Raw genomic sequence first — 44290 nt, 5'->3', positions numbered from 1 at the left:
CGGACATTATTCTCTCTTTCTAGATTTATCCGGGTACGGAATTTCGACGTCGGGCCAGGATCATACTTCGCCCGACATCAACTCCTCCGCCATCCCTCCCCCCCCCCCCCCCCCCCCCCCCCCCCCCCCCCCCCCCCCCCCCCCCACGGCTCAGGACCGCTCAGCTGCCGGTGCAGACCACGAACGCGGTCACCAACTGGAAGTCGGGCGAAAAGCTGGCGACCGTGGCGCGCCAGCCGTTGTTCTCGAAGGACGACAGGATCATCGCGGTGTTGTTCTGGCTGAACCCTCCGCCACCGGTGACCTGCTGCCCGTCCGGGCACTGGACCTGAGAGGTTCCGCCGCCGCCCTTCGAGACCGAGCCCGCTCGTCCGGCAACGGAATGGTGGGGAGCCGTCGAGCAGACGACGAAGGGCTCCACCGTGTGGGACTGCCCGGTGTCGTTCCAGTAGCTGACCTCCCACGTGTTGAGGGCGGGGAGAGAACTCTGGAAGGACACCCGTGTCGCATCGGCCCGCCCCCCTCCACCGGTGGGCACCTCACCGCTGGGACAGGGCTGGTGGAGGGTGAGGACCTGGCCCTTCGCCACCGTGACGCCGCCTCCGAAGACCTGCCGGTGGGGAGCCGTCGAACAGATCACCGTGGCCGCGAAGGCCCCGTCGTTCAGGTCGCCCACGCTCGCGCCGGTGACGATCCAGTCCCGCCCCTGCGCGTAGGAGCTGATGATGGAGAACCTGAACCTGTTGCCGTAGGTGGTCATCCCTCCCCCGGTGGGCGCCTGACCGGCGGGACACGTGGCCCTGGCCGTGTGCAGGACGGCGGGGTACTCGTACGGAACCTCCACCCGGCCACCGGTGATGTGGGTCAGGGTTTCCGCGGCCTTCGGGGCGGGCGGTCCCGCCTGCGCCGAGGCCGTCGGCACGTAGAGGGCGAGCAGGGCGGCGGCAACCAGCAGGGCGGGGCGGGTGAGTCTCATCGCGACCTTCCGGGTTCGGCGGTGGGAGCCCCCTGGATACCCGAACCGCCGGCGCCCGCCGCGCGCCAACTCCCCACCGCACCAAGCAGAATCGCTCCTCCCTCACCCGGTCGGACCGTCAGTGCGGGAAGGCCCCGGTGTCCGGGGTCAGCGCGAACGGCTCCGGCAGCACCAGCCCCTCACCGAACGCCACGCGGTCCGCGTGCTCGTACGCGCCGTTCTGGGGTCCGGTGAAGAGGGTGGCCGTGGGCTGGCTCCATAGTCGTCCGACCGTGGAAGGCAACGCTGTGTGCTTCGCCGGATGGCCGGTTCCCGTTCTCAGTGGGCGGGGCGCAGGGCGGGATTGAGGACGAGGCGGTTGTCGGTGGGGTGGTGGCCCTCGGGGCTGAAGAGCGGGACGGTGGCGGGGAGGCAGTCGGCGATCAGGAGGCAGTCATGGTGGCGGTCTTCGGCGGTGGCCGCGACCAGGGGTTCGCCGTCGGGGCCCCAGATGCCGGAGTTGCCTTGGTACTGCCAGGAGCCGGCGGGGACCTGCTCCCAGCCGCGGCGGTTGGCGTAGGCGATGAACAGGCGCCAGATGGAGGCCATGGCGGGGATGATGTGGCGGGTGGCGTCCTGGTAGGGGACGCGGCTCATGGTGCCGTCGGCCAGGCGGAAGTGAAAGTCGGCGGCGGTGGGGCCCAGCACGATCTGTGCACCCTGCTCGGCCAGGTACTGGTACAGCGGCGGGAATTCGCACTCGTAGCAGTTCAGCACTCCGACGGCGATGCCGTTGATCGTGACGACGGGCGGCAGTTCCTGACCGAAGGAGTAGTTGCGGCGCTCGGCGGCCCCGTACAGGTGGGTCTTGCGATAGTTCGCGGCGACCTGACCGTCGGCGGTGATCACGCTGATGGAGTCGTAGAAGTCGCTGCCGTCGCGTTCGGGGTAGGGCAGGACCACGGCCAGGCCGTTCGCCTTGGCCGCCAGCCGGGCCTGGTCGACCGAGGGTCCCTCACGGTGTTCCGCCAGCTCCTGGCACTGGCTGGGGTCGATGGCGTAGCCGGTGGTGTATTTCTCCGGGAACACCACCACCTGGCAGTCGTAGGCGGCGGCCAGTGCGGCGACCTCCTCCAGCCGGTCCATGTTCTGCCGCACCGCTTCCCGGCTGCCGACCGGCCCCTGGCCCTGGTAGAGCGCCACCCGCAGCCCCTCGCCGACAGCAGGCGCCGCGGGCAGGGCAGAGCGGAACACGACACGAACAGGCTGCGCCATCGATGGGTCTCTTTCCATGACCGGCGATCCCAGTGATCGCCCCACCGGAAGAAACGAATCACCACCCCATCGGACACCATGATCCCTTCGGCGGCCCACTTATAGGATGCGGCCCCGAGATCGCCCAGCGGAGCCGGAACCGACCTTCCGAGGGAGTCGGGTTCCGCCTACGAAGCCACCGGCCCGCGGCCGCTTGCGCCGGCGCCCCACGATCGAGTGGCGCGCGCGGTGACCTCCGCGCCAAGAGGCGACCTAGTGCCGTGACCGGACCTAGCCGGCACCCCCGCACGCCGCCAGGGCCATCGCGGCGATGCGCGGCGCGAGGTCCGGGGCGGGCGGGTGTTCCAGGAGGAACACCCAGGCGAAGACGGTGCCCAGGACGGCGGCGTGGACCAGCGCGGGGTCGGGCAGGGCGGCCAGTTCGCCGCGCGCGACGGCCCGTTCCAGGAGCCGCGTCACCAGGGCGCGCTCCTCGGCGATGAAGGTCGCCTGGAAGCGGGCGGCGATCTCGGGCTGCTGCTTCACCTCGGCGAGCAGGCCGGGGGTCGCGGCGGCCGCGACCGGGTCGGAGAAGATCCCCAGGATCAGGTCCGCGAGCGCGGTGAGGTCCCCGCGCAACGTGCCCGTGTCCGCCAGCGGCTGCGGTTCGCGCCCGTGGACGAGCGCGGCGAAGACCAGTTCGCCGCGGGAGGCGTGGCGGCGGTAGATGGCGGCCTTGCCCACGCGCGCCCTGGCGGCCACGGCGTCCACGGTCAGCGCGGCGTACCCGACCTCGGCCACCAACTCCCGTACCGCGTCACGGATCGCGTCGTCCACGCGGCTGTCCCGCGGTCGGCCGGGGGGTTGCTTCGAAGGCTGCACGGGTCCAGTATACGGAACTATGAGTATCGAAACTGTCAGTACCGTAACTACGTCCGCGCCCTCCGGTACGGACCGCGCCCGCAGCCTGAACATCTGGGCGGGGCGCACCAGCGTGGCGATCGGCGTCCTGCACATCACCGCCTTCACCGCCAAGACCTGGCCGAGATGGGGCGACTGGTTCGGCGGCGCGCTGCACGGCCAAGCCGCCCTCAAGGACCCCGCCAACGCGGCCTCCATGGCCGAGTTCTGGGCCCTGCCCGGCAGCTTCGCCGTGCCGCTGGTCCTGCTCGGGCTGCTCGTCTCGCGGATGGCCCGCACCGGCCAGGAGGTCCCGCGCTACCTGGGCGCGGCCGTGGGCGCGTGGGTCCTCGTCGGCGCCTGGATCCTGGAACCCTCCGGCTTCCCGCTCGGCCTCGTACCGACGGCGCTGCTCCTCCTCGCCGGGCGCGCGTCCTCGCGGCGCGGGTCCACGCCGGCGTAGCCGCAGCGGATCAGTGGCGGCCCGCCGCCGCGGGGACCGTCACCCGGACCGGGTCCCAGCACTGGACGCCCCGCAGGTCCGGCATGCGGTCGCGGGTGAAGACCGGGTCCAGGCCCGCGCGACGCTGGGCGAGGTAGTCCTCCAGCAGGCGGAAGGCGATCGTCGACAGCGGGATGATCGCCAGCAGGTTCACCAGGGCCATGAAGCCCATGAACACGTCCGCCAGGTTCCACACCACCGACACCGAGCCCAGCGACCCGAGCACGACAGTCACCAGCACGAGCACCCGGTACGACGGCAGCACCCACCGCTTGCGGGTGATGAACTGGATGTTGGACTCGCCGTAGTAGTAGTTACCGATCATGCTGCTGAAGGCGAGCATGAAGACGACCACCGTCAGCAGGTGCCCCGCCCAGCTGCCGAGCGTGTCGCTCAGCGCGGTCTGCGTGAGGTCCGCGCCCTGGCGGCCGGCCGGCTCGGGGTTGCTGACGAGCACGACGAAGGCCGTCATCGTGCACACGAGCAGCGTGTCGAAGAAGACGCCCAGGGACTGTACGAGGCCCTGCTTGACCGGGTGCGAGACCTCCGCCGCCGCGCCCGCGTTCGGGGCCGAGCCGAGGCCCGCCTCGTTCGAGAACATGCCGCGCCGGATGCCCTGCTGGATCGCCGCGCCGATGCCGCCCGCCGCCAGCTCCCGGAAGCCGAAGGCGCCGCCGACGATGTCCGCGACGACCCGGGGGAACTCGGACGCGTTCAGCAGCACGACCGCCGCGCCCAGCAGCAGGTAGACGACCGCCATCACCGGCACCAGCACCGTGGTCACCGCCGCGATCCGCTTGACCCCGCCGAAGACCGCCAGGCCCAGCAGCGCGGCCAGCAGCAGCCCGAGCGCGGGCGCGAACCAGGCCCCGTCCGTCTCCGGCAGCGAGCCCGTCGCCACGGAGGCGATCGTGTTGGCCTGGACGGCGTTGAAGACGAAACCGAAGGTGACGGTGATCGTCACCGCGAAGAGCACCCCGAGCCAGCGCTTCCCGAGCGCGCGCTGCATGTAGTACGCCGGACCGCCCCGGTACGCGCCGGTGGCGCCCCGCACCTTGTAGAGCTGGGCGAGCGCCGATTCCACGAAGGCCGAGGCCGCGCCGATGACCGCCATCACCCACATCCAGAAGACGGCGCCCGCGCCGCCCAGGGTGATGGCCGTGGCAACACCGGCGATGTTGCCGGTGCCGACCCGCGCCGCCGCGGAGATCGTGAAGGCGCCGAAGGACGAGACCTGCTTGCGGCCGTCCGCGCGCGGCGGGGTCTTCTCCTTGACCACCCGGAACATCTCCGGCAGCAGCCGCAGCTGCGCGCCCCGGGACCGGACCGTGAAGTACAGGCCGGCTCCGACCACCAGCGGGATCAGCAGGTAGGTCCAGAAGCGGTCGTTCACGGCGACGATCAGTGAGTCCAGGGCGTCCATGGCTCGAAGTCTCCCGGGGCGGAAGGCCCCCGGACAGGGACCTTGGTCCGCGGCCGCAGGGCCCGAAGACCCCGCCGCGGCCCGCCCTTGGCCCCGCCCGTGGGCGCCCGCTAGGTCCTGTCGTCAAAGTGCCGTCGTCGCCCGAAGGGCGGCCCCGCGGCGTCTGGTGCGTGCTCTCGCCGTGCCGGGCGGAAGCCCGCGTACTGGACGTACTTGGCTTTCGCCCGGTGCGGCGAGAGTGCGTGCCAGGCGTCGCGAGGCAGACGGCACTTTGACGACAGGGCCTAGCGCCGGTACACGCGCAGCGCCGACACCTCGTAGGACAGCTCCGTCACGCCGGGGTCCGGCGCCGGGTGGTAACGGCCCGCGCAGACGGAGAGGTTGACGATGAGGTGGGCGTGCCAGGACCGGCCGACGCCCCGGCCGTCGCTGAAGACCCGGGCGCCGTTGACCCACCAGGTGACCGACGACCTGCCGAACTCGACCTTGAGGTCGACCCAACCGCCGGGGCGGATCACCGGGTCGCGGTAGTAGAGGTGCGCCTCGCGGACGTGGTTCGACAGCTCCAGCAGGTCCGGGTTGTCGGGGTGGTACTCGAAGACGTCGATCTCCTGGCCGCCGTCGCGCCAGGTCCAGATCCCGGGCCAGGCGCCCCGCCCCACCGGCAGCTTCACCCGGGCCTCCAGCACGTCGCCGGTGCGCACCATGAAGCCCTCGTCGCTGCCCTCGGTGGTGAGCAGCCCGCTGTCCCAGTCCCCGTCGGGGCGCAGCGTCGCCCGGAAGACCCCGCCGCGGCTGTAGGCGGGGTCCTCGACGAGGTGGTCCAGCTTGTTGTCGCCCGGATTGACCGGGCCGCCGCCGGGATACGCCCACGAGCGGCCGGCGACCCACTGGGTGGGCGAGGTGAAGTCGGCGGTGAAGACGGGAGCGCGGCGCGGGCGCGGCAGCAGCCCCCCGCCCTCCCCCGGGGCGAGGTGGCGGGTCAGCCGCCACAGTCGTTCGAGCATGTCCGAGACCATGATGAAGAGCTGCCCGCCGGACGCCGCGCCACACTCGAATTCTCGCTCAGAGTAATCGTACGAGCACGAACAGCTATGACCGTTGGGTGCCCCGGGCCGCCTCGACGAACGCCCGGATCAGCTCCGGGGACTTGATCCCGCGCTCCCGCTCCACCCCGCTGGAGACGTCGACCCCCCACGCCCCGGTGGCCCGTACGGCCTCGCCGACGTTGCCCGGGGTCAGCCCGCCGGCCAGCAGCCAGCGGCCCCGCGGTGCGGTGAACTCCTCGGACCCCCAGTTCCAGGGCTTACCCGAGCCCGGATCCGGGGCGTCGATCAGCAGCAGGTCCTCGCCGTACTCCCCGCAGCGCGCCGCGTGCCGCGAGGTGGCCCGCAGCAGGGTCCGACCCTCGGCGCGCAGGGCCGCGAAGTCCTCGGGGCCCTCCTCCCCGTGCAGCTGCACCCCGCGCACGCCGCTCTCCTCGGTGAGCCGGCGCACCTCCGCCACGGACTGCCCCCGGAACACCCCGACGGTGAGCACCCGCTCCGGGATCCGGGCGGCCAGCTCGCGGGCCAGCGCGGGATCGACCGTACGCGGGCTGCCCGCGGCGAAGACGAACCCGATCGCATCGGCCCCGGCGGCCACCGCCTCGTCCACGTCCGCCGCGGTCCGCAACCCGCAGATCTTGATGAACACGTCACTCATGCGGCAAGTGAACCACTCGCCCGTCAACCCCCGACCCCCGGTCATCCGATGGGGCAGAACGCTCCACACGGCCGTATTATGTCGCAGACGACATAATACGGTGCGTCGCATGAACGCCGACCTGTACGTGATCGAGGTGGAGCCCGATGTGCGGACCTGGCTGGAGCTACTGCCCGGCAAGCAGTACCGCAAGGTCGAGGAGTACGCGGAGTTGCTGGCCGCCCACGGACCCCTGACCCCGATGCCGTTCGCCCGCCCCCTGAGGAACGGCGTCTACGAACTGCGGCCCACGCTCGACGGCGTGCCCACGCGGATCAGCTACTGGTTCGCGCCGGGGCGCAGAATCGTACTCCTTACGGTCTTCAGCAAGACGCGCATGCACGAGCCGGATCAAGTGGACCGCGCCGTGGCGGCCCGTATCGTGTGCGCACGGGAGCACGCCCCGGCCCACACCACGTACAGCCGCGGCAAGGAAGGGGACGCGCGATGAATCACAGCCGCTGGAAGCTGGCCCGTGAGCGGGAGGCCGCGCGGGAGTACGTCGAAGCGCCCGAGGTCGAGGCCGAGCGTGCGGAGATCCGCCTCGCGATGGCCTTCGCCAAGGCCGTGTACGACCGGCGCAAGGCGCTCGGGCTGTCCCAGACGCAACTCGCCGAGCGCGCCGGGCTCACCCAGGCGAAGATCTCCCGGGTCGAGGGTGCCGACGCCGTGCCCACGCTGCCGCTGCTCCGGCGGCTCGCCCGCGCCCTCGACGCCTCGCTGACCATCGACCTGGGCTGCGACCACGAAGCGGTCACCTTCGTGGCCCGCCCCGCCGCGTAGGAACGCGGGAACGCCCGAGGGCGGCACCCCCCGTGGGGAGTGCCGCCCTCGTTCGAAGAACAGCCGATCTGCTCGGGCCGGGGCCCGGGGCGGATCAGAAGTCCATGTCACCGCCCGGCATGCCGCCGCCCGCGGGGGCACCGGCCTTCTCGGGCTTGTCGGCGATGACGGCCTCGGTGGTGAGGAACAGCGCGGCGATCGACGCGGCGTTCTGCAGCGCGGAGCGCGTGACCTTCGCCGGGTCGATGATGCCCTCGGCGATCATGTCGACGTACTCGCCGGTCGCGGCGTTCAGGCCGTGGCCGATCGGCAGGTTGCGCACCTTCTCGACGACGACGCCACCCTCGAGACCACCGTTGACGGCGATCTGCTTGAGCGGGGCCTCCAGCGCGAGCTTGACGGCGTTGGCGCCGGTCGCCTCGTCGCCCGTGAGCTCGAGCTTCTCGAAGACCGCGGAGGCCTGGAGGAGCGCGACGCCGCCACCGGCGACGATGCCCTCTTCGACGGCCGCCTTGGCGTTGCGGACGGCGTCCTCGATGCGGTGCTTGCGCTCCTTGAGCTCAACCTCCGTCGCGGCGCCGGCCTTGATGACGGCCACGCCGCCGGCCAGCTTCGCGAGGCGCTCCTGGAGCTTCTCGCGGTCGTAGTCCGAGTCGGAGTTCTCGATCTCGGCGCGGATCTGGTTGACGCGACCCTGGACCTGGTCGCTGTCGCCGGAGCCGTCGACGATCGTGGTCTCGTCCTTGGTGATGACGACCTTGCGGGCGCGGCCGAGCAGGTCGAGGCCCGCGCTCTCGAGCTTGAGACCGACCTCCTCGGAGATGACCGTGCCGCCCGTGAGGATGGCGATGTCACCGAGCATGGCCTTGCGGCGGTCGCCGAAGCCCGGAGCCTTGACGGCGACGGACTTGAAGGTGCCGCGGATCTTGTTGACGACCAGGGTCGACAGGGCCTCGCCCTCGACGTCCTCGGCGATGATCAGCAGCGGCTTGCCGGACTGCATGACCTTCTCGAGGAGCGGCAGCAGGTCCTTGACCGAGCCGATCTTCGAGTTGACGATCAGGATGTACGGGTCGTCGAGGGACGACTCCATGCGCTCCATGTCGGTGGCGAAGTACGCCGAGATGTAGCCCTTGTCGAAGCGCATGCCCTCGGTGAGCTCGAGCTCCAGGCCGAAGGTCTGCGACTCCTCGACCGTGATGACGCCTTCCTTGCCGACCTTGTCCATCGCCTCGGCGATGAGCTCGCCGATCTGGGTGTCAGCGGCGGAGATGGAGGCCGTAGAAGCGATCTGCTCCTTGGTCTCGACATCCTTGGCCTGCGCCAGCAGGGCGGCGGAGACGGCCTCGACGGCCTTCTCGATACCGCGCTTGAGGGCCATCGGGTTCGCACCGGCGGCCACGTTGCGCAGGCCCTCGCGGACGAGCGCCTGGGCGAGCACGGTGGCGGTGGTCGTACCGTCGCCGGCGACGTCGTCCGTCTTCTTGGCGACTTCCTTGACCAGCTCGGCGCCGATCTTCTCGTACGGGTCCTCGAGCTCGATCTCCTTGGCGATGGAGACACCATCGTTGGTGATCGTGGGGGCGCCCCACTTCTTCTCAAGGACGACGTTGCGACCCTTGGGGCCAAGGGTGACCTTGACGGCGTCGGCGAGCTGGTTCATGCCTCGCTCGAGACCGCGCCGGGCCTCCTCGTTGAACGCAATGATCTTGGCCATCTGAAGTGGTCCTCCCGGACAGCGGTGGATTGCTCCCGGACCGCGCCCGCGCCCGCGACGGACGGCCTGTGGGTCCGGCGGTTCCTTCCCGCCGACCCCGTGGGCCTCACCGACCCGGTCCTCGTTTTGGTAGCACTCTCACCTGGAGAGTGCTAACGCCAATGATTAGCACTCGGCACCCCCGAGTGCAAGCGGCTTCGAGGAACACCCGGTGAACGCCCGGGCCCCGCACCCGTTCCCCCACGCGTTCCCGCACGGATCCGGCCCCGGTTCCCGCCCCGGTTTCCCGCACGCACGCGGGGCCCGCATCCATGTCTCAGGATGCGGGCCCCGCGTGTTCATGTGTCGGTGGTCGATCGCTCCGGCTAGCCGACTGCGAGCTTGACCATGTCCGCCTGCGGACCCTTCTGGCCCTGCGAGATCTCGAACTCGACCCGCTGACCCTCTTCAAGGGTGCGGTACCCGTCCATCTGGATGGCGCTGTAGTGGACGAACACATCCGCACCACCGTCGACCGCGATGAAGCCGTAGCCCTTCTCCGCGTTGAACCACTTGACGGTGCCCTGAGCCATGCCTAACTCCCCTATTACTGGCCCTTGCGCAGGACCGCACTTCGCGGACCCGGGTCAGAACTTGCGCCGGAACGCCTCGACCGGGGCTGAATGTATCCGCACCGCTGCTGTCTGCAACAGGTCATTCCCGCGAGAATTCTGGACATGCCATTACATTGAAATAGGGTGAAAATTAGGAATCTTCCGGGGCAACTCGGGCCGGACAAACCACGCCAAGGACCCATAGCGCGCACGCATGTTGACTCAATGTCAACCCTCCCGCGACCCGTTCATATGCGCCGGGCAAGAACAGCGGTGGGGACTTCCCCAACTCTACCGCGCCCAACCACGCAGAATTGCCCCCTCCGTTTCCTACCGGAGGGGGCAATTCAGGTTCTGCGGTCCGAGCGGAGGGTCAGCCGCCCGCGACGGCGGGGATGATCGAGACGCCCACGCCGTCGGGCGTCGGCGTCTGCAGCCCGCTCTCGAAGCGCACGTCGTCGTCGTTGACGTAGACGTTCACGAAGCGGCGCAGCTTGCCCTGGTCGTCGAGGACGCGGGCGGCGATGCCCGGGTGGCTCCGCTCCAGGGAGTCGATGACCTCGCTGAGGGTCGCGCCCTCGGCGGCGACCTCGGCCTGGCCGCCCGTGTAGGTGCGCAGGATGGTGGGGATGCGGACGTTGACGCTCATGGCGCTGCTGCCTTTCCGGGTTCGAGGGGTGATCAGGCCAGGCCGGCGGCGCGGAACGCGTCCAGGCTCGGGCGGATGGTGGCGGTCTGGCCGCTGTCGGCGGCCACCGCCTCCAGGGTCTTCAGGCCGTCACCGGTGTTCAGGATCACGGTCGTCAGCGCCGGGTCCAGCTGCCCGTTCTCGATGAGCTTCTTCGTCACGCCGACGGTCACGCCGCCCGCGGTCTCGGCGAAGATGCCCTCGGTCTGGGCCAGGATCTTGATGGCCTCGACGACCTGGGTGTCGTTGACGTCCTCGACGTAACCGCCGGTGCGGCGGGCGATGTCCAGGACGTACGGGCCGTCGGCCGGGTTGCCGATCGCGAGCGACTTGGCGATGGTGTCCGGCTTCTGCGGGCGGACCACGTCGTGACCGGCCTTGAAGGCGGTCGAGACGGGCGAGCAGCCCTCGGCCTGGGCGCCGAAGATCTTGTAGGGCTTGTCCTCGACCAGGCCGAGCTTGATCAGCTCCTGCAGACCCTTGTCGATCTTCGTCAGCTGCGAGCCGGACGCGATCGGGATGACGATCTGGTCGGGCAGCCGCCAGCCGAGCTGCTCGCAGATCTCGTACGCCAGGGTCTTGGAGCCCTCGCCGTAGTACGGGCGCAGGTTGACGTTGACGAAGCCCCAGCCCTCGCCGAGCGGGTCGCCGATCAGTTCCGAGCAGAAGCGGTTGACGTCGTCGTAGTTGCCCTCGATGCCGACCAGGTCACCGCCGTACACGCCGGCCATGACGACCTTGCCCTGCTCCAGGTCGTGCGGGATGAAGACGCAGGAGCGCAGTCCGGCGCGGGCGGCGGCGGCGCCGACGGCCCCGGCCAGGTTGCCCGTGGAGGAGCAGGAGAGCGTGGTGAAGCCGAAGGCGCGGGCGGCCTCGACGGCGATGGCGACGACGCGGTCCTTGAAGGAGTGCGTCGGGTTGCCGGAGTCGTCCTTGACGTAGAGCTTGCCGGTGACGCCCAGCTCCTTGGCCAGGTTCTCGGCGTCCACGAGCTTGGTGAAGCCCGGGTTCAGGTTCGGCTTCGAGGCCACGTCGGCGGGGACGGGCAGCAGCGGGGCGTAGCGCCAGATGTTGTTCGGGCCGGCTTCGATCGCGGCGCGCAGCGCCTCGGGGTCACCGGTCGGAAGCTCGTAGGCCACTTCGAGCGGGCCGAAACACTCGGCACAGGCGAAAATGGGACCCAGCTCGAAGCGGGTGGCGCATTCGCGGCAGGAAAGCCCGATGGCGGGTCCGAGATCGACGGTGGTCGCGGCAGAGGTGGCGACAGTCTGTACAGACATGACGGCGAGGCCCTTTCTCCTCATCTTCCCCGTGGCGCACTTCGCCACGAGACGGATTTGGCACCTTCCCTAGTCGGGGACCTCGCTGACTTTGCAAAATCGCGAGACCGACTGGAGGGTTGCCGGGGCTTCAACGGGCCGTATCCCTCTGCCCCTCTGGATGAGCGGTATGGCGCGAACGCGCCTTGGCGGCGCACTCGTGCGTTTGTACCGAAGGACCCCCGACATGCGATGGTCCTCCGCGTTGTTCAAGACTGTAACCGAAGGCATGGATGGTTGAGACAGCCGTCCGAACCGCGAGATGGATCACATTTCGGCCATATCGCTGGCCGGCCACGACTCGATAGGGAGTGCTGAAGGTGCTGGAAGAGGTGGAGCGCTGGCTGGGGGCCCGCTCCTGGTCCGCCACCGACCGACCGCTGGAGCAGCTCCTTTCGGCCAAGCGGGCATCGGGCATCACGGTCAGCGTCGTGTTGCCCGCGCTCAATGAGGAGGCGACGGTCGGCGCGATCGTCGAGGTCATCCGCCGCGACCTGATGGACGCCCTCCCCGTCCCCCTCGTCGACGAGCTCGTCGTCATCGACTCCGGCTCGGGCGACCGCACCTCGGAGGTCGCCGCGAAGGCCGGCGCCCGCGTGGTGCACCGCGACGAGATCCTGCCGCGGGTCCCGGCGCTGCCCGGCAAGGGCGAGGTGCTGTGGCGCTCGCTGCTGGTGACCAGCGGGGACGTCGTCTGCTTCGTCGACGCCGACCTGCGCGACTTCTCCGCCGCCTTCGTCTCCGGGATCGTCGGCCCGCTGCTGACCGAACCGGACGTGCAGTTCGTCAAGGCGATGTACGACCGCCCGCTGGGCGACGCGCCCGGCCAGGGCGGCCGGGTCACCGAGCTGGTGGCCCGCCCGCTGCTGAACCTGCACTGGCCGCAGCTGGCCGGATTCGTCCAGCCGCTGGGCGGCGAGTACGCGGTGCGCCGCTCGCTGCTGGAGCGGCTGCCCTTCCCCGTCGGCTACGGCGTGGAGCTCGGCCTGTTGGTGGACGCGCTGCACACGGCCGGTCTGGACGCGCTCGCGCAGGTGGACGTCGGCGTCCGGCTGCACCGCCACCAGGACGGGCGGGCGCTGGGCCGAATGGCCGCCGCGATCTACCGGACCGCGCAGCTGCGGCTCTCGCGCGGGCACCTCGTACGGCCCGAGCTGACCCAGTTCGAGCGCGGCCCGGACGGCTTCGAGCCGCACACCTACCCGGTGGACACGGTGGAGCGGCCGCCGATGCGGGGCGTCGAGGAGTACGCCCACCGACGCGTGGCATGACGGCACTCACAGTTTGAGCGCGGGCCCGCCGGGCTAGGTTGCCCGCATGGCCTTCTCGGTACTCGTCGCCGCCAACCGCGGTCCGCTCTCGTACGCCCTCGACACCGACGGGGGCCTCAGCGCCCGCCGCGGCGGGGGCGGTCTCGTCTCCGGCCTCTCCGCCGCCCTCGGCCGCCAACCGGACGCGCTGTGGATCTGCGCGGCGCTCTCGGAGGCGGACCGCGAGGCGGTCCGCCGCGGGGTCGCCGAGCCGGGCGTGCGGATGCTGGACATCGACCCCGAGGTGTACGACGGCGCCTACAACGCCATCGCCAATTCGGTGCTCTGGTTCACCCACCACCACCTGTACGACGTCCCGCGCGAGCCGGTCTTCGACGCGGCGTTCCACCGGGCCTGGGAGTCGTACGTCGCCTACAACCGGGCCTTCGCCGAGGCGCTGGCCGAGGAGGCGGAGCGGGGCGCGCGGGTCCTCGTCCAGGACTACCACCTGGCCCTGGTGCCCGGCATGCTGCGGGTGCTGCGCCCGGACCTGCTGATCGCGCACTTCACGCACACGCCCTGGGCGTCCTACGACTACCTGCGGATCCTGCCCTCCTACGTCCGCGAGGAGCTGGCCTGGGGGATGCTCGGGGCGGACATGGTGGGCTTCCACACCGGGGCGTGGGCGCGGGCGTTCCTGGACGCGATGGACCTGGACGACGCGTACGGGACGGCTTCGCCGGGCGGAGCGGACGGCACGGAGATCACGCACCGGCGCTACACGGTCTGGTCGAGCCGGACCACCTCGGTACGGGTCTTCCCGCTGGGCGTGGACGGCGACGAGCTGCGGGAGCTGGCCCACCGGCCCGAGGTGAACGACAAGCTGGCCGCGCTGCGGACGGAGGTCGCCGGGCGCAAGGCGATCGTCCGGGTGGACCGCACGGAGCTGTCGAAGAACATCCTGCGCGGGCTGCTGGCCTACCGGGAGCTGCTGGTCACCCGGCCCGAGTGGCGCGGCCGCGTGGTGCACCTGGCGTCGGCCTACCCCTCGCGGCAGGACCTGGCCGTCTACCGCGCGTACACGGAGTCGGTGCGGGAGCTGGCCGCGGAGATCAACGCGGAGTTCGCCACGCCCGACTGGCAGCCGGTGCTGGTCTCGGTCGAGGACGACTTCGCGCGCTCCCTGGCGGCGTACCGGCTGGCGGACGTGGCCCTGGTGAACCCGGTGCGCGACGGGATGAACCTGGTGGCCAAGGAGATCCCGGTGGTGTCGGAGGCGGGGTGCGTGCTGGTGCTGTCGACGGGGGCGGGGGCGTACGAGGAGCTCCGCGAGGACGTGCTGGCGGTGAACCCGTACGACGTCACGGAGACGGCGCTCGCGCTGCACGCGGCGTTGTCCATGCCGGAGGGGGAGCGGGCGGAGCGCACGAAGCGCCTGGCCGCGACCGCGACCGCCCTGCCGCCGGCGGCCTGGTTCGAGGCCCAACTGGCCTTCTTGCGGTCCGAGTAGCCGGCGAGCCCGTCCAGTACGCCCCCGGAGGACGCCTCAAACGCCGGCGAGGCTGGGAATCAAGCCCGCCCGGCGATTGAGGGCCCGCCGGAGGCAGCATCAGCCCACGCGGCACCCGAGCCCGACGCCCGACCACCGGTCGACCGCCCTCCGGGGGCGCCTCAAACGCCGGCGAGGCTGGGAATCAAGCCCGCCCGGCGATTGAAGGCCCGCCGAAGGCAACACCAGCCGGCGCGGCTGGGAAATCAAGCCCGCCCGGCGATTGAGGGCCCGCCGGAGGCAGCATCAGCCCACGCGGCACCCGAGCCCGACGGCCGACCACCGGTCGACCGCCCTCCGGGGGCGCCTCAAACGCCGGCGAGGCTGGGAATCAAGCCCGCCCGGCGATTGAGGGCCCGCCGGAGGCAACACCAGCCGGCGCGGCTGGGAAACCAAGCCCGCCCGGCGATTGAGGGCCCGCCGGAGGCAGCGTCAGCCCACGCGGCACCCGAGCCCGGGGGTCGACCGCCCCCGGGGGGACGCCTCAAACGCCGGCGGGGCTGGAGATGCAGCCGCCCGGCGATTGGGGGCGGGTGGGCTAGAGGGCGGCGGCCAAGGCTGCGAGGAAGGCGGCTACTTCGGGGGGGCCCGCCAGGGTCAGGTCGGCTCGGGCGGCCAGCTCGGGGACCTCGGCCGAGCCGCTGCACACCAGCAGCCCCGGCACCCCCTCGGCCCGCGCCTTCTCCACCGCGGAGAACGCGGCCAGGTCCCCCAGATCGTCCCCGGCGTACAGCACCGCCCCGGCCCCGACCTCCGCCAGGTACTCCGTGAGCGCGACCCCCTTGTCCATCCCCGGCGGCCTCAGCTCCAGCACGGCCCGCCCCGGCTCCACCACCAGCCCGTGCCGCGCCGCCAGCTCCCCCAGCGGCTCCCGCAGCGCGTCGAAGGCCGCCGCGGGATCCTCGGCCCGGCGGGTGTGGACGGCCAGGGCGCGCCCCTTCTCCTCGATCCAGGTGCCGCGCCACGCCCCGATGGAGTCCAGGAAGCCCGGCAGCTCGGCCCGTACGGCCGCCACCCCGGGATGTTCGGCGGGGGTGTGGACGATCCCGGTGACCGCGTCCCAGCGCTCGGCGCCGTAGTGCCCGAGCACGACGAGGTGTTCGAGCCCCGGCACCCCCGCGAAGCCCCCGTGGCGGACGGCGACCCCGGCGGGCCGCCCGGTGATCACGGCCACCGAGGCCACCCGCGGCGCGAGCGCGGCCAGCGCGGGCACGGCGTCGGCGTGGGCCCGCGCCTGGTCGGGGTCGGGCACGATCTCGGCGAGCGTGCCGTCGAAGTCGAGGGCGATCACCGCGCGGCGCGGCTCGCGCAGCAGGGCGTCGAGCCCCTCGCGTCCGGCGGCGGTGACGGGCATCGGCAGGCTGTTGACCGGCAGGCTGTGCGGATGGCTCCCCATGCCTACGACCCTAACGGTCCCCCCGGAGGACGGCTATCGCCGGGCACGCTGGGCTTCGCGCAGCCTGCGCAGCCGGTTCACGGTGCCGGGCGCGTGGGCGAGCGCGCGCGGGTCGTCCATCAGCGCGTTGAGCAGCTGGTAGTAGCGGACGGGATGCATGCCGAGTCGCTCCCGTATGGCCCGCTCCTTGGCGCCGGGACCGGGCCAGGTGCGCCCCTCGTACGCGAGCACGGCGGCCTCCGTCTCCGTCAACCGCCCGCCCTCCGTCATACCGCCAGGTTAACTCCGCCCACCGACAGCACCCACGGCCAGCTCAGTGCGCGTCCTCCGCCCGCGCCGTGCGCGCCATCTCCTCCAGCGTCTTGGCCGGCTGCCCGCCCGGCTGGACGGTCTTGCCGATGTTCTGCTTGATGTTCTCGCTCACGCCCGCCCAGGACTTCTTGCCGACCGGGTAGAGCCGCGAGGAGGGCAGCGCCTGGAGGAAGGTCTTGAGCTGGACCGCGCCCGCTCCGGTGGCCGCTTCCATCGACCGGTAGCCGCTGGTGGTCACCGGCAGCAGGTCGTAGCGGCTGGTGAAGGCGGTCTGGTTCTCGGCCGAGTAGAGGTAGTCGAGGAACTTGCCCGATTCCTTGCGGTGGCCGTTCTTGAAGGCCATGACCCAGTCGGCGACGCCCATGGCGGGCTTGTCCGAGCCGTCGGAGGTCGGCAGCGCGACCATGCCGAACTTCAGGCCCTTCGCCGCGGCCTGCTTGATCAGCGTCGGGTGGCCGTTGAGCATGCCGACCTCGCCGCGCGTGAAGCCGTCGAAGGCGGCCTGCCGGTCCAGCTTCGCCGGTTCGACGGGGCCGGTGAGGCCGCCGCCGACCAGGGTGTCGCGCAGGTACTCGAAGGTCTTGACGTTGTCCGGGGAGTCGAGGGCGTAGGACTCCTCGTTGTCGGTGTAGCCGCCGCCGCCCGCGAGCATCCAGTTCATGGTCTCGGCCTGCGCCTCCTCACGGCCGAGCGGCAGCGCGAAGGGGGTGGGGACCTTGGCCGCCTTCAGCTTCTTGGCCGCGGCTTCCAGCTCGGACCAGGTCTTGGGCTGCCAGCCCTTGCCGGTGCCGACGGCGCTCGCCGGGATGACGCCCGCGTCGGCGAAGAGCTTCTCGTTGTAGAAGAGCAGCCGGGTGCTGGCCACGAAGGGCATGCCGTACTGGACGCGCTTGACCTTGCCCGCGTCGGCGAGCGGCGCGAGGAAGTCGGCCTCGGTCTGTACGGAGAGCAGCTCGTCGGCGGTGTAGAGCTTGTCGGCGGCGGCGTAGTCCGCGTAGGCGCCGATCTGCGCGACGTCGGGGGCCTTGCCGGCCTTGACCATCTCGGCGACCTTGGCGTCGACCTCGGTCCAGGAGTAGACGTCGACCTCGACCTTGATGCCGGGCTGGTCCTTCTCGAACCGGTGGGCGAGGTCCTTCCAGTACGTGGCGGAGGAGTTCGCGGGATTGTCCCCGTAGTCGGCCGCCACGACGCGCAGGGTCACCTCGTTGTTCCCGCCGAGGACCTCGGTTCCACAACCGGTCAGGGTCACGCTCATGCACAGTGCGGCGCCGGAGGCCACCAGGCTCAGATAACGGGCTCTCACAGCTCTCGGTCCACCCCATTGTCGTCCGTCAGATCCACGTAAGGTCTACACCACTTTCGCGGAGTGTCCACAACCGGACGGCACCGGGGGTCCCCCATTTGTATGGCTACTCAACAATCCCCCTCAGTGGACTAGACCTTTCCCCGTCGAGCACGCGAGACTGTCACCTGTGAAACCCGTGAAACACGTCATCGCCCTCGATGTGGGCGGCACCGGGATGAAGGCCGCCCTCGTCGCCGAGGACGGCTCCCTGCTCCATGAGGCGCGCCGCGCGACCGGCCGCGACCGGGGCCCCGACGCCGTCGTCGAGTCGATCCTGGAGTTCGCCGCGGAGCTGCGCGACCTGGGGGTGCAGCGGTACGGAGGGCCCGCGTCCGCCGCCGGCGTCGCCGTGCCCGGGATCGTCGACGCCGAGAACGGGGTCGCCGTCTACGCGGCGAACCTGGGCTGGCGCGACGTACCGATGCGCGCCCTGCTCAGCGCACGCCTCGGCGGCATCCCCGTGGCCCTGGGCCACGACGTGCGCACCGGCGGCCTCGCCGAGGGCCGCATCGGAGCGGGCCGCGGCGCCGACCGCTTCCTCTTCGTCCCGCTCGGGACCGGCATCGCGGGCGCCATCGGCATCGCGGGCCGGATCGAGGCGGGCGCGCACGGCTACGCCGGCGAGATCGGCCACATCGTGGTCCGCCCCGGCGGCCCCGCCTGCGGCTGCGGCCAGCGCGGCTGCCTGGAGACCCTCGCCTCCGCCTCCGCCGTCACCCGCGCCTGGGCCGCCGCCTCCGGCGACCCCGAAGCGGACGCCGCGGACTGCGCCAAGGCCGTCGCCTCCGGCGACCCGCGCGCACAGGAGGTCTGGCTCGCCGCCGTCGGCGCCCTCGCCGACGGCCTGGTCACCGCCCTCACCCTGCTGGACCCCCGCACGCTGATCATCGGTGGCGGGCTGGCCGAGGCCGGGGAAACCTTGTTCACACCGCTTCGGACGGCCGTCGAGGAACGCGTGACGTTCCAGCGGCTGCCCGAGATCGTTCCGGCTGCCCTCGGGGACACCGCCGGATGCCTGGGCGCGGGTCTGCTCGCCTGGGACCTACTCGCCACGGAGGTACCAGCCTGATGGCCGGAAGCGCACACAGCACCGTTCTCTCCGGCGCCAAGGTGGTGCTGCCCACCGGGACCGTCACGGGCGGCCGCGTCATCGTCGAGGGCGAACGCATCGCGGGCAGCGCCCACGAGGGCGCCGCCGCCGTCGACCTCACCGGCCACTGGATCGTCCCCGGCTTCGTGGACATGCACAACCACGGCGGCGGCGGCGCCTCCTTCACCTCCGGCACGCCCGAGGAGATCCTCCGCGGCGTGCGCACGCACCGCGAGCACGGCACCACCACGCTGGTCGCCTCGACCGTCACCGGCGACCTCGACGAGCTGGCCCGGCGGGCCGCGCTGCTCGCCGAGCTGACCCAGCAGGGCGAGATCGCGGGCATCCACTTCGAGGGCCCCTTCATCAACCCCTGCCGCAAGGGCGCGCACAAGGAGGACCTGCTGCGCGACCCGGACCCGGCCGAGGTCCGCAAGCTGATGGACGCCGCGCACGGAGCGGCCCGGATGTTCACCCTGGCGACCGAGCTGCCGGGCGGGCTGGACTCCGTACGCCTGCTGGCCGAACACGGGGTGATCGCGGCGATCGGACACACCGACTCCACCTACGACCAGACCCGCGAGGCCATCGACGCCGGCGCCACGGTCGCCACCCACCTCTACAACGCGATGCCCGGCCTGGAACACCGCGCGCCCGGCCCCATCGCGGCGCTGCTGGAGGACGAGCGGATCACCGTCGAGCTGATCAACGACGGCACCCACCTGCACCCGGCGATGCTGGAGCTGGCCTTCCACCACGCGGGCGCGCACCGCGTGGCGCTGATCACCGACGCGATGGACGCGGCGGGCTTCGGCGACGGCACCTACCACCTCGGTCCGCTGGAGGTCGAGGTCAAGGACGGCGTGGCCCGGCTCGTGGAGGGCGGCTCCATCGCGGGCTCGACGCTGACCCTGGACACCGCCTTCAAGCGGTCGGTGACCGTGGACCGGCTGCCCGTCGAGTCCGTGGTGCAGGCGATCTCGGCCAACCCGGCCCGCCTGCTCGGGATGTACGACCGGGTCGGCTCGCTGGAGCCCGGCAAGTACGCCGACCTCGTCGTCCTCGACGCGGACTTCGACGTCAAGGGCGTCATGCGGCACGGCGAATGGATCATCGACCCGCGCGCGTGAGCACGCGGCGCACCGGCGCGGACGGCGACTGACGGCCCGCCAACCGGCTGCAACGGCACGGCGGTCGGCCCGGGGGACTGGGCCGACCGCCGTCATCTTTGGCATGATCCCGGCAGACCGAGACCCGGGGGTCCGCCACATGATCGTCACCGTCACGCTCAACACCGCACTCGACGTCACCTACCGGGTGCCGCGGATGCTGCCGCACGCCTCGCACCGGGTGTCCGACGTCATCGAACGCCCCGGCGGCAAGGGCCTCAACGTGGCCCGGGTGCTCGCCGCCCTCGGCCACGCCGTCACCGCCACCGGTTTCGCGGGCGGGCCCGCGGGCGAAGCGGTCCGCGCGGGCCTGGCCGCCCACGCGCCCGGGGTCCGCGACGCGCTGCTGCCCTGCGCGGGGCCCACCCGCCGCACGCTGGCCGTGGCCGACGCGGCGAGCGGCGACACCACCCAGTTCAACGAACCCGGCCCGCTGATCACGGCGCCGGAATGGGCCGCCTTCCTGGAGCGCTACGACGCCCTCGTGAGCTCCGGCGCGCAGGCCGTGGCCCTGTGCGGCAGCCTCCCGCCCGGCGTCCCCGTCGGCGCCTACGCGCTCCTCGTCCGCCGGGCCCGCGCGGCCGGCGTCCCCGTGCTGCTCGACACCGGCGGCGAGGCCCTGCGCCGCGGGATCGCCGCCCGGCCCGACATGATCAAGCCGAACTCCACCGAACTCGCCGAGCTGACCGGCTCCCGCGACCCGCTCCCCGCCACCCGCGACGCCCGCCGCCGCGGCGCCCACGCGGTGATCACCTCGCTGGGCCCGGCCGGCCTGCTCGCCGCCACGCCCCAGGGCGGCTGGCGCGCCACCCCGCCCCGCGCGCTGTCCGGCAACCCCACCGGAGCCGGGGACTCCGCCGTCGCGGGCCTCCTGTCGGCCCTGGCAGAGGGCCTGGACTGGCCCGCCCGCCTCGCCCGCGCCGTCGCCCTCTCGGCGGCCACCGTGCACTCCCCGGTGGCGGGAGAGTTCGACCCCCGCACCTACGAGGAGGTACGGGGGTCGGTCAGCGTCACGCCGACGCCCGATCAGTGACCGGACGGGCCCGGGGCCGGCGTCAGTTGTTCTCCAGCCACAGCTGGTCGATGACGACGTCGCACTGGTTGCCCGACTCGCACGAGATCTTGACGGTGTTCGCGCCGGCCTTGAGGTCGACCAACGAGTAGGTGTTGGTCCAGCCCTTGTCCCACTCGCCGGGCTTCGCGTTCGCCCAGTTCTTCATGTTGATCGGGCGGCTCTGCGCCTCGCCGTTGACCGTCAGCGTGGTGCTGCCGTCCTTGCCGGGCACGCCGTAGGTCATCTTCAGCTTGTACGAACCGGCCTTGGGCACGTCCAGCGACCAGGTCAGCGACGCACCGGGCTTGTTGAAGCCGCCCGCGTACTGACCGGTGCTCGACTTGGCGCCCGGGATCGTGTTCTGCACGAGCGCACCGCCCGCGAGGGCGAAACCGGAGCCCGTCGCGTCCGCCTTCGGCAGGTTCGCGGCCGGCGGGGCCGACGGCGAACCGCTCGGCGCCGGCGAGGACGGCTGCTGGGACTGCGCCTGGGTCGGGCCGGTCGGCTTGCCGTCCGCCTTCTCCTTGTCGCCGTCGCCGCCGAACATCACGGCCGCGCCGATGCCGATCGCCACGGCGGCGACCACCGCGACGGCGGCGATCAGCATGCCGCGGCGGCTGGAGCCGCCCTGCCCCGGACCCTGCTGGCCGCCGTGGTACTGCGGGGGCTGCTGCTGCGGCGGTACGCCGTAGCCGCCCGCCTGGAGCGTCTCCGGGGCCTGGTACTGCGCCTGGTAGGGGGGCTGGGTGGGGGGACCCTGCTGGTAGGGCACCTGCCCGCGCTGGCCGCCGTACGTGCGGTCGCCGACCGTGCGCACCTGGTTGTAGGAGGTCCTGGGGACACCCGGCTGCGCGCCACCGGCGGGGCCGGGGTAGCCGTATCCACCACCCTGTCCGGGCGGTGTGGCTCCGGCTGCCTGCCCGTCCTCGTAGAGGTAGCCGAACGGATCGTCGTCCTCGGGCTTGTTCGCCCCACCGTGCGAGCCGTTGTTCGCGGGCGTCGTCATCGCAGGTCACTCCTTTCGACCCACGGGAGCCTACCTCGAACAGGCGCGCTCCAGGTGTGGCGGCGCCCGGCGGACGGCCTCAGCCGGCCCTGCGGTGGGCCTTGGAGCGGGACCGCTTCTCGATGTACATCCGCTGGTCGGCGGAGCGCAGCACCTCGTCCGCGGACATTCCGCAGCTGGCCCAGCCGATCCCGAAACTCGCCCCCACCCGGACCGCCCGGCCGTCCACCCGGATCGGCGGGATGATCGCGTTGCGCAGCCGGACGGCGAGGTCCGCGGCGTCCGCGGCGCCGAGCCCGTCGGCCAGCACCACGAACTCGTCGCCACCCAGTCGGGCGACGGTGTCACCGTCCCTGACCCCGGTCGTCAGCCGCCGGGCCACCTCGATCAGCACCGCGTCGCCGGTGTGGTGCCCGAACCGGTCGTTGATCGACTTGAAGCCGTCGAGGTCACAGAAGAGGACGGCGAGCCCCTTGGTGCCGTCGTCGACCTCCGTCTCGGGCGCCACCGTGTGCACGTGGTGGTCGTACGGTCCCGGTCCCCCCGCGCCGCCCGGTCCCCCCGCACCACCGGGGCCGCCGGCCTGCCCGGGCACGCCGGGGAACTCGAAGGCGTCGGGCCCGGCGTCGGGGGGAAAGCCGTGCTCACCGGCACCACCCGCCCCGCCCAGCCCGTCGCGCCCCTCGAAGGCCGCGTCCAGGGCCTCCACCGCCGTCGCCCGCACGGACTGGGGCCGGCGACACAGCCGCGCGCCGAGCCGGGCCCGTAGCTCCGCACTGTTGGGCAGCCCGGTCAGCGCGTCGTGGCTGGCCCGGTGCGCGAGCTGGAGCTCGTGCCGCTTGCGCTCCTCGATGTCCTCGACGTGGGTCAGCAGGAAGCGCGGCCCGTCGGCCGCGTCCGCCACCACGGAGTTGCGCAGCGACACCCATACGTACGTCCCGTCGCGCCGCCCCAGCCGCAGCTCGGCCCGGCCGCCCTCGGCGGAGGTCCGCAACAGGGTGCCGATGTCCTCGGGGTGGACGAGGTCGGAGAAGGAGTAGCGGCGCAGGACGGACGCGGGCCGGCCGAGGAGGCGGCACAGCGCGTCATTGGTGCGCAGCAGCCGCCCGTGCTGGTCACCGCCCATCTCGGCGATGGCCATGCCGCTGGGCGCGTACTCGAAGGCCTGGCGGAACGACTCTTCGCTGGCCCGCAGCGCCTGCTGCTCGCGTTCGAGCCGGACCAGGGCCCGCTGCATGTTCGCACGCAGCCGCGCATTGCTGATCGCAATCGCCGCTTGGAAGGCGTACATCTGGAGGGCTTCGCGCCCCCAGGCGCCGGGGCGGCGTCCGTTGCGCGGCCTGTCCACCGAAATGACGCCCAGCAGTTCCCCGCCGGACGCGTACATGGGGGCGTAGAGCCGGTCCTCGGGGTGCCACTCGTCCTCGAACCGCGGATCGGGGCCCTCGGTGTGCCACTGGGGGACGTCGTCCTCGATCAGGACCCAGCCCTCGGTGTGCGGGATGAAGCGCAGCCCGTCCCAGTTCTCGCCCATCGTCAGACGGCGGTCCCAGGAGCCGCGGGAGCCCACGCGGCCGGTGATGAGGGCCTCCGCGGCGGGGTCGCCCGCGAAGGCGGCGACGACGAGATCACCGTCGGGGCGTACGAGGTTGACACAGGCGAGTTCGTAACCGAGCCCCACGACGATGCCGTCCACGACCGTCTGCAGGGTGTCCGCGAGACTCCGGGCCGTATTCAGCTCGGCGACCACCCTGTGCAGCTGCCGCAGGGTCGCAAGGCGGACGTACGGCTCCGACTCGGTCTCCATCGTTCGCTCTCCCCGAGACCTCGACAGCAACTCCAGGTTTGTCATCGGCGTTTCGTTGCGGTGTCCCGCCCACTGAATCACAGTGAGCTGTGCCGCAGGTACACAGGGTCAACAAATCTTGCCCTCTGTGACTCAAGTCACATGAGATGGATAATGGGGCCCTTGCCACCTGGGAGCGCTCCCCTACATTCCCGCGAGCAAACGATACGCCGGGCGCGTGGAAGACCGTGGGAAGTGGAGCCACGAAGACCTAGGCCGCGGGTCGCGGAGCACCCGGGACCACGGCCCGATGTGCCGGGCGGGACGCGGGACTAGCGTTCCCGGTGTGCTGAAGACGAGACCCGCGATACCCCTGATCCCCGCCGTGCTCCCCGCGCCCCCCGCCACCCCTCATGCTGAGGGAGTGAGCAACGACGAGTTCCGGGAAGCCATGTCCCGGCTGGCAGCGGGCGTGGTGCTGGTCACCGCACGCGAGGAACCCCTGTCCGCGGACGGCCCCGACGGCGAGGACGTCGGCATGACGGCGACCGCCTTCATGTCGGTCTCGCTGGACCCGCCGCTGGTCCTGGTGAGCCTGCGCGAGGGCTCCCGGATGGACGACCTGCTGGCCGAGCAGCCGCTGTGGGGGGTCTCGGTGCTCGCCGAGGCCCAGCGCCAGGTGGCGGGCCGGTTCGCGATGAAGGGCCGGATCAGCGACCGGCTGCTCTTCGAGGACCTGGCCCACACCCGGGGCCCGGCCAGCGGCGCACTGCTGATGGGCGGCGCGCTGGCCACCTTGGAGTGCCGGACCGAGAGCCGCGTCGAGGCGGGCGACCACACCCTGGTCATCGGGCGGGTGCTGAGCGCCGTCCTGCCGCCCCTGCCCCCGTCCGAAGGCGGGCCCCTCACCTACTTCCGGGGGCGCTACCGCCAGCTGGGGGCGTAATCGCCGGGGCGGGGCGCACGGACCGGGCGGGCGGCGCGTACGGTGCGCGCGCTCACCAGTCCCGGCCGGTGCGGCCGCGCTTGGTCTCGGCCCGCGCCTTCTTCTCGCGCAGCCGGCGCTCGTTGATCCCGCGCGGGATCTTCGTCGCCCGCCGCGGCTTCGGCGGCGGCGCCGTCGCCTCCGCCAGCAGCGCGGCCAGTCTGACCAGCGCCATCTCTCGGTTGCGCAGCTGCGAGCGGTGCTCGGAGGCCCGTACGGTCACCACCCCGTCCACCAGCCGGGACGCGAGCCGCTCCAGCGCCCGCGCTTGCCACACCTCGGGCAGCGCCTTGGTGGCGCCGAGGTCGAAGAGTAGCTCCACCCGGGAGTCGGAGGTGTTGACGTGCTGCCCCCCGGGCCCCGAGGAGCGCGAGAAGCGCCAGGCGAGCTCGGCCTCGGGCAGCACGACCGAACCGCGGATGACATAGGGACCAGGCATGCCCCTATGATCCGACGCCGCGCGCCCCCGCGTCACCCGCATTTCGCACGGGCCGCGGCCCGCGTTCCCCGCATTCCTGCCCGGGGCTGGAACCTCCGCACCCCCTCCCCGCGTTATGTCAGTCAGCGGTAACGTCACCAAGGCGTCAGAGGACGTCGCACGGCGTCGCAGGGCGCCGGCAGCACAGAGGAAAGGGACATCCCCATGGCTGTAAGCCTGTCCAAGGGCGGCAACGTCTCGCTCAGCAAGGAGGCTCCCGGCCTCGCCGCCGTCACGATCGGCCTCGGCTGGGACGTCCGTACCACGACCGGTGTCGACTTCGACCTCGACGCGTCGGCGATCGCGGTGAACCCGACGGGCAAGGTCGTCTCCGACGGCCACTTCGTCTTCTTCAACAACAAGTCCACCCCGGACCAGACCATCGTGCACACCGGTGACAACCGCACCGGCGAGGGCTCCGGCGACGACGAGTCCATCAACGTCAACCTGGCGGGCCTGCCGGCCGACGTGGACAAGATCGTCTTCCCGGTCTCCATCTACGACGCCGACGCCCGCAGCCAGAACTTCGGCCAGGTCCGCAACGCGTACATCCGCGTCGTGAACCAGGCCGGCGGCGCGGAGATCGCCCGCTACGACCTCTCCGAGGACGCCGCCACCGAGACCGCCATGGTCTTCGGCGAGCTCTACCGCAACGGTGCGGAGTGGAAGTTCCGCGCGGTCGGCCAGGGCTACGCCTCGGGTCTGACCGGCATCGCCCAGGACTTCGGCGTCAACGTCTAGTCACCGCCGCCCGTCACGACCGGCGCTGCCGGTCGCTGCCCTTGCGGCATCCCACCGAGGCCCCCCGCGCCCGTCCGCGCGGGGGGCCTCGGCGCACCCGCACGCGGGAGGGGACCCGCTCCCCGGTCACCGGTTGCTACGGTCACCGGGTGATCATCGAACCCCTCGTCCCCGTCGACGGCGCCCTGCCCGGCCCGGTCCTCACCGAGGTCGCCGCCCTCTACGCGACGAACCGCGCCTTCTTCGAACTCAGCGGAGACTTCCCCGACCCGGCGCGGATCACCGTCGAGCAGGTCGCGGCCGCGCTCGCCGACGAGCTCGCCCACGAGGGCTCCCAGGTGCTGCTGGCCCGCTCGGCCGGCCGCCTCGTCGGCCTGGCCGCCACCCTCGACCACCACCCCGACCCGGCCTCCGGCGACCCGGACCCCTGGATCGGCCTGCTGCTGATCGACGCGACCGCCCACCGCGCGGGGTACGGGCGTACGCTCGCCGCCCTCGTCGAGGACCGCTACCGCGCCGCCGGGCGCGACGGCCTGCGGCTCGCGGTGCTCGACGACAACGCCGCCGGCCTCGCCTTCTGGACCGCCCAGGGCTACACCGAACTGCGCCGGGCCCCGGACCTCGCACACGGCCGCCCCTGCACGGTCATGCGCAAGCCGCTCGGCGATCCCGCCGGGCCGGCCGGTCTCACCGACCGTCACTGACCTTCGGCTTGTCCTTCCCGTACAACCACACGTCCCAGACCTCGCCCAGGTCCTGCCCGGTCGACTTCTCGGCGTAGGCCGTGAAATCGCGCGTACCGGCGTTCCCGTGCCGGTGCTCGGCCGCCCAGCCGCGCACCAGCGCGAAGAAGGCCGGGTCCCCGACCTCCTGGCGGATCCGGTGCAGGACCATCGCACCCCGGTAGTACACGGGGTCGTCGGAGATGTGCTCGGGCCCCGGCGGCTCGGCCGGCGGGAACTCCCCCCACGGCCGGTCCGCGTCGGGATCGACGCGCGTGTCGCCCTCCAGGAAGGCGGTGAACCGGTCCTGCGCGCTCGCCCCGCCGTGGTCCTCCGACCACAGCCACTCGGCGTAGGTCGCGAAGCCCTCGTTGAGCCACATGTCCTTCCACGCCTTGGGCGAGACCGAGTTGCCGAACCACTGGTGCGCCAGCTCGTGCAGCACGAGCAGCTCGCTCGGCGCACCCGAGAACACCGGCCGGGTCTGCGTCTCCAGCGCGTAGCCGAGGGTGCCGCGCCGCTCGACGATCGCCCCGGTCGTGCCGAAGGGGTACGGCCCGAACCTCCCGCTCCCCCACTCCACCATCTCGGGCAACCGGCCGAGCGGACCCGCGCTGGCCGCCTCCTCCTCCGGCGCGACGGCGTCGTACACGGGGATCCCCGACGGCGTCTTCCCCGTCGTGATCCGGTACTTGCCGATGGCGGCCACCGCCAGGTAGCTCGCCATCGGCTCGGCGCCGTGCCACGCGAAGACCGTCCGCCCGGCGCCGTCGTCCGTCCGGGAGCGCAACTCCCCGTTGGACACCGCCTCGTACCCCTGCGGCACGGTGAGCGTGATGTCGTACGTCGCCTTGTCGCTCGGGTGGTGGTTGCCCGGGAACCAGGCCATCGAGCCGACCGGCTCGCCCACCCCCACCGCGCCGTCGTCCGTGGGGATCCAGCCCTCCTTGGAGTCGTCCACGTCGCGGATGACCTTGGGGGTGCCGGAGTAGCTCACCTGCGTGCGGAAGACCTCGCCCTTCACCAGCTCCTCGGCGGGGCGCACCGTCAGCTCGTTGCCCGTCCGGTTGAAGCGGGCGCCGGCGCCCTCGACGGTGACCCCCTTCACGTCGAGCCCCGCGAGGTCGAGGTTGAAGGAGCTGAGCCCCTGGGTGGCGCGGGCCGTGATGACGGCCGTCCCCGTCAGGTGCCGCTGACGGGGCTCGTAGCCGATCTGGAGCGCGTAGTGCTGTACGTCGTACCCGCCGTTGCCCGCCTTCGGGAAGAGCGGGTCGCGCAGCCCGGACGCCCCCGGCTTCCCCTGCACCGGACCGCCCGTACACCCGGTGAGCAGTACGAGGAGCAGGGCGAGGCCGGTCGCGACGGCGGGGGCGGGGAGCAGGGCGCGGTGATCCACGCTCCGATAGTAGGGGTGTCCTACATATCGGGACTTGCTACTTGCCGAGGGAGTCCGCGCCCGCCTTGGCGAACTTCTCGTCCAGGTCACCGCTCGGCGCGCCGGCCACGCCGATGCCCGCGACCGGGGCGCCGTTGGCCTGGACCGGCGTGCCGCCGCCGAGGAAGAGGGTGCCCGGGATGTCCTTCAGGTTCGGGGTCTGGGCGAGGCGGCCCACGAGGACGGAGGTCGGGGCGTTCCAGGACACGGCGGTGTACGCCTTGCGCTGCGCCGACTCGTAGGACTGCGGGCCGGCTCCGTCGCCGCGCAGGGTCACGATGGTGTTGCCGTTGCGGTCGACCACCGCGACCGTCACCTTCTGGTTCTCCTTCTGGGCCGCCTGCAGCGCGGCCTGGGCGGCGCGGGTGGCGGCGTCGACGGTGAGGTGGGTCGAGGTGGTGAAGTTCTTGTCGTCGGCCTTCTTCGCCGGGGCCGCGGCGGGGGCGGCGTCCGCCGCGCTGGCGCTGACGGCTCCGAAGGTGCCGGCGCCGAGGGCGAGGGCGAGGGCGGCACCGGTGAGGACGCGGGTACGGGTGTTCATGGCTGCTCCTGGGGTTACCGGGGTTACCGGGGTTTCGGCTACCCCCCGATCGTGTCCCGGCGCCCCACCCCACCGGATCCCCGCACCGGCTCCCCCACCCGCCCGCTCCGGCCGACCCGAAGGTCAACCGATCGGCCGATGCGAAGCCCTCCCGGGGGGCCCACGGTTGTCCTACCTCGGGCATCCCCCTCCAGCCCCGCCAACGGGCCCTCAAACGCCGGGCAGGCTGAATTCAGCCCCGCCGGCGCTTGAGGCGCGGGTTCGGGCGGAGCCCGGAACCCAGCCCCGCCGGCGTTTGAGGCGCGGCCTCAGGGGCCTCCGGCGGGCCCTCAAACGCCGGGCAGGCTGAATTCAGCCCCGCCGGCGTTTGAGGCGCGGGTTCGGGCGGAGCCCGGAGCTCGGCCTCGCCGGCGTTTGAGGCGCGGGCCCCGGCCCAGGACAGGCACGATGGACGGGACGCCCCGCCCACCACCCACTCCGGAGGAGGAAGAAGACCCCCGTGACCCCGCCCCCACCCAGCCGCACGCTCACCACCGTCGTCCACACCGCCTTCTTCCTCCTCCTCGCCAGCTCCGTGGCCCGCTTCCTCCTGCGCCACCCCGGCGAACCCCGCACCCCGTGGATCATCGCCCTGAGCATCACCCTGGCCCTGCTCTACGTCCTCGGCCCGACCACGGCCGGAGCCACCGCCAAAACCACGACCACCGGCACGGCCAAACCCACCCCCCGCCACCTCACCTGGCTCACCCTCGTCGTCACCACCTGGGTGGTCCTCGTCGTCCTCGCCCCCAGCTTCGCCTGGTGCGCCGTCCCGCTCTTCTACACCGCCCTGCGCACCCTCCCGCCCCGCGCCGCCGTCGTCCTCGTCGCCCTCCTCACCGCCTTCGTGGTCGCCGCCCAGCTCAAGCTCGCCACCGCCTTCGACCCGAACCTGCTGCTGGCCCCGCCCGCCGTCGCCGCCCTCGCGACCGCCGTGTTCGTCCACATGGAGCGCCAGACCCAGGCCCAGCGCACCCTCATCGACGACCTCATCCGCACCCGCCGGGAGCTGGCCGCCACCGAACGCCGCGAAGGCACCCTCGCCGAGCGCCAGCGCCTGTCCATGGAGATCCACGACACCCTCGCCCAGAACCTCTCCAGCCAGCAGATGCTGCTCCAGGCCGCCGAGCGGACCTGGGACGCGGACCCGGCCACCGCCCGCGCGCACGTCCGTACCGCCACCGGCATCGCCGCCCGCGGCCTCGCCGAGGCGCGCCGCCTGGTGCACGACCTGGCCCCCTCCGAACTCGCCGACGGCGTCCCCCTCACCGAGGCGCTCCGCGGCCTGGACGCCGGCCCCGAGGTCACCGTCCGCTTCCACCTGGAGGGCGCGCCCGTACCGCTCCCGGCCCGCACCCAGTCCGCGCTGCTGCGCATCGCCCAGGGCGCCCTCGCCAACGTCCGCGAGCACTCCGGCGCCCGCACCGCGGCCCTCACCCTCAGCTTCCTCGGCGACCAGGTGGTCCTGGACGTCGCGGACGACGGCCGCGGCTTCCCCGCGCCCGGAGGCACCTCCGGGACGCCCGCGCCCGGCCGCCCCGACCGGGGCCACGGCCTGCCCGCGATGCGCGCCCGCGTCCGCCAACTGGGCGGCACGCTGACCGTCGAGTCCACCCCCGCCGAGGGCACCGTCCTCTCCGCCGCGCTGCCCCTCAACCCCCTGGAGCCCCGATGACGACGATCCTCCTCTGCGACGACCACCTCGTCGTACGGGCGGGCCTGCTCGCCCTGCTCGGCAGCGAGCCGGACATCGAGGTGGTCGGCGAGGCCGGCAGCGGCGAGGAGGCGGTCGCCCTGGCCGCCGCGCTGCGGCCGGACGTCGTCCTGATGGACCTCCAACTCGGCGAGGGCATCGACGGCATCGAGGCCACCCGCCGCATCGCCGCGCTCCCCGGCCCGCCGCCACCGCACGTACTGGTGCTCACGACGTACGACACGGACGCCGACATCACCCGCGCCATCGGCGCGGGCGCCACCGGGTACCTGCTCAAGGCCGAGCGGCCCGAGGAACTCTTCGCGGCCATCCACTCCGCCGCGCAGGGCCGCACCACCCTCTCCCCGCCGGTGGCCAGCAGGGTGATGGCCCACATGCGCGGTACGAAGCCCACCCTGACCGAGCGCGAACTGGACATCCTGGGCCAGCTCGCCCGGGGCCTGGGCAACCGGGACATCGCCCGCGCCCTGTTCATCAGCGAGGCCACCGTCAAGACCCACCTGGGCCGCATCTACGACAAGCTCGGCGTCGACACGCGCACCGGCGCCGTCTCGGTCGCCAAGGAACAGCGCCTCCTCCCCTCCTGAGCGCGCCCGGGCCCGTACCCGTACGCCGCCCCGCCCCCGCGGGCCCCCGCGCCCCCACCCGCCGTAATCCGGACAGTCACGCCCACTCTTCGGACAACCACGCCCCCGCGCCCGTCACATCCCTGTCCCATCAGCACCCTCCGCTGGCACGCTCCGCTCACGCGCCACACCCCGGCCGCCGCCGCCAGCGAAGGAGCCAGAGTGACCCACCCCGCGTCCTCCCCCCGCACCCTCGTCCGACTCGCCACCGCCACCACCGCGGTGCTCGCCGCCACCCTCGCCACCCTCGCCGCCCCGGCGAGCGCGACCCCGGCGGGACCGGCCGGACCGAACGGCCCCGCCGCCGCCACCGCCGAGCAGCTCACCGTCCGCCCCGGTGGAACCACCACCGACGGCGACGGCACCACCCACACCCACTACGACCGGACCATCGGCGGGATCCCCGTCCTCGGCGGCGACCTGATCGTCCACCAGCGCCCCGACGGCACCCGCACCACCACCGACAGCACCGCCCCGGCCGCCCTGCGGGCCGCCGCGGCCACCGCGGCCGCCACCTTCGCCGCCGCCCCCGCCGCCGCCCCCAGACCCGGCGCCCGCCGGATCATCTGGGCCGCGACCGACACCCCCGCCCCGGCCTGGGACACCGTCACCCGCACCCCCCGCCCCGACGGCACCCCGAGCGAACTGCACACCGTGACCGACGCCCGCAGCGGCGCCGTCCTCGGCTCGTACGACACCGTCCACGCGGGCAGCGGCAACAGCCAGTACGCCGGCACGGTCCCCCTCGGCACCAACCCCAGCGGCTCCCTCTTCCAGCTCCGCGACCTCCCCCGCGGCGACCAGCGCACCCTCGACGCCCAGAACCAGAGCTCCGGCGGGATCCTCTTCACCGACGCGGACGACATCTGGGGCAACGGCAAGCCCACCAACCGCCAGACCGCCGGCGTGGACGTCCACTACGGCACCGCCGTCACCTGGGACTTCTACCGCGGCTTCCTCGGCCGCAACGGCATCCGCGGCGACGGCCGCGGCGTCGTCTCCCGCGTCCACTACGGCACCAACTACAACAACGCCTTCTGGGACGACTCCTGCGGCTGCGTGAGCTACGGCGACGGCGCCCCCGGCAGCGGGAAGCCCCCCACCTCCCTCGACATCGTGGGCCACGAACTCGCCCACGGCCTGACCTCCGCCACCGCCGGACTGCTCTACTCCGGTGAAGCGGGCGGCCTCAACGAGGGCACCTCCGACATCCTCGGCACCGCCGGCGAGTTCTTCGCGGAGAACCCCACCGACATCGGCGACTACCTCATCGGCGAACGCGTCTACAAGGGCGCCCTGCGCACCATGGACCGCCCGAGCAGCGACGGCGTCTCCCGCGACTACTGGTCCAGCGACATCGGCAACCTCAGCCCCGACGCCGCCTCCGGCCCCGCCCGGCACTTCTTCTACCTCCTCGCCGAAGGCAGCGGCCGCAAGGTGATCAACGGAATCACCTACGACTCCCCCACCTACGACGGCTCGAAGCTGCTCGGCATCAGCCGGGAGAAGGCCGTCCGCGTCTGGTACCGGGCCCTGAGCACCTACATGACCTCGACCACGAACTACTCCCGGGCCCGCATGGCCACCCTCCAGGCCGCCACCGACCTCTACGGCGCCACCAGCCCCGAGCGCGCGGCGGTCGCCGCCACCTGGAACGCCGTCAACGTCCACTGACCCCGGAGTACGGCCGCGGGGAGCGCGCCGGAGGGCCCACGGGCTCCCCGCGAGCGCCCCTGCGGCCGCACGCACCCCCCACCCGTGACACCATCGACTACGTGCTCGACATCGGCTACTCCCTCTCCCGGCGCTTCCCGGACCCCCCGCAGACCGACTACCGCTCGGCGGACGTCCACTCCCTGCGCCACGACCTCTTCTGCGGCGACGTCTACCTCGCCGACACCACCGCGGACCGGGAAGTATCCACAGCCTGGGGATGGGTGCCCGTCCTGGACTTCGCCTGGGCGCTCTGCGACATCGTCGAGCAGCTCGACCAGGACCCCCGGGGCAGCCGCGCCGCGAACCGCCAGTACGCCGAACTCGACTTCACCGAGTCCTCGGACCGCATGCTCTTCGCGCGCCGCTTCGGCTGGGTCGACATCGAGGCCGACTGGATGGACCCCGAGGAAGCCCCCATCACCTTCAGCCACCGCCTGCTGCGCCGCGAGGCCCGCGACTTCCTCCACGACGTGATCGCGGACCTCACCGACATGCACGACGGGCTCGCCGACAACCCGACCATCTGGACCCTCCAGACCCGCTTCCCCCGCGTCCCGGCGTAGCCCCTGGAGGCCACCGGCACCGCCCCCTAGGCCCTGTCGTCAAAGTGCCGTCTGCCTCGCGACGCCTGGCACGCACTCTCGCCGCACCGGGCGAAAGCCAAGTACGTCCAGTACGCGGGCTTCCGCCCGGCACGGCGAGAGCACGCACCAGACGCCGCGGGGCCGCCCTTCGGGCGACGACGGCACTTTGACGACAGGACCTAGACCTCCACCCGCAGCCCCACCTGCGCCGCCAGCGCCGGAGCCAGGTCCAGCAGCTGCGGCGGGCTGATCACCGCACCCGCCAGCGACTCCACCCCCCGCGCGATGCCCAGCTCGACCGCGCCCCGCAGGTCCACGTCCGTCATCCGCGCCCCGCCGAAGTCCACCCCGCGCAGCGCGCAGTCACGGAACTCCACCCGCTCCAACACCGCGCCCGCGAAATCCGGCTCCACCAGGACGCAGCCCTCGAAGACCACGTCCTTCAGCCGGGCCTTGCGCAGGTTCAGGTAATCGATCTTCCCGCCGCTGACCAGCACCCGCTCCAGCACCGCCCCGTGCAGCTGCACCCCGCCCAGCCGCGCGTCCCGCAGCTCCACGTCGCGCAGCGAGGCCTCCGCCAGATCGGTGCCGACCCCGCGCACCCCCTCCAGCACCGCGTCCATGAACCGGGCCCGCGCCAGCCCCGTCTCGTCCAGGGCGCAGCGCCGTAGCGCGCAGTCCATGAACCGGGCCCCGACGCCCTCCTGCCCGCCCAGGTCCAGGTCCGCGAACTCCAGCCCGTCGTAGTCCCCGTCCGGCTCCAGCTCCACGTCCTCGAACGGTCGCAACTCCGGCAACCGCACCTCTGCCCGCCGCACAGCCTTCACTTTTCGCGCCATGCGCCCATCCTGACCCAGCCCACTGACAGCCGGGCGCCGGACCGGTCCCCCACCCTTGACCTCAACCACGCTTCAGGTTGTTGAGTCGACGCCATGCACGCCATCCGACTCCACGCCTTCGGCCCCGCCGAGAACCTCGTCCACGAGGTGACCGACACCCCCGTCCCCGCCCACGGCCAGGTCCGCATCGCCGTCGCCGCCGCCGGGGTCCACCTCCTCGACACCACCCTGCGCGAGGGACACCAGGGCCCCCTGCCCGCCCTCCCCGAGCTGCCCACCATCCCCGGCCGCGAGGTCGCCGGCACCGTCGACGCCCTCGGCCCCGGCACCGACCCGAAATGGCTCGGCCGCCGCGTCGTCACCCACCTCGGCTTCGCCCCCGGCGGCTACGCCGAACACGCCGTCGCCGACGCCGAACGCCTGCACCTCGTCCCGCCCGGCCTCGACCCCGCCGCCGCCGTCGCCATGATCGGAACCGGCCGCACCACCCTGGGCATCCTCGGCTTCACCGACCTCGGCCCCGACTCCATCGCCCTCGTCCCCGCCGCCGCCGGCGGCATCGGCACCCTCCTCGTCCAACACGCCAAGAACGCCGGGGCCACCGTCATCGCCCTCGCCGGCGGCCCCGCCAAGGCCGACAAGGCCCGCGCCAACGGCGCCGACCTCGCCCTCGACTACACCCGCCCCGACTGGCCCGCCACCGCCCGCGCCCACCTCGACGCCCGGCACGCCCCCGGCGCCACCGTCCTCTTCGACTCCGTCGGCGGTACGGTCGCCCGCACCGCCCTCGACCTGCTCGCCCCCGGCGCCCTGCACCTCGTCTTCGGCTGGTCCGGCGGCCCGCTCACCCTCACCGACACCGAACGCGCCACCCTCACCGCCCGCGGCATCACCACCCAGCCCGTCCTCGGCCCCGCCATGCTCCAGCGCGCCGGCGGCCCCGACCCCCTGCGCACCCTGGAGACCCGCGCCCTGGCCGAAGCCGCCGCGGGCCGCCTGCGCCCCGCCCTCCAGCGCTACCCCCTCGCCGAAGCCGCGGCCGCCCACCGCGCCCTGGAAACCCGCGCCACCACCGGCAAGGTCGTCCTGGAACCCTGACCCCACCAGCCCAAAGACACCTAACTCCCCAGCCGCGCCAACGCGTCGTCCGTCAGCCGGAACACCGTCCACTCGTCCTGCGCCACCGCGTCCAACGACTCGTAGAAGGAGATCGCCGGCTCGTTCCAGTTCAACACCCACCACTCCAGACGCTCGTAACCCCGCTCCCGGCAGAGCCCCGCCAACTCCCGCAGCAACGACTTCCCGTACCCACCACCGCGGTGCTCCGGGCGGACGTACAGGTCCTCCAGATAGATGCCGTGCACACCGCGCCACGTCGAGAAGTTCAAGAACCACAGCGCGAAGCCCGCCACCTCCCCCGCATCGGTCTCCGCGATGTGCGCGAACACCGCGGGCCGCTCGCCGAACAGGGCCTCCCGGAGCTGCTCCTCCGTGGCCCGCACCTCGTGCAGGGCCTTCTCGTACTCGGCGAGTTCACGCACCATCGCGTGAATCGCGGGGACATCGGCTTCGGTCGCTGTACGAATCATCCCCGCAGCCTAAGCCGCCGCCCCACCCCCACCCCGCTCACCGCCCGAGCAACAACCGCGCCACCTCCGCCTGCTCCGCCCCCAGGACCGACTCCCCGTCCGCCACGTCCCACACCGCGTTCTGCACCACGCGCCCCAACGTCCACGCCCGCGCCCGCTCACGGTCCACACCCAGCTCCCCCGCCAACACGTCGAAGCGCCACAGCACCTCATCCGCACGGAAGCGGTTCACGATCGCCGGCAACAACTCGAACCCCGGATCCCCCGACAACGGCTTCGGATCGATCGCCAGCCACGCCCCCCGCGCCCCGGTACGGACCCCCGCGCCCAACACGTTCCCGAAGTGCAGGTCCCAGTGCAGCAGCCGGTCCCCCGGCTCGCCCGCCACCTCCGCCAGCGCCGCCGCACAGTCCCGCAACAACCCCCGCTCCCCCGCGTCCACCAGCCCCGCCACCGCCCCCGGCACAGCCGCCGACAACCCCGCCGCGATCTCCCCCAACCCCCGCAACCCCACCGGAGCCGGCACCCGCGTCAGCCGCCCCAACAACCCCGCCACCACCCGCACCGCACCCCGCGCGTCCCCCTCCGCCTCCGCCAGCGCCGACAGCGGCCGACCCTCGTCGAGCCGCTCCAGCAACAGCGCCCCCGAACCCTCGTCGTGCTCCAGCAACCGCACGCACCCCTGCCCGTCCCAGGCCCGCAGCGCCAGCGCCTCCCCCGCGTTCTCCTCGTCCGGAAGGACGAGCTTGAGCACCGCCGCGCTCCCGTCGGCCCGCCGCACCGGCAACACCAACGCCGTCATCCCGTGCATCGCCCGACCCGCGCGCCGCAGCTCCCACCGCTCCAGGAAACGCTCCGCGAGCGCCGGCAACGCCGCCAGGAACTCCCGCCCCCGCGCACCGTTGAACTCCCGCTGCGCCTCGGCCAGCCCGTCCGGAATCTCGACCATGCCGCGACCCTACCGAGACCCCGCCGAGCGGCCCCCGCGCCGCTAGCCGATTCCGGCCGCCTTCAACGTCCCCGCGAACGCCGCCGCGTCGAACATCGACCCGTCCGTCCCCACCGGCTTCCCGTCCAGCAGCACCAGCGGCGTCCGGTCGTTGCCCGTCGCCTCGAAGCCCTTCTCCGCCTCGGCGACCCACCCCTCGTACGTCGTCCCCTTCACCGCCGCGTCGAAGTCCGCGCACCGCAACCCCGGCACCGCGGAGGCGATCTCCAGCAGGTGCCCCTCGGTGAACCGCCCCTTCGGCTGGCTGGCGAAGACCGCCGCGTGGTACTCCGCGAACTTCCCCTGGTCGAGCGAGGCCCGCAGCGCGTTCACCGCCTTGACCGAACCACTGGCCCCGCCCCGGTCCAGGAAGGACGCCAGCAGGTACTCCACCTTCACCTTCCCGGACCCGGCCAGCTCCGAGAGCGTCCGACCACCGCCCTCCTCGAACTTCGCGCAGTAGCCGCACCGCGGATCCACCAGCACCTGCACCGTCCGCGGCGCGTCCGCGCGGCCCACCACGATCTTCGAACCGTCCACCCGGGCCGGCAGCTTCGACAGGTCCCCGGCGATCGGGCTGGTCCGCACCACGCCGGCCGCCCCCTGCGAGCCCTCACCCCCGCCCGCGTCCGAGGAACAGCCCAGCACCGCCCCGCCCAACAACACCGCCGCGGCACCCAGCGCGACCACCCGCGCCGCCACGGCCGCCGTCATCCGCCTGCGCATCCGACCCACCCTCTCCGCACCCCGCACACCACAAATCGATGGATATATCCGGACTCCACCTTAGGAACCACCCCTACAAGGCCGCATCGGCCATAAGGCCCGCGATCGAGACCCTGGACACCCCCGCGGAACGCGGTGTACCACTCCCCCATGACCAGCGCGACGATCAACGGCGGCATCTCCTTCTGGTACGCCTCGGACGGCACCCCACCACCCCGCGAACCCCTCACCGGCGACGCCACGGCCGACGTCGTCATCGTCGGCGGCGGCTACACGGGCCTGTGGACCGCCTACTACCTCAAGCAGGCCGCCCCCTTCCTCCGGATCACCGTCCTGGAGCAGAAGTTCTGCGGCTACGGCGCCTCCGGACGCAACGGCGGCTGGCTCTACAACGGCATCGCCGGCCGCGACCGGTACGCCAAGCTGCACGGCCACGACGCCGCCGTCCGCCTCCAGAAGGCCATGAACGACACCGTCACCGAGGTCATCGACACCGCGGCGAAGGAAGGCATCGACGCCGACATCCACCACGGCGGCGTCCTCGAAGTCGCCCGCTCCCCCGCCCAACTGGCCCGCCTCAAGGCCTTCCACGCCGCCGAGACCGCCTTCGGCGAGAACGACCGCGTCCTGCTCGGCGCCCGCGACACCCGCGCCCGCGTCGACGTCGCCGACGCCGTCGGCGGCACCTGGAGCCCGCACGGCGCCCGCATCCACCCCGCCAAGCTCGTCACCGGCCTCGCCGCCGCCTGCGAACGCCTCGGCGTGACCATCCACGAATCCACCCCGGTCACCGCCATCGCCCCCAAACGGGCCGTCACCCCCTACGGAACCGTCCGCGCCCCCTACGTCCTGCGCTGCACCGAAGGCTTCACCGCCTCCCTCAAGGGCCAGAAGCGCTCCTGGCTCCCGATGAACTCCTCGATGATCGTGACCGCCCCGCTGCCCGCCGCCACCTGGGACTCCCTGGGCTGGGCCGACCGCGCCACCCTCGGCGACATGGCCCACGCCTACATGTACGCCCAGCGCACCGCCGACGACCGCATCGCCATCGGCGGCCGCGGGGTCCCCTACCGCTACGGCTCGCGCACCGACAACGACGGCCGCACCCAGCCCGCCACCGTCGAGGCCCTCACCACCCTCCTCACGTCCTTCTTCCCCCAGCTCACCGGCACCCCCATCACCCACGCCTGGTCCGGCGTCCTCGGCGTCCCGCGCGACTGGTGCGCCTCGGTCACCCTCGACCGGGCGACGGGCGTGGGCTGGGCCGGCGGCTACGTCGGCTCCGGGGTCGCCACCGCCAACCTGGCCGCGCGCACCCTGTGCGACCTGGTCCAGCAGGACTCCGGCCAGGGCGGCCCCACGGCCCTGACCACCCTCCCCTGGGTGAACCACCGCGTCCGCCGCTGGGAACCGGAACCCTTCCGCTGGCTCGGCGTCCAGGCCCTGTACGCCGCCTACCGCGAGGCGGACCGCCGCGAAACCCGCACGCACACCCCCACGACGACCCCCCTGGCCCACCTGGCCGACCGCATCTCGGGCCGCCACTGACCCCCGCAAACCCCCACGCAAAAGGCCCCGGGCAACCGCCCGGGGCCTTCCACTTCTGTACGAATCCCCTCGATCAACAACGCCCTGACCTGGGGTGGAGCCGCCTATCGGAATCGAACCGATGACCTGAGCATTACAAGGGCCCCGCTCTACCAACTGAGCTAAGGCGGCACACGTGACACTGCGCAGCGCACAGAATCGCCTTCACTCTACACAGCCGCCAGACCCCGCCGCGAAGACCTTTTCAGCCTCCGTAACCCCTCGCCCGTCAGTTCGTTCTACGTACTGAAGTACACGTCCGACTATCGGACCGTAGGGGTGGGAGGGGTCGTGGCCGAAGCCGCGGAGCAGAAGGAGCGCGTCATAGGCGCCGAGTCCAAGCGCCTCAAGCGCGAGGTCCTGGGCATCCCCGACCAACGCAAACATCAACAGCGTGCCGCCAAACCGCTCAAGAGCCGTACGAAGCAACCGGGCACGCAACAGCGGACGTACCGCTACCGCTTCTACCCCACCGATGCCCAGGCCGAGCAGCTGGTGCGGACGTTCGGCGCCTGCCGATGGGTCTACAACGAGGGCCTGGCCCTACGGGTGAAGGCCTGGGAGGAGCACCACGTCTCCCTCGGCTTCTCCGAGACCTCCCGCGCATTGACCGGCTGGCGCCGGGCCCCGGGGACCCCGTGGCTCCAAGAGGTGTCGTCGACCGTCCTCCAGCAGTCTCTCCGCCACCTCGACTCCGCGTTCAGCCGCTTCTTCAAGGGAACGGCGAAGTACCCGAAGCCGAAGCGCAAGCACCGGTCGCGGGACTCGGCTACGTACGTCCGCACCGGCTTCCGCTGGCACGAGGACCCCGAACGGCCCGGCACCGGGCACATAGCCCTGGCCAAGCAGACAGAACCCTTGGACGTGCGCTGGTCCCGCCCACTGCCCGCCGGGGTCACACCGGTGAAGCTGACGGTGACCCGTGACCGCGCCGGCCGCTTCTTCCTCTACATCCTCGTGGAGGAACTCATCGCCCAGCTGCCCACCGCGTTCCTCCCCGGTACGGATGCCCCGAAGGCCGTCGGGATCGACCTCGGCCTGGCCGCCCTGGTCACCCTGGACGACGGGAGCACGGTGGACCACCCGCGGCTGCTGAAGAAGTACGAGCGGAAGCTGGCCCGGCTCCAGAGAGAACTGCACCGCAAGCGGAAGGGCTCGTACAACCGCGGCAAGGCCCGCGCGAAGATCGCCAAGCTGTACGCCTTGATCAGTGACGTCCGTAAGGACGGCCTCGACCAGCTCACCACCCGCCTCGTGCACGAGAACCAAGTGCTCGTGGTGGAAGACCTGGCCGTGGCGAACCTCATGCGCACGAAACGGCTGAGCAAGGCCATCTCCGATGCCTCCTGGAGCGTCCTCCTCGACATGCTCCGGTACAAGGCGGCCTGGTACGGGCGCACCCTGGTCGTCCTCGACCGGTTCTTCCCCTCGACCCGGCGCTGCTCCACATGCCACACCAAGGGCGAGCGGCTCGATCTGTCCGTCCGGTCCTGGACGTGTGCCACGTGCGGCACCGTCCACGACCGCGACGGGAACGCAGCCGTGAACCTCCGCGATGAGGGACTGCGCCTGTACTGGCTGGTGGCGACGGCGCTTCCGCCGGGCAAAGTCCCGCCCTCGGTCATCCGCGCGTCGGATCTGCCCGAGTGCGTCACGGCCGCATAGGCCGTACGTGAACAACAACGGGCCGACGGGCCGTCGGTCTTCATGCCTGTGGAGTCTGTGTAAGACCTCCCGGCACATCCCTCAGGGCTGTGCCGGGCGGCAGCGGGCCGTGAAGCAGGAAGCGTCGCTCGCGAGGGCGGCATTGGGGTCAAAAGTGCGGTGCTCTGGCCCTTAGGTCAAAAAGCCGGGGCTCTACCCCTCACGCCCCCGGATAGCCCAGCCGGGCCAGCCACGGCGTGACCGCCGTCAGGGGGAGGCTCGGGTTGAGGGCGTCCACGACGGAGTCCGTCAGGGGGCGCAGTTCCCATACGTGGCGGACCGCGTCGAGGGGGAGCTCGGTCTCCCAGTAGTCCTCGGCGAAGTCGCGGTAGGCCTCCGGGGTTCCGGCCGCGAGGACCGCGAAGAGGTGGTCGGTGCCGTCGGGGTCCGGGACGCCGGCCGGGAACTCGACCGGGCCCGCCCGCCAGGCCGTGTCGCCGGTCTCGCGCCAGAAGACGGCGGTGGCGGCGAGCACGCCGTCTTCCGTGGCGAAGGCGGACTCCGTCAGCTGCGGCGCGAAGACCTCCGGTACGCCGTCGACCAGTCCGGGCCAACTCGCCCGGTCCTCGTCGGCCCACGGGCTCATCGGCGATTCGTGGTCGAAGCCGTATCCGAAGGCGCCGTCCGCGGTGAAATCGAAGCACGCCGGTGTGACGGTCGGGGAAGTCACCGGGGGCCGGGTACTGACAGGAGCGGGGTCTTCCGGGTAGCGTCGGGCGGAGTCCAGTGACTGGACTAGACCTTCCTACTCGGATCGTCCGGCACGTTCCTGCCGGTAGAAGGGATTCACCACCATGGCTTCTGTCACGTTCGACAAGGCGACCCGTATTTACTCCGGGGGCGACAAGCCCGCCGTGGACCAGTTGGAGCTGCACGTCGAGGACGGCGAGTTCCTCGTGCTCGTCGGGCCCTCGGGCTGCGGCAAGTCCACCTCGCTGCGCATGCTGGCCGGGCTGGAGGACGTCAACGGCGGCGCCATCCGCATCGGTGACCGCGACGTCACGCACCTGCCGCCCAAGGACCGGGACATCGCGATGGTGTTCCAGAACTACGCGCTGTACCCGCACATGTCCGTCGCCGACAACATGGGCTTCGCGCTCAAGATCGCCGGTGTGGACAAGGCCACGATCCGCAAGAAGGTCGAAGAGGCCGCGGACATCCTGGACCTGCGCGCGTACCTCGACCGCAAGCCGAAGGCGCTCTCCGGCGGTCAGCGCCAGCGCGTGGCGATGGGCCGTGCGATCGTGCGCCAGCCGCAGGTGTTCCTGATGGACGAGCCGCTGTCCAACCTGGACGCCAAGCTCCGCGTCAGCACCCGCACGCAGATCGCGAGCCTGCAGCGCCGTCTGGGCATCACCACCGTGTACGTCACCCACGACCAGGTCGAGGCCATGACCATGGGCGACCGGGTCGCGGTGCTCAAGGACGGCCTGCTCCAGCAGGTGGACACCCCGCGCAACATGTACGACCGTCCGGCGAACCTGTTCGTCGCCGGCTTCATCGGTTCGCCCGCGATGAACCTGGTCGAGGTCGCGATCACCGACGGCGGCGTGAAGTTCGGGGACGCCCTGGTCCCGATCGCCCGCGAGGCGCTCTCGGCCGCCGCGGACGCCGGTGACCGCACGGTGACGGTCGGCGTGCGACCCGAGCACTTCGACATCGCCGCCGAGGGCGGCCTGGCCGTCACGGTCAACGTGGTCGAGGAGCTGGGTGCGGACGGCTACGTCTACGGCACGGCGACGATCGACGGCAAGCCGCAGGACATCGTGGTCCGGGTCAACGGCCGTCAGGTGCCGGAGAAGGGCGCGGTGCTGAACGTGGTCCCGCGCGCGGGCGAGACCCACGTGTTCGCGACCTCGTCGGGCGAGCGCCTCGCCAACTGATCGACCAACTGATCAACGGGTAGGGGGCGTTGGGCGCGCAGGAGTGCGCCCAACGCCCTTTTACCCCGGCAGACCGTCGCTTTTCGAGCACCGTTCGTCAATGCCCCATTCGAAAAGCCACGTCGAACCATCCCCCGACCGGGTGACTAAATGTCGCCAAATCTTCACCGAGCGCTACTCTCGCCCTCGTGACCCACTCTGCCCGCCGTATCGGCCGTTCCCTCGCCCTGGTCCTGCCCGTCGTCCTGGTCCTGTCCGGGACCCTCGCGGTCACCATGGTTCCCTGGGCCGACAGCACTCCGTCCCAGATCCTCACCGCCTCCTCCGAGAACGTGAACGTTCCCGCGAAGCCCCTCGCCGCGCAGGACGCGCTGCGCGAGAAGCTGCTCGGCGAACTGCAGCAGGGCAAGGAGCCCGGCGTCGTCCTCACGCACCTCCAACAGGAGGTGGACCGGCGGCCGTCGCTCGCCGACCACTGCGTGGGCATCGCCCGGGCGATCGGCCGGGCGGCCGTGGACGCGTACGGGCCCACGAAGGCCCAGTCCTTCGCGCGCCCCGTGTGCGACACGTCGTACGCGGCCGGCGTCGCCTCCTTCAGCTGACCCGGCAGCCCTAGGCTGCCCCGTATGACGGACGCCCCCGCAGCCACCGACACCCCGCCCGCCCCGCCCGTTCGGCATCCCGCGGCCGCGGACCCGCTCCCGTCCCCCCAGGCGCCCACCCAGGCGGTGGTCCTGGCGGGCGGGCAGGGTTCGCGGCTGCGGCCGTACACGGACGACCGGCCGAAGCCGATGGTGGAGATCCCGGGGACCGGGACGCCCATCATCGGGCACCAACTGGCCTGGCTGGCGGCCGAGGGCGTCACCGACGTGGTGATCTCCTGCGGGCACCTCGCCGGGGTGCTCCAGGACTGGCTGGCCGGGGCCGACCTGCCGTTGCGGGTCAGCACGGTGGTGGAGGACGAGCCGCTGGGCCGCGGCGGCGGTCTGAAGTACGCCGCCGCGCACCTGCCGCACCCGGACGCGCCGTGGTACGCGACCAACGGCGACATCTGGACCCGCTTCTCACTGCGGGAGATGGCCGCCTTCCACGCCGAGCGCGCGGCGACCGCGACGCTCGCGCTCGCCCGGCCGCGGATTCCGTGGGGGGCGGTGGAGACGAACGAGTTCGGTCAGGTCCTGGACTTCATCGAGTCCCCGCCGTCGCCTTATCTGATCAACGCCGGCGTGTACGTCTTCGCGGCCGAATTCACCGCGCTCCTGCCCGACTTGGGCGACCACGAGCGCACCACCTTCCCGCGGCTGGCCCGCGAGCGCCGCCTGGCGGGCTTCCCGCTGCCCCAGGGCGCCTACTGGCGGGCGATCGACACGGCGAAGGACCTGACCGAGGCCGCGCGCGAGTTGGCGGCCCACAGGCCCGTCTAGGCCCTGGGGGGGGGGGGGGGGGGGGGGGGGTTGTGTGGTGGGGGGGGGGGAAGCGGGGGGGGGGGGGGTTTTTCCCACGACAACCACTTTCCCCCACCCTAAAAAGCTGGGGGGGTGACTCTTGGCCCCCTT

General features: G+C 72.2%; 45 protein-coding genes, 1 tRNA gene and 1 riboswitch. Of the genes, 21 read left to right on the top strand and 25 right to left on the bottom strand.

The window, feature by feature from the left end; genetic code table 11:
- Positions 1-160: 160 nt before the first annotated feature.
- The 4 genes from ACZ4UB_RS28750 to ACZ4UB_RS28735 all read right to left on the bottom strand — a co-directional run bounded on the left by ACZ4UB_RS28750 (position 161) and on the right by ACZ4UB_RS28735 (position 3091).
- Complete coding sequence (locus tag ACZ4UB_RS28750; RefSeq protein ID WP_468074507.1) at positions 161-976, bottom strand: hypothetical protein; 816 nt, start codon at positions 974-976, stop codon at positions 161-163.
- 118 nt (positions 977-1094) lie between these two features.
- On the bottom strand, positions 1095-1259 hold the full coding sequence (locus ACZ4UB_RS28745; protein ID WP_468074505.1) for a hypothetical protein: 165 nt from the start codon (positions 1257-1259) through the stop codon (positions 1095-1097).
- A 35-nt stretch (positions 1260-1294) separates the two neighbouring features.
- The gene (locus tag ACZ4UB_RS28740) at positions 1295-2209 is read right to left on the bottom strand and encodes a nitrilase-related carbon-nitrogen hydrolase (RefSeq protein WP_468074503.1); all 915 of its coding nucleotides are present in this window, start codon (positions 2207-2209) and stop codon (positions 1295-1297) included.
- A gap of 291 nt (positions 2210-2500) precedes the next feature.
- Positions 2501-3091, bottom strand: a complete 591-nt coding sequence (locus ACZ4UB_RS28735) for a TetR/AcrR family transcriptional regulator (RefSeq protein WP_468074501.1) — start codon at positions 3089-3091, stop codon at positions 2501-2503.
- Between the two features lie 19 nt (positions 3092-3110).
- Here ACZ4UB_RS28735 and ACZ4UB_RS28730 point away from each other — a divergent pair, with 19 nt between their 5' ends.
- Positions 3111-3572, top strand: coding sequence for a DUF6463 family protein (locus ACZ4UB_RS28730; RefSeq protein WP_468074499.1), 462 nt, complete (start codon positions 3111-3113; stop codon positions 3570-3572).
- 10 nt (positions 3573-3582) lie between these two features.
- Here ACZ4UB_RS28730 and ACZ4UB_RS28725 read toward each other — a convergent pair whose 3' ends face one another.
- The 3 genes from ACZ4UB_RS28725 to ACZ4UB_RS28715 form a co-directional block, all read right to left on the bottom strand.
- Positions 3583-5034, bottom strand: a complete 1452-nt coding sequence (locus ACZ4UB_RS28725) for an alanine/glycine:cation symporter family protein (protein WP_468074497.1) — start codon at positions 5032-5034, stop codon at positions 3583-3585.
- Between the two features lie 284 nt (positions 5035-5318).
- Complete coding sequence (locus tag ACZ4UB_RS28720; protein WP_468074495.1) at positions 5319-6041, bottom strand: beta-glucanase; 723 nt, start codon at positions 6039-6041, stop codon at positions 5319-5321.
- Between the two features lie 85 nt (positions 6042-6126).
- Entirely contained in the window at positions 6127-6738 is a 612-nt protein-coding gene (locus ACZ4UB_RS28715; RefSeq protein WP_468074493.1) for a phosphoribosylanthranilate isomerase, read from the bottom strand.
- A 109-nt stretch (positions 6739-6847) separates the two neighbouring features.
- Here ACZ4UB_RS28715 and ACZ4UB_RS28710 point away from each other — a divergent pair, with 109 nt between their 5' ends.
- Complete coding sequence (locus tag ACZ4UB_RS28710) at positions 6848-7228, top strand: type II toxin-antitoxin system RelE/ParE family toxin (RefSeq protein WP_468074491.1); 381 nt, start codon at positions 6848-6850, stop codon at positions 7226-7228.
- Positions 7225-7560, top strand: a complete 336-nt coding sequence (locus ACZ4UB_RS28705) for a helix-turn-helix domain-containing protein (RefSeq protein ID WP_468074489.1) — start codon at positions 7225-7227, stop codon at positions 7558-7560. The genes ACZ4UB_RS28710 and ACZ4UB_RS28705 overlap by 4 nt, the downstream gene beginning before the upstream one ends.
- A gap of 94 nt (positions 7561-7654) precedes the next feature.
- Here ACZ4UB_RS28705 and groL read toward each other — a convergent pair whose 3' ends face one another.
- The 4 genes from groL to thrC all read right to left on the bottom strand — a co-directional run bounded on the left by groL (position 7655) and on the right by thrC (position 11838).
- Positions 7655-9277, bottom strand: coding sequence for a chaperonin GroEL (gene groL / locus ACZ4UB_RS28700; protein WP_354381245.1), 1623 nt, complete (start codon positions 9275-9277; stop codon positions 7655-7657).
- Positions 9278-9642: 365 nt separating this feature from the next.
- Complete coding sequence (locus tag ACZ4UB_RS28695; RefSeq protein WP_003967346.1) at positions 9643-9849, bottom strand: cold-shock protein; 207 nt, start codon at positions 9847-9849, stop codon at positions 9643-9645.
- A 394-nt stretch (positions 9850-10243) separates the two neighbouring features.
- Complete coding sequence (locus ACZ4UB_RS28690; protein ID WP_354381244.1) at positions 10244-10519, bottom strand: MoaD/ThiS family protein; 276 nt, start codon at positions 10517-10519, stop codon at positions 10244-10246.
- A gap of 32 nt (positions 10520-10551) precedes the next feature.
- Positions 10552-11838, bottom strand: coding sequence for a threonine synthase (gene thrC / locus ACZ4UB_RS28685; RefSeq protein ID WP_354381243.1), 1287 nt, complete (start codon positions 11836-11838; stop codon positions 10552-10554).
- Positions 11839-11855: 17 nt separating this feature from the next.
- Positions 11856-12005, bottom strand: a riboswitch (SAM riboswitch).
- 192 nt (positions 12006-12197) lie between these two features.
- On the opposite strand from thrC, the gene ACZ4UB_RS28680 reads away from it, so the two are divergent.
- Positions 12198-13148, top strand: a complete 951-nt coding sequence (locus ACZ4UB_RS28680; RefSeq protein ID WP_354381242.1) for a glucosyl-3-phosphoglycerate synthase — start codon at positions 12198-12200, stop codon at positions 13146-13148.
- Between the two features lie 46 nt (positions 13149-13194).
- Positions 13195-14637 carry an alpha,alpha-trehalose-phosphate synthase (UDP-forming) gene (locus tag ACZ4UB_RS28675; RefSeq protein WP_468074486.1) on the top strand — a complete coding sequence of 481 codons (1443 nt, stop codon included), beginning with the start codon at positions 13195-13197 and terminating at the stop codon, positions 14635-14637.
- 577 nt (positions 14638-15214) lie between these two features.
- On the opposite strand, the gene otsB is transcribed toward ACZ4UB_RS28675, so the two are convergent.
- Genes otsB through ACZ4UB_RS28660 form a run of 3 tightly spaced genes read right to left on the bottom strand, consistent with a single transcriptional unit; the run spans position 15215 to position 17690 of the window.
- Positions 15215-16072, bottom strand: a complete 858-nt coding sequence (gene otsB / locus ACZ4UB_RS28670) for a trehalose-phosphatase (protein WP_468074484.1) — start codon at positions 16070-16072, stop codon at positions 15215-15217.
- 33 nt (positions 16073-16105) lie between these two features.
- Entirely contained in the window at positions 16106-16342 is a 237-nt protein-coding gene (locus ACZ4UB_RS28665) for a DUF3263 domain-containing protein (protein ID WP_354381239.1), read from the bottom strand.
- Between the two features lie 43 nt (positions 16343-16385).
- Positions 16386-17690 carry an extracellular solute-binding protein gene (locus tag ACZ4UB_RS28660; RefSeq protein ID WP_468074482.1) on the bottom strand — a complete coding sequence of 435 codons (1305 nt, stop codon included), beginning with the start codon at positions 17688-17690 and terminating at the stop codon, positions 16386-16388.
- Positions 17691-17868: 178 nt separating this feature from the next.
- On the opposite strand from ACZ4UB_RS28660, the gene ACZ4UB_RS28655 reads away from it, so the two are divergent.
- The 3 genes from ACZ4UB_RS28655 (at position 17869) to ACZ4UB_RS28645 (ending at position 21024) form a co-directional block, all read left to right on the top strand.
- A complete protein-coding gene (locus ACZ4UB_RS28655; RefSeq protein WP_354381323.1) occupies positions 17869-18801 on the top strand; it encodes an ROK family protein in 933 nt (310 codons plus the stop codon).
- Positions 18801-19952 (top strand): N-acetylglucosamine-6-phosphate deacetylase, encoded by a 1152-nt coding sequence (gene nagA / locus ACZ4UB_RS28650; protein ID WP_468074480.1) that lies wholly within the window; start codon positions 18801-18803, stop codon positions 19950-19952. Before ACZ4UB_RS28655 ends, nagA begins: the two co-directional genes overlap by 1 nt.
- 139 nt (positions 19953-20091) lie before the next feature.
- On the top strand, positions 20092-21024 hold the full coding sequence (locus ACZ4UB_RS28645) for a 1-phosphofructokinase family hexose kinase (RefSeq protein ID WP_354381322.1): 933 nt from the start codon (positions 20092-20094) through the stop codon (positions 21022-21024).
- Positions 21025-21046: 22 nt separating this feature from the next.
- Here the strand turns inward: ACZ4UB_RS28645 and ACZ4UB_RS28640 are convergent, their stop codons facing one another.
- Complete coding sequence (locus ACZ4UB_RS28640; RefSeq protein WP_468074478.1) at positions 21047-22051, bottom strand: CBM35 domain-containing protein; 1005 nt, start codon at positions 22049-22051, stop codon at positions 21047-21049.
- 79 nt (positions 22052-22130) lie between these two features.
- Positions 22131-23858, bottom strand: a complete 1728-nt coding sequence (gene cdgB / locus ACZ4UB_RS28635; protein ID WP_468074476.1) for a diguanylate cyclase CdgB — start codon at positions 23856-23858, stop codon at positions 22131-22133.
- A 289-nt stretch (positions 23859-24147) separates the two neighbouring features.
- On the opposite strand from cdgB, the gene ACZ4UB_RS28630 reads away from it, so the two are divergent.
- Positions 24148-24783: a flavin reductase family protein gene (locus ACZ4UB_RS28630; RefSeq protein ID WP_468074474.1), complete on the top strand. Its 636-nt coding sequence runs from the start codon at positions 24148-24150 to the stop codon at positions 24781-24783.
- A 52-nt stretch (positions 24784-24835) separates the two neighbouring features.
- Here the strand turns inward: ACZ4UB_RS28630 and arfB are convergent, their stop codons facing one another.
- Positions 24836-25261, bottom strand: a complete 426-nt coding sequence (gene arfB, locus ACZ4UB_RS28625) for an alternative ribosome rescue aminoacyl-tRNA hydrolase ArfB (protein WP_468074472.1) — start codon at positions 25259-25261, stop codon at positions 24836-24838.
- 204 nt (positions 25262-25465) lie between these two features.
- Between arfB and ACZ4UB_RS28620 the strand changes: the two genes are divergently transcribed.
- Positions 25466-26041, top strand: a complete 576-nt coding sequence (locus ACZ4UB_RS28620; protein WP_468074470.1) for a TerD family protein — start codon at positions 25466-25468, stop codon at positions 26039-26041.
- A 149-nt stretch (positions 26042-26190) separates the two neighbouring features.
- Complete coding sequence (locus ACZ4UB_RS28615) at positions 26191-26745, top strand: GNAT family N-acetyltransferase (protein ID WP_468074468.1); 555 nt, start codon at positions 26191-26193, stop codon at positions 26743-26745.
- Here the strand turns inward: ACZ4UB_RS28615 and ACZ4UB_RS28610 are convergent.
- Positions 26729-28159 (bottom strand): M1 family metallopeptidase, encoded by a 1431-nt coding sequence (locus ACZ4UB_RS28610; protein WP_468074466.1) that lies wholly within the window; start codon positions 28157-28159, stop codon positions 26729-26731. The two genes, ACZ4UB_RS28615 and ACZ4UB_RS28610, sit on opposite strands and share 17 nt — an antisense overlap.
- Before the next feature lie 37 nt (positions 28160-28196).
- On the bottom strand, positions 28197-28739 hold the full coding sequence (locus tag ACZ4UB_RS28605) for a GlcG/HbpS family heme-binding protein (protein ID WP_354381230.1): 543 nt from the start codon (positions 28737-28739) through the stop codon (positions 28197-28199).
- Between the two features lie 499 nt (positions 28740-29238).
- On the opposite strand from ACZ4UB_RS28605, the gene ACZ4UB_RS28600 reads away from it, so the two are divergent.
- From ACZ4UB_RS28600 to ACZ4UB_RS28585, 4 genes are all read left to right on the top strand, one after another.
- Entirely contained in the window at positions 29239-30453 is a 1215-nt protein-coding gene (locus ACZ4UB_RS28600; protein WP_468074463.1) for a sensor histidine kinase, read from the top strand.
- Complete coding sequence (locus tag ACZ4UB_RS28595) at positions 30450-31079, top strand: response regulator transcription factor (protein WP_354381228.1); 630 nt, start codon at positions 30450-30452, stop codon at positions 31077-31079. Before ACZ4UB_RS28600 ends, ACZ4UB_RS28595 begins: the two co-directional genes overlap by 4 nt.
- A 201-nt stretch (positions 31080-31280) precedes the next feature.
- Entirely contained in the window at positions 31281-32792 is a 1512-nt protein-coding gene (locus ACZ4UB_RS28590; protein ID WP_468074461.1) for a M4 family metallopeptidase, read from the top strand.
- A 101-nt stretch (positions 32793-32893) separates the two neighbouring features.
- Positions 32894-33397 (top strand): hypothetical protein, encoded by a 504-nt coding sequence (locus ACZ4UB_RS28585; RefSeq protein ID WP_468074459.1) that lies wholly within the window; start codon positions 32894-32896, stop codon positions 33395-33397.
- A 200-nt stretch (positions 33398-33597) separates the two neighbouring features.
- On the opposite strand, the gene ACZ4UB_RS28580 is transcribed toward ACZ4UB_RS28585, so the two are convergent.
- Positions 33598-34257, bottom strand: a complete 660-nt coding sequence (locus ACZ4UB_RS28580) for a pentapeptide repeat-containing protein (protein WP_468074457.1) — start codon at positions 34255-34257, stop codon at positions 33598-33600.
- A gap of 93 nt (positions 34258-34350) precedes the next feature.
- On the opposite strand from ACZ4UB_RS28580, the gene ACZ4UB_RS28575 reads away from it, so the two are divergent.
- Positions 34351-35355 carry a zinc-binding dehydrogenase gene (locus ACZ4UB_RS28575; RefSeq protein WP_468074455.1) on the top strand — a complete coding sequence of 335 codons (1005 nt, stop codon included), beginning with the start codon at positions 34351-34353 and terminating at the stop codon, positions 35353-35355.
- Between the two features lie 20 nt (positions 35356-35375).
- Here the strand turns inward: ACZ4UB_RS28575 and ACZ4UB_RS28570 are convergent, their stop codons facing one another.
- The 3 genes from ACZ4UB_RS28570 to ACZ4UB_RS28560 are packed head-to-tail and all read right to left on the bottom strand — an operon-like array spanning position 35376 to position 37560.
- Positions 35376-35846 carry a GNAT family N-acetyltransferase gene (locus ACZ4UB_RS28570; protein WP_468074453.1) on the bottom strand — a complete coding sequence of 157 codons (471 nt, stop codon included), beginning with the start codon at positions 35844-35846 and terminating at the stop codon, positions 35376-35378.
- 37 nt (positions 35847-35883) lie between these two features.
- Positions 35884-36795, bottom strand: coding sequence for an aminoglycoside phosphotransferase family protein (locus ACZ4UB_RS28565; RefSeq protein ID WP_468074451.1), 912 nt, complete (start codon positions 36793-36795; stop codon positions 35884-35886).
- Between the two features lie 42 nt (positions 36796-36837).
- Positions 36838-37560, bottom strand: coding sequence for a DsbA family protein (locus ACZ4UB_RS28560; protein ID WP_468074449.1), 723 nt, complete (start codon positions 37558-37560; stop codon positions 36838-36840).
- Positions 37561-37710: 150 nt separating this feature from the next.
- Here ACZ4UB_RS28560 and ACZ4UB_RS28555 point away from each other — a divergent pair, with 150 nt between their 5' ends.
- A complete protein-coding gene (locus tag ACZ4UB_RS28555) occupies positions 37711-39108 on the top strand; it encodes an NAD(P)/FAD-dependent oxidoreductase (RefSeq protein WP_468074447.1) in 1398 nt (465 codons plus the stop codon).
- Positions 39109-39203: 95 nt separating this feature from the next.
- Here the strand turns inward: ACZ4UB_RS28555 and ACZ4UB_RS28550 are convergent.
- A tRNA-Thr gene (locus ACZ4UB_RS28550) sits at positions 39204-39279 on the bottom strand.
- 159 nt (positions 39280-39438) lie between these two features.
- Between ACZ4UB_RS28550 and ACZ4UB_RS28545 the strand changes: the two genes are divergently transcribed.
- Positions 39439-40812, top strand: a complete 1374-nt coding sequence (locus tag ACZ4UB_RS28545; RefSeq protein WP_468074445.1) for an RNA-guided endonuclease InsQ/TnpB family protein — start codon at positions 39439-39441, stop codon at positions 40810-40812.
- A 199-nt stretch (positions 40813-41011) separates the two neighbouring features.
- Here the strand turns inward: ACZ4UB_RS28545 and ACZ4UB_RS28540 are convergent, their stop codons facing one another.
- Positions 41012-41521, bottom strand: a complete 510-nt coding sequence (locus ACZ4UB_RS28540) for a hypothetical protein (RefSeq protein WP_468074443.1) — start codon at positions 41519-41521, stop codon at positions 41012-41014.
- 124 nt (positions 41522-41645) lie between these two features.
- On the opposite strand from ACZ4UB_RS28540, the gene ACZ4UB_RS28535 reads away from it, so the two are divergent.
- From ACZ4UB_RS28535 to ACZ4UB_RS28525, 3 genes are all read left to right on the top strand, one after another.
- Positions 41646-42734: an ABC transporter ATP-binding protein gene (locus ACZ4UB_RS28535; protein WP_468074441.1), complete on the top strand. Its 1089-nt coding sequence runs from the start codon at positions 41646-41648 to the stop codon at positions 42732-42734.
- A gap of 188 nt (positions 42735-42922) precedes the next feature.
- A complete protein-coding gene (locus tag ACZ4UB_RS28530) occupies positions 42923-43336 on the top strand; it encodes a hypothetical protein (RefSeq protein ID WP_354381216.1) in 414 nt (137 codons plus the stop codon).
- 24 nt (positions 43337-43360) lie between these two features.
- Entirely contained in the window at positions 43361-44158 is a 798-nt protein-coding gene (locus ACZ4UB_RS28525) for a nucleotidyltransferase family protein (RefSeq protein ID WP_468074439.1), read from the top strand.
- Positions 44159-44290: the final 132 nt, after the last annotated feature.

The organism is Streptomyces sp. NPDC028419, assembly GCF_055565515.1.
The sequence above is the reverse complement of the archived record's forward strand: the minus strand, read 5'-3'. Positions and strand labels throughout refer to the sequence as shown.

What these genes read in the sequence shown, in the direction of transcription:
- ACZ4UB_RS28750 (WP_468074507.1), bottom strand. Translation starts at nt 976, where the DNA reads ATGAGACTCACCCGCCCCGCCCTGCTGGTTGCCGCCGCCCTGCTCGCC.
- ACZ4UB_RS28730 (WP_468074499.1), top strand. Translation starts at nt 3,111, where the DNA reads ATGAGTATCGAAACTGTCAGTACCGTAACTACGTCCGCGCCCTCCGGT.
- ACZ4UB_RS28725 (WP_468074497.1), bottom strand. Translation starts at nt 5,034, where the DNA reads ATGGACGCCCTGGACTCACTGATCGTCGCCGTGAACGACCGCTTCTGG.
- ACZ4UB_RS28720 (WP_468074495.1), bottom strand. Translation starts at nt 6,041, where the DNA reads ATGCTCGAACGACTGTGGCGGCTGACCCGCCACCTCGCCCCGGGGGAG.
- ACZ4UB_RS28715 (WP_468074493.1), bottom strand. Translation starts at nt 6,738, where the DNA reads ATGAGTGACGTGTTCATCAAGATCTGCGGGTTGCGGACCGCGGCGGAC.
- ACZ4UB_RS28710 (WP_468074491.1), top strand. Translation starts at nt 6,848, where the DNA reads ATGAACGCCGACCTGTACGTGATCGAGGTGGAGCCCGATGTGCGGACC.
- ACZ4UB_RS28705 (WP_468074489.1), top strand. Translation starts at nt 7,225, where the DNA reads ATGAATCACAGCCGCTGGAAGCTGGCCCGTGAGCGGGAGGCCGCGCGG.
- groL (WP_354381245.1), bottom strand. Translation starts at nt 9,277, where the DNA reads ATGGCCAAGATCATTGCGTTCAACGAGGAGGCCCGGCGCGGTCTCGAG.
- ACZ4UB_RS28695 (WP_003967346.1), bottom strand. Translation starts at nt 9,849, where the DNA reads ATGGCTCAGGGCACCGTCAAGTGGTTCAACGCGGAGAAGGGCTACGGC.
- ACZ4UB_RS28690 (WP_354381244.1), bottom strand. Translation starts at nt 10,519, where the DNA reads ATGAGCGTCAACGTCCGCATCCCCACCATCCTGCGCACCTACACGGGC.
- thrC (WP_354381243.1), bottom strand. Translation starts at nt 11,838, where the DNA reads ATGTCTGTACAGACTGTCGCCACCTCTGCCGCGACCACCGTCGATCTC.
- ACZ4UB_RS28675 (WP_468074486.1), top strand. Translation starts at nt 13,195, where the DNA reads ATGGCCTTCTCGGTACTCGTCGCCGCCAACCGCGGTCCGCTCTCGTAC.
- otsB (WP_468074484.1), bottom strand. Translation starts at nt 16,072, where the DNA reads ATGGGGAGCCATCCGCACAGCCTGCCGGTCAACAGCCTGCCGATGCCC.
- ACZ4UB_RS28665 (WP_354381239.1), bottom strand. Translation starts at nt 16,342, where the DNA reads ATGACGGAGGGCGGGCGGTTGACGGAGACGGAGGCCGCCGTGCTCGCG.
- nagA (WP_468074480.1), top strand. Translation starts at nt 18,801, where the DNA reads ATGGCCGGAAGCGCACACAGCACCGTTCTCTCCGGCGCCAAGGTGGTG.
- ACZ4UB_RS28645 (WP_354381322.1), top strand. Translation starts at nt 20,092, where the DNA reads ATGATCGTCACCGTCACGCTCAACACCGCACTCGACGTCACCTACCGG.
- ACZ4UB_RS28640 (WP_468074478.1), bottom strand. Translation starts at nt 22,051, where the DNA reads ATGACGACGCCCGCGAACAACGGCTCGCACGGTGGGGCGAACAAGCCC.
- cdgB (WP_468074476.1), bottom strand. Translation starts at nt 23,858, where the DNA reads ATGGAGACCGAGTCGGAGCCGTACGTCCGCCTTGCGACCCTGCGGCAG.
- ACZ4UB_RS28630 (WP_468074474.1), top strand. Translation starts at nt 24,148, where the DNA reads ATGTGCCGGGCGGGACGCGGGACTAGCGTTCCCGGTGTGCTGAAGACG.
- arfB (WP_468074472.1), bottom strand. Translation starts at nt 25,261, where the DNA reads ATGCCTGGTCCCTATGTCATCCGCGGTTCGGTCGTGCTGCCCGAGGCC.
- ACZ4UB_RS28620 (WP_468074470.1), top strand. Translation starts at nt 25,466, where the DNA reads ATGGCTGTAAGCCTGTCCAAGGGCGGCAACGTCTCGCTCAGCAAGGAG.
- ACZ4UB_RS28605 (WP_354381230.1), bottom strand. Translation starts at nt 28,739, where the DNA reads ATGAACACCCGTACCCGCGTCCTCACCGGTGCCGCCCTCGCCCTCGCC.
- ACZ4UB_RS28595 (WP_354381228.1), top strand. Translation starts at nt 30,450, where the DNA reads ATGACGACGATCCTCCTCTGCGACGACCACCTCGTCGTACGGGCGGGC.
- ACZ4UB_RS28580 (WP_468074457.1), bottom strand. Translation starts at nt 34,257, where the DNA reads ATGGCGCGAAAAGTGAAGGCTGTGCGGCGGGCAGAGGTGCGGTTGCCG.
- ACZ4UB_RS28575 (WP_468074455.1), top strand. Translation starts at nt 34,351, where the DNA reads ATGCACGCCATCCGACTCCACGCCTTCGGCCCCGCCGAGAACCTCGTC.
- ACZ4UB_RS28570 (WP_468074453.1), bottom strand. Translation starts at nt 35,846, where the DNA reads ATGATTCGTACAGCGACCGAAGCCGATGTCCCCGCGATTCACGCGATG.
- ACZ4UB_RS28565 (WP_468074451.1), bottom strand. Translation starts at nt 36,795, where the DNA reads ATGGTCGAGATTCCGGACGGGCTGGCCGAGGCGCAGCGGGAGTTCAAC.
- ACZ4UB_RS28560 (WP_468074449.1), bottom strand. Translation starts at nt 37,560, where the DNA reads ATGCGCAGGCGGATGACGGCGGCCGTGGCGGCGCGGGTGGTCGCGCTG.
- ACZ4UB_RS28555 (WP_468074447.1), top strand. Translation starts at nt 37,711, where the DNA reads ATGACCAGCGCGACGATCAACGGCGGCATCTCCTTCTGGTACGCCTCG.
- ACZ4UB_RS28535 (WP_468074441.1), top strand. Translation starts at nt 41,646, where the DNA reads ATGGCTTCTGTCACGTTCGACAAGGCGACCCGTATTTACTCCGGGGGC.
- ACZ4UB_RS28525 (WP_468074439.1), top strand. Translation starts at nt 43,361, where the DNA reads ATGACGGACGCCCCCGCAGCCACCGACACCCCGCCCGCCCCGCCCGTT.